Source organism: Alteromonas sp. ABH4_456, from assembly GCF_056160645.1.
Genome location: NZ_JBSWXO010000007.1, coordinates 57,672 through 115,342 on the forward strand (window position 1 = coordinate 57,672; position 57,671 = coordinate 115,342).

Below are 57,671 nucleotides of genomic sequence, written 5' to 3' on the forward strand. Positions count from 1 at the left end.
TGCCCTGGCAGTACCTGTACATTATCGCCGGCGGGATCTGCACATTTCTGATAGTGGTTGCGGTGTGGGTGAAGTATCCGGTTTATACCCGCAATCAGGACGACAGCGTTGAAAAAGTCTCAGTCCGTCAAAGTTTGTCTCTGGTTAAAAATCCCTATGCGCTGGGTTTCTCCACCGGGGCCTTTTTATATGTTGCTGCAGAAAGTGCGATTTATGTGTGGATGCCAAGCTATCTGGTGTGCGACGCAGCCTCGTTAAGAGCGACTTATGATTGTTATACCGGCGGCGCGGCCCAAACTCTGGCCATTTATTCTGTTACCGCTTTTTTCATACTTCGTGCTGCCGGACGCTTTGTCGGGATCTGGATGATGAGTCATTTTAACTGGGCACTGGTTCTGATGTTATTCAGCGGCGCCATTGTTGTGTGCTTTGCCGGCGGTCTGATGGGGGGCAAACAGGTGGCACTTTATCTGTTTCCGCTTACCGGTATCTTTATGTCGGTGATTTATCCGACGTTTAATTCCAAAGGCATCAGTTGCTTTCCTAAACATCAGCACGGATCGGTGGCGGGTGTGATACTCTTTTTCACTGCAGCCGGAGCAGCGGCCGGTCCGTTCATTATGGGACTGGTCAGTGACGCAAATGGTGGCGATGCTAAATACGGCTTTATGGTTGCCACCGTGTTTGCCAGTTTGCTGTTTGCCGGTCTGTTATTTAATTATCTGAAGAACCCGACTCAACGTCAGTTAGAAAAAATTGAGGCTAGTGAATATGGCGCTGCTTGATCAGTATTATGCGGTTATTGAAGCCGGCGGAACAAAGTTTAATTGCGCTATTGTGGATGCTGCCAGGCATATCGTTGAAGAAATCCGCATACCCACTACGACGCCGGAAGAAACCCTGGCTGCCTGTGTCAGTTTCTTTGAAGCACAGCGTGACAGAGGCTACCACTTTTCGAAGGTGGGAATTGCCAGTTTTGGTCCGTTGGATTTGGATAAAAGCTCCGATACCTGGGGCTTCATTACCAAAACGCCGAAACCTCACTGGAGCTTCGCGTCTGTGGCGCCTTACTTTGCCAGCGCACTGGATTGTGAGGTTGAAATTGATACCGACGTGAATGCTGCAGCGCTGGCGGAATATCGCTGGGGTGCAGCGCAGGAAGCCAGCGTGGCTGTGTATGTAACCGTAGGTACCGGTGTCGGCGGCGGAGTGGTGATTAGCGGAAAGCCCCTGCATGGTCTGGTGCATCCTGAAATGGGCCATTTTAAAGTCATCCCGCCAAAGGGCATAGAAGGTGTGTGCCCTTTCCACGGTAATTGCGTGGAAGGTCTGGCATCAGGTACGGCACTGGGTAAAATCTGGGGACAGCCGTCTGATACGCTGCCGGATGATCACGAAGCCTGGGATAAACTTGCCGACGTGCTGGCGCAATTGTGCCATAACCTGATGGTAGGTTTAAGCGCCCAAAAAATCGTGTTCGGTGGCGGTGTAATGCAGAAAACGGGCATGATGGAGCGTATTGTTTATAAAACGTCAGCCAGCCTGAAGGACTACATTGTCTTCCCTCAGGGCAAGAGTCTGGACGACATTATTTGTCTGCCGGGGCTGGGTACCCGCTCGGGCATTTATGGCGCGCTGGCGCTGCTGGACCATGACGCATAACGTGTCAGTTAATTTCGTACAGTTCCAGTGGTAAACCATCGGGATCCTGTAAGAACGTAAAACGTTTTTGTGTGTAGGGATCAGTACGGATATCTTCGCAGCTGACATCATGTGCTGTCAGCTGTGCCACAGCCTTATCAATATCACTGACTTTAAAAGCCAGATGCCTTAATCCCTGTGCCTCGGGGCGTGAAGGTCTTGCCGGTGCGCCGGGAAAGGAAAATAACTCTATCTGAGAACCATCTGGCAGGGCGAGGTCGCACTTCCATGAATCCCGTGCTTCACGGTAATTTTCGTCAATAACACTGAAACCCAGTATGTCTGTGTAAAAGGCTTTTGAAGCCTGATAGTCGTTGCAGATAATCGCAACATGATGAAAGCCGTTTAGCATGGTGTTCCTTAGCGGGATAAAAACCTTAAAAAAGGAGAAACCGGCGGGCTTCTCCTTGCATAGATGGTGTCAGCTGCTCAGGGCACATCACTGCCGCGGGCTGACTCAAGCAGAGCGTACCAGTGTCCACGGCTTAAGGTGACGTTAGTTGCCTCTGTACACTGCCTGATACGTTGCAGGTTTGTGGTGCCGATCACAGGTTGAATGCCGGCAGGATGGCGCATCAGCCAGCCCAGTACAATGGCTTCCGGTGACACACCGTACTCTGCCGCCAGTTTGGTAACCAGCGCCGCCGTGGCAACATCTTCTTCGAATTCAGCATTGCCGCCTGTATACCGGCCCTGTGCCAGGCTTCCCCATGCCTGCAACTGCACTTTATTCAGCATGCAGTGTTCAATGGTTCCGGGCGCATAGCCCATATTGCGGTTGTGGGCGCTGTTAGTGGTAATGCCATCTTCTACCCAGTCGCGGAATGCCAGACTCATTTCAAGCTGATTGGCGATAATGGGTGTATCCAGTGCACTTTGCAAAAATGCAATCTGATGACCGTGCATGTTAGACACACCGAGGTGTTTAATTTTGCCTGATGCCTGCAAATCATGAATGGTTTGTGCAACTTCACTGAGTTCAATCAGCGGGTCAGGTCTGTGCAGCAGTAAAATATCCAGTTGCTCAATGCCTAAACGGGACAAAATACCGTCTACAGATTCGGTTATCCATTTGGCAGAAAAGTCATAGCGCTTGGGACCTGCTTCATCTTCAAAGCGGATGGCGCATTTTGATTGCAGAATCATCTTATCTTTCAGCGATGGTGCATCTTTTAGCACTTGCCCGAATACCTGTTCCGCTTTGGTCAGTGTATAAATATCGGCATGATCGAAAACGGTGATGTTATTTTCAAGCGCTGTTTCGATGACGTCTCTGGCCTGCGTGTAATGTTCTCGGGTGACCGGGGAGCTGTCCCAGTCACCGCCGAGGCCCATACAGCCGTAGACCAGTTTACTCGCGTTAGGAAAGTAGTGAGATAACATGCAAATTCCTGAATTGATTTTGTTTATTTTTGCCAGATTAACATGTTTTCAGGTATCCGGATCGGGTTTGCAATCGTATGTAAGCCAAACATGTTTAATTTGATTGTAAGAGTGCCTGCTATGCGTTTATTCACTTTTTTCATTTTCGCTTTGTTTGCGATTTCCGGTTGTACATCGAAACCGGAGGGCATACAGCCGGTAAAAGATTTCCGGCTCGACAGGTATCTTGGTACCTGGTACGAAATTGCAAGATTACCTCATTCCTTTGAAGAGGGTCTTACGCAGGTAACGGCGACTTATTCTCTGGCTGAAGACGGCAGTGTGAAAGTTATCAACCGCGGATATGACGGCGAAGATAACAAATGGGACGAGGCTGAAGGTAAAGCCCTGTTCGTAGAAGATGAGCAAACCGCGCACCTTAAAGTGTCTTTCTTCGGGCCTTTCTATGCCAGCTATGTGGTGATAGCGCTGGATGAAAACTACCAGTATGCCATGGTGACCGGTCCCGACCGCGATTATTTGTGGATCTTGTCCCGTAATCCGTCGATGCAGGAGGATTTGCTGCGATCTCTGGTAAGTAAAGCAGAGGGAATGGGTTACGACACCGGTAAATTGATCTACGTTAAACAGGATATGCACCGTGCTGAATGAGCGGCACGGAAAATAAAACCCTGCTACAATTGCGGTTTTTCCTCACCGGAGTAAATTGTGGAAAATCGTGTAATGAGCCGTGCGGGCAGCGCATGTGAGTTGTGTGGCAGTCAGGACCTGGTTGCACTGTACGAAGTGCCTTTTTCACCTGACAGTGAAGCGGATACGCATATCGCTGCGTGTCAGGTTTGCCGTGACCAGTTAAATGGCGAAAGTGAATTAAATGCAGACCACTGGCGCTGCCTGAACGAAGCCGTGTGGTCGCCTGTTGCACCGGTACAGGTGACGGCGTGGCGCATGTTGAATAAGCTGAAATCAGAGACCTGGGCTCAGGATTTGCTGGACATTGCGTATCTTGAAGACAATGTGCGTGCCTGGGGCGAGGCCGGTCTGGTGGATCTGAACCGTGAGCCGACACTGGATTGCAACGGAACCGCGCTGGCTGCCGGTGACACCGTTCATCTGGTCAAAGATCTGAACGTGAAAGGCGCCACATTCACTGCAAAGCGGGGAACGGCTGTACGTAATATTGGCTTAAGTGATAACCCGCTTCACATTGAAGGCCGTGTAAACGGTACCCGCATCGTCATTATTGCCGCCTATACAAAGAAAGCCTGAAACCCGGGTCAGACTGTCGCGCATTTTACCTGAGCAAGGTGCGCGACATTCGTGCACAGTGACGTCTTATCAGGCATAATTAGCCAGAGAAACAGACAACACAGGCAAAATACACCCGATGCAGACGTTAACTATCCGCACCCCCGATGACTGGCACTTACATTTCCGCGACGGCGATATGCTGGGCGAGACCGTACCGGCAACAGCCCGTTGCTTCGCCAGAGCGATTGTCATGCCGAATCTGGTTCCGCCGGTCACCAATGCTGAAATGGCAACTGCGTATAAGCAGCGTATTGAAGCAGCGCGACCTGCGGGTAGTCAGTTTGAGCCGTTGATGACGCTCTATCTGACCAATCAGACGACTGCTGAAGATATTGCAGCGGCAAAAGCAGCCGGGGTGGTTGCCTGTAAATTATATCCGGCGGGTGCAACGACTAACTCTGATGCAGCCGTTTCTGCCATTGAAGCACTTTATCCAGTGTTCGAAGCCATGCAGGCACACGGTCTTTTACTGTTGATCCACGGCGAAGTCACGGAAAATCACATCGATATTTTCGACCGTGAAAAAGTGTTTATCGATACCCACCTGCGTCCTATTGTTGCAGCTTTTCCTGAACTGAAGATTGTATTTGAGCACATCACCACGGCCGATGCCGCTGAGTTCGTGATGCAGGCCAGTGATAATGTGGCTGCGACCATTACGCCCCAACACCTTCTGCTGAACCGTAATGATTTACTGGTTGGCGGTGTACGTCCCCATAACTATTGTTTACCGGTGCTGAAACGCAATACTCACCAGAAGGCGTTACAGGAAGCGGTAGCCACCGGCTCGCCTAAATTTTTCCTGGGCACAGATTCTGCGCCTCATGCCCGACACCGTAAAGAAAATGCCTGCGGTTGTGCCGGTTGTTACAGCGCCTGGAGTGCTATTGAGCTTTATGCAGAAATATTTGATGAGCTGAATATTCTGGATAAATTTGAAGGCTTTGCCAGTCTTCACGGTGCAAACTTCTATGGTTTGCCGTTAAATGAAGGCACCATCACGCTGGTTAATTCTCCGTGGCAGGTGCCTGAAGTGGTTACATTACCGGACGGCACTGAAATGGTACCGTTTCATGCAGGGAAGACACTTAAATGGAAGCTGGAGCAGTCTCTTTCTTAAGATGGCTCACCGGCGGTCTGAGTCTTCTGGCCAGCGTTCTCGTTTCTGTTAACGCTGAGCCATTGTCGGTTATTGTCAGTCCTGTGCCTGTGTTTTCTGAGGAAACGCAGGATGGCGAATTACGCGGGTATACGGTCAATTTTATCCGCGGGGTGTTGTCAGAAGCCGGGCTGGAAGACAGTATCAGACCGGAACCTTTTGCCCGCATGCTGGCGGATTTGAAAAAGAATCCGCATCAGTTAGGGGCCTCGGTGGTACGCACACCGCAAAGAGAATCCCAATATCACTGGATCGCGCCGGTAACGGCAACGCCCAATCAACTGTACATTAAAAAAGAAAGTGTTTTTGCCCGGTCAGGGGTATCGTCGCTGAACCAGCTTTCTTCCATTGCAGTTATGCGCGATGACTACCGTCATGAGTTGCTCAGACAAGCCAATGTGTCCGGCGTACTGGCGGTGAATTCCTGGGAGCAGGCAATCGGCACATTGCTGAGAGACCGGGTTGAAGGTGTGCTTTTTTCTTCAGCCGGCGTCCGTCTGGTGTGCGCGCAAGCCCTGATCGATTGCGATGAACTTATCCCGGCTTACACCACCGGCACACCTGTCAGTTACCTGGTTCTGCCGAAGACAGAGGGCAGTGAAGCGCTGGCTTTGACCCTCACGCAGGCGGCAGAACGGTTCAGGCAAACCCCGGCATTTCGCCAGCTCGTCGATGAGGTGCAGGATGAATTAACGGCTTTCGGCCTCATCGCCCGAACTGATAATGGTGTGTTGTATTTGTCAGACTCCCGGAGTATCGACAAAGCAGAGCATATCTGGGTGTTAGGGGAGCTCTCCGGTGATTTCGCGAAACTAAATTCGCGGCAGGAACTGGTGGGATATAGTGCTGATTTAGTGCGCGCACTGTTAATTGAAGCTGATGTCGATGCCCCCTTGCTGCCAGTGCCCTGGCAGCGGTTAATGCGGGAATCACTGCAAAAGCCTAATGTGCTCGCATTTACCGTGGCCAGAACCCCGGAGCGTGAAGAGCTCTTCCACTGGATAACGCCGGTAACCCGCAATAGTTACGGACTATTCGGGCTGGACGACGAAACCTGGGAGAATATAGACGATATTCCGAAAGGTAAGGTCACAGGAACAATCAAACGTGACTTTCGCAGCGATATAGCCCGTAAAGCGGGACTGCCTGTGGTGGAGTTCGATTCATGGGGAGAAGTGGTTGAAGCTCTGCATCAGGGAGATATTGACCTGGCATTTGCATCGCCCGGCGCCATGGACCACGGATGCAGGCAAAGTGCAGCCGGTTGTAAGAACATACAATTAGCTACCCGTCACAGTGAAGTGACTACCTGGGTGGTATTGTCGAAATCTGGAACAGATCCGATGCTGGTAGAAAAATTCACAGAAGCTGCCAGCCGGTTAAAACAATCAGAGAAATATTTGCAGTGGGCTGAGCGCTGGGCGAGAGACATTAACCAGCGCAGCAATACCCGCTATTCGGTTAGGGATGGCATCATGTATTTATATAGTATCGATAAGACACAATGACACAATTTTCAGAATTACACGCAATTTCCACCCCGCTTCAGGACGCTCTGGGCCGGCTTGGATTCCCGTCAATGACGCCGGTTCAGGCCGGTACGCTGCCGCAGGCGCTGGAAGGCCGCGATATCATGGCTCAGGGGCAAACCGGCAGCGGCAAGACCGTGGCTTTTGCGGTGGCAACACTTAACCGGGTTGAAGTCACGGAATTTACTACTCAGGTTGTGGTGCTGTGTCCCACACGGGAACTGGCTGCACAGGTGGCTGAGCAATACCGTGCAGTGGGGCAGTGTATGTCGAATCTGAAGGTGCTTACATTGTGCGGCGGTGAGCCCATGGGTCCGCAAATTCAGTCTCTGAAACATGGCGCTCATGTGATAGTGGGTACGCCGGGCCGTATCCTTGATCACTTACAGAAAAACCGGATTGATTTGAGCGGCGTGACATCGCGGGTGCTGGATGAAGCTGACCGCATGCTCGACATGGGTTTTGCAGACGGTGTAGATGAAATTTTTTCCTACACCGCTGAGCAGGTACAGACATTACTCTTTTCTGCTACCTGGACCGACGGTATCAAACGGATGGCGAATAAATATCTCGCTGATCCTCTTACCTTCACTGCTAAGGCTAATGTGGTAGCGAATCCGGATATTGAGCAACAGGCGTATTCGGTAGAAGAGCATACCCGTCTCAATGCCTTAAAAGCCGTGCTGACTACCATTCAGCCAACTAAAGCGATTTTGTTCTGCAATACCCGTAAACGGGTGACCGAAGTGGTGGATGAACTGACCGCTGCCGGATTTTCCGTAGCCGGTTTGCAGGGGGAAATGGAACAACGTGAGCGTACCGACGTACTGGCCCGTTTTGCTGCAGAGGCGTTGTCAGTGCTGGTGGGAACGGACGTCGCTGCCCGTGGTCTGGATATCAAGGAAGTCGACTGTGTGATTAACGTGGATGTCAGTGAAGATGCAGATACCCATACACACCGTGTAGGGCGAACCGGCCGGGCCGGAGCGAAAGGTCTGGCGGTCACACTGGTCAGTGACCGCGAGAAGGATCATTTCGAAAAGATTGAAGCTTTCGCGGAAATGAAAATTCCTCTTAAAGGCTCACAGAGCCTCCGTTTTCATGCAAACCGTATCACCAGCCCTGTATATGTTTGTCTGCATGTGAATGCAGGTAAAAAAGAAAAATTACGTCCCGGTGACTTCCTTGGCTCGCTGGTGAAAGACGCGGATATTGCTGCTGATGATATTGGTAAGATTCAGGTACAGAACTCGCAGAGCTTCGTATCGGTGAAAGAGCGCAGTGCGAAGCGTGCATTAAAACTGTTCCGGGAAGGGAAGATTAAAGGCAAGCGTGTGCGTGCCCGCAAACTGGGTTAAGAAGACGGTAAACTACACAATGATTCGCTTATGGCGGACATTCACCGCTTTTGGCAGCGGTTATTTTTCAGCCTGATATAGTGGGGAGCGCAACTCACCACTCAGGCTGAAAAGGAGGCTCCATGTACGATGAGTTTTTATCCGTTTCTGTGTGCGATTATGCAGATGCATTGCCGCGTAGTCAGTTCATACATTACGACATCCATTCACTGTGGCAACCCGCGCCACGTATTGCCGGGCCGGCCTTTACGGTTAAGTGTGAACCCGGCGACCATCTTATGCTTCATGCCGCAATATACCGTGCAAACCCAGGCGATATCATCGTCGCGCAGGCCGATGATATGTACGCGCTGGCTGGCGGGAACGTATGTGCCATCGCGCAGCAGCGGGGTGTTGCCGGATTTATTATCGACGGTGTAATCCGTGATGTGCAGGAAGTGCGGGAGATGGAATTTCCTGTTTTTGCCAGAGGCGTATGTCCGAAACCCGGCGCGAAGAAGGTATTATCTCCCCTTAATCAGCCGGTTGAATGCGGTGGGGTTACTGTGAACCCGGGCGACATCATTGTTGCAGACAAAGAGGGGATCGCGGTTATTCCTCTGGCTGATGCAGCAAGTGTTCTGGATATCGCTAAAAAGAGAAATGAAAAGGATTCATCAGTGTCATTAGCACAATGGCAGGATGATCATCTTGAAAAAGTGGAATCCATCCTCACTAAGCTAGGGTTTAAAGAATAACCCGGACCCTCACATGTTTTCATTTTTTGAACGGCTGACCAGGCCGTTCCCTGACGAAGCCCCGACCCAACCACCAGAGGGGCTCGTTGCTTTTTGTCGTCATTATTCACGGGGAATGTGGCGCATTATTGCTGTTGTATCCTTATTGAGTGCAATTATTGCTGCGCTGGAAGTAGCATTGTTCGGCTTTCTGGGTCAACTGGTAGACTGGTTTTCAGCCCATGACCGTGACACATTCCTGCAGGACGAAATGTGGACCCTGGCGGGAATGGGGTTTGTGGTTCTGGTATTAATCCCGGGCTGTATTTTGTTGCGTTCTCTGTTCAACAGGCAATCGCTGATGGGAAACTATCCCATGCGGATCCGCTGGCAGGCCCACCGTTATCTGCTGGGACAGAGTTTAAGTTTCTTTCATAATGAATTTGCCGGCCGTGTCGCCACAAAGGTGATGCAAACGTCACTGGCTGTCCGTGAAACCGTAATGAAACTGCTGGATCTGATGGTGTACATCTGTGTGTACTTCATATCAATGGTGGTACTGGTTTTCTCAACGGACTGGCGTCTGGCCATGCCACTCATCATCTGGTTCTTCGTTTACATTGGTATTTTGCGCATCCTGGTACCGAAGCTGAAAGCGGTATCGCAAGCTCAGGCAGATGCAAGAGCTGTAATGACCGGGCGTATCGTCGATAGTTATACCAACATCACTACCGTAAAACTGTTCTCTCACAGCCGCAGAGAAGCGGATTACGCGAAAGAAAGTATGGATGGTTTCCTGCAAACGGTTTATCCGCAAATGCGACTGGTCACCATTCTGGAAAACTGTGTGGAACTGGCTAATGCCATACTCATCTTTGCTATCGGCGCACTGTCTGTGTACCTGTGGATGCATGAAATTGTGTCACCGGGAGATATCGCTGTGGCCATCAGTCTGGTACTGCGCTTAAACGGCATGTCTCACTGGGTTATGTGGGAAGTGTCATCGCTGTTTGAGAATCTCGGTACGGTACAGGACGGAATGAATACGCTGGCGAAGCCCGTTGAGGTGAAAGATGCCGGCGATGCAGAAGCCCTTGCCGTGAAAGGAGGCGCTATCCGTTTTGATAACGTGAACTTCTCCTATACCGGTAGCGATAACCGTGACATTAACGTGTTTAATCAACTGGATATTGCCATCAAGCCGGGTGAAAAGGTTGGTCTGGTAGGGCGTTCAGGGGCCGGAAAATCAACCCTTGTTAATCTGCTGATGCGTTTTTACGATACCAATAGTGGTGAAATTCGCATTGACGGACAACCGGTAAAGTCTGTTTCACAGGAGACGTTAAGAGAAAAAATCAGCATGGTGACCCAGGATACATCTCTGATGCACCGTTCTGTGCGGGATAACATCATCTACGGGCGTACTGACGCCACAGAAGAAGAAATGATAGAAGCGGCGAAGCAAGCTGAAGCCCATGATTTTATTCTTTCACTGTCCGACAGTGAAGGGCGTACCGGCTATGATGCCCACGTGGGTGAACGGGGCGTGAAGCTTTCCGGCGGTCAAAGACAGCGTATCGCCATTGCCCGTGTACTACTAAAAGATGCGCCCATTCTGATCCTTGATGAAGCGACTTCGGCGCTGGATTCTGAAGTTGAAGCAGCGATACAGGATTGCCTGAATTCAGTGATGGACAACAAAACCGTGCTGGCAATTGCCCACAGGCTGTCTACCATTGCACAAATGGACCGGCTGCTGGTGCTGGACCGGGGAGAAATTGTGGAGTCGGGTACACACAGTGAGCTTGTTGCCCGTAACGGCATTTATGCGAAACTCTGGGCGCACCAGACCGGCGGCTTTATCGGTGTGGAATAGGGTAAAGAGACGGATTGAAACCATACCGGAGAGGCAGAATAAGGCGCCCCGGTGAAAGAAGATAAGTGGCCTTGTGATTCAAAACTGGCTGCACCAGAGGGATTTTGATGACAGCCAGTGTTGTATCTGTAGCGAGGATGGGTATAATACGCGTCCCTCCCTTGCGAATCCGCGATTTTCCTTAAAGAAACGCCTCAGAATTCACAAGGGAAGTGCAACTGAAATTTGTCCGTACAGACAACAGGGGTGTAGTTCGAATTGGTAGAACAGCGGTCTCCAAAACCGATGGTTGGGGGTTCGAGTCCCTCCACCCCTGCCAGAATTAAAATGCTATAGCGAACGTTGTAGCGACTGACGACGCAGTATTGCTAGGATCGTGAAATGAGCGAAAAAACGGAAAGTACGTCCAATCCGTTGGACATGATGAAATGGTTAGTGATCTTTGCATTACTGGCCGGTTTGATTGCTGCAAACCACATGTTCGGTGAGGTTTCAGTGTTGGTACGTGCGCTTGTCGCCGTTGCAGTCGTTGCTGTAGCCGGCTTTATTGCGGCCACGACTGAAAAGGGCAGTGCGTTTCTCACATTTGCCAAAGAATCCCGCATGGAAGTGCGTAAAGTTATCTGGCCAACCCGTCAGGAAACTAACCAGACAACACTAATCGTAATGGCTGCGACGTTAATCATGGCACTGCTGCTGTGGGGCCTTGACGGCATTATCGTACGTTTAGTTGCCTTCATCACCGGAATTGGAGTGTAAGATGTCTGAAGAGAATCAAACACCAGAAGAAAATCAGGCAGCATCAGAAAGCGCTGCACCAGAAAATAAAAAGCGCTGGTATGTTGTTCAGGCTTATTCGCAGTACGAATCCCGCGTAAAGAAAACGCTGCTTGAATACATCAAAATGCACGAAATGGAAAAGTTCTTTGGTCAGGTACTGGTACCTACTGAAGAAGTGGTTGAAATGCGTGCTGGTCAGAAACGTAAGTCAGAGCGTAAGTTCTATCCTGGTTACGTGCTGGTAGAAATGGAAATGAACGAGCAGTCATGGCACTTAGTGAAGAGCGTACCTCGTGTACTGGGCTTCATCGGTGGTACCTCTGACCGTCCTATGCCTATCACCAAGCGTGAAGCAGATGCGATCCTGAACCGTCTGGAAGAAAATACAGACAAGCCAAGACCAAAAACACTGTTCGAACCGGGCGAAGTGGTTCGTGTTACCGATGGTCCTTTCGCAGACTTCAACGGCGTTGTCGAAGAAGTGGATTACGAAAAGAGCCGCGTAAAAGTATCGGTTCTGATCTTCGGCCGTTCTACCCCTGTCGACCTGGAATTTGGTCAGGTAGAAAAAGGTTAATCGCACAAAGCGTATTTGAAAAAACCTGCTCCGGCAGGTTTTTCTGTTTTATGAGAACCCTGTTTAAGGATTTCTCAAACTTAAAGTTGCATAAGTCGACTATTTGTTGTACATTACGCGCCCTTCGAAACCGAACGGGAAGCCGATTGAGTAAATATTCTCGAGTATTTACGAGGCGTTATACCCACTAACGAGAGCATTAAAATGGCTAAGAAAGTAACTGGCTTAATTAAGCTTCAGGTTGCAGCAGGTGCTGCTAACCCTTCTCCACCAGTTGGTCCTGCACTGGGTCAGCATGGTGTGAACATCATGGAATTCTGTAAGGCTTTCAACGCAAAAACTGAAAGTCTCGAGAAAGGCGCTCCGGTACCAGTAGAAATTACTGTATACGAAGACCGTTCTTTCACATTCGAAACCAAAACTCCTCCTGCGTCTTACCTGCTGAAAAAAGCAGCTGGCATCAAGAGTGGTTCTGGCCGTCCTAACACTGAGAAAGTTGGTACAGTTACCCGCGCTCAATTGGAAGAAATTGCCAAGACTAAAGAGCCTGATCTGACTGCTGCTTCTCTGGACGCTGCTGTACGCACTATCGCGGGTTCTGCTCGCGCCATGGGTCTGAACGTAGAGGGTTAATCGAATGGCTAAACTGACTAAACGCGCTCGCCTGATCCGCGAGAAAGTAGACGCGACTAAAGATTACGATATCAACGAAGCTGTTGCTCTGCTGAAAGAACTGGCTACTGCTAAGTTCGCAGAAAGCGTAGACGTTGCTATCAACCTGGGTATCGATGCGAAGAAATCTGATCAGAACGTACGTGGTGCAACTGTACTGCCTAACGGTACTGGTAAAGATGTTCGTGTTGCAGTATTCACTCAGGGTGCAAACGCTGAAGCTGCTAAAGAAGCGGGTGCGGACATCGTAGGTATGGACGACCTGGCTGAGAAAGTTAAAGCGGGTGAGATGGACTTTGACGTAGTAGTTGCCAGCCCTGACGCAATGCGCGTTGTTGGTCAACTGGGTCAAATCTTAGGTCCACGTGGCCTGATGCCTAACCCTAAAACTGGCACTGTAACGCCTGACGTTGCAACTGCAGTTAAGAACGCTAAAGCTGGTCAGGTTCGCTACCGTAACGATAAGAACGGTATCATCCACGCCAGCATCGGCAAAATTGCTTTCGAAGCTAACCAGATTCAAGAGAACCTGGAAGCCCTTCTGGAAGCACTGAAGAAAGCTAAGCCTTCTTCAGCTAAAGGCCTGTACATCAAGAAGGTAAGCCTGAGCACCACTATGGGCGCTGGCGTATCTGTTGATAAAGGTACTGTAGGTCTGTAAGACTTTTTACAGATGGCATAGCCCGTCTGTCTCTTAAAGGTTATGGGTTGGAGCTGTTGTACATCGCCAAAAGCGAATAACGATAGCTCCCGTCCAAGACCGCAGGCGCTAAGCGGCAAAAGAGGTAAGAGAACTTTTGCACCAACGCTTAACTTAATACAACAGCCTGCGCAGACGGTGGTTTCGACTCAGACTCTCTGGGATAACGAACACCGTAGAGCGGTACAACTACTTTGAGTAGATGTATCAATCTGTGAACACTGATGAACGGGAAGGGTAACCGGAACGGACATCAGATTTTATGAGGTGAACTCAGTGGCACTAGGTTTAGCAGCAAAAAAAGAGATCGTAGCAGAAGTTTCTGAAGTTGCGTCTCGCGCTCTATCCGTAGCCGTTGCTGAATACCGTGGGATGGAAGTTGCAGAACTGACTGACCTGCGTGTTAAAGCCCGTGAGCAAGGCGTATACCTGAAGGTTGTACGTAATACTCTGGCTAAGCGTGCATTGGCAGACAGCAATTTTGCAGACTTAGAAAGCGCCTTAACTGGCCCGCTTATCTATGGTTTCTCTATCGACGCACCAGGCGGTGCGGCACGTCTTTTCAAAGACTTCGGTAAGACTAACGATAAGCTGAAAGTTACTGCACTTTCAATTGGTAGTGGTTTACTTGGTCCAGAGAAACTGGATGCAGTAGCAGCCCTGCCTACCCGCGACGAAGCGCTTGCAAGACTTCTTGCGACCTTCAAAGCACCAGTTGGCAAGTTCGTTCAAACTATCAACGAAGTTCCTGCCAAATTTGTGCGTGTATTGGCGGCGGTCAAAGACACCAAGTAATTGGCGTTTTTGGCATATTGATTTTTTTAACTATTTAATCCCGGGAGTTTAGAGAAATGGCTCTGACTAAAGAAGATATCTTAAACGCGATCGCTGAAATGCCAGTAATGGAACTGGTTGAACTGATCGAAGCAGCTGAAGAAAAATTCAACGTATCTGCGGCTGCTGTTGCAGTTGCTGGTCCTGCTGCAGGCGGCGAAGCTGCTGCTGTTGAAGAAAAAACTGAATTTGACGTTGTAATGACTTCATTCGGTGGCAACAAAGTTGCAGTAATCAAAGCAGTTCGCGGCGCGACTGGCTTAGGTCTGAAAGAAGCGAAAGAACTGGTAGAATCAGCTCCTAAAGCTATCAAAGAAGGCGTAGCTAAAGATGAAGCTGAAGCACTGAAGAAAGAGCTTGAAGAAGCTGGTGCAGAAGTAGAAATCAAGTAATCTAATTTGCTTAGATTACCTGCCTGAAACGGCAAGGCTGGTGGTTAATATTGACCACCAGCCTTTTTGCGCTGTAGGGTGTACAGTTTTTAACCCTTTACTGTATCCACCAAAAGCACATCGGAAATTAAATAAATGAGCAGAAAACCAAAGTCTTAACTAACTATTTGGTTAAATTTTGGTGTATGCTATTTAATTACCCCGAAAAAGGGTCGTGGAAGTTTGTTGTTTGACTAGTTCAAACAGCAGGTTGGGTCAAAAATCAGCAGGCTGAGGAACCCATGGTTTACTCTTATAGCGAAAAGAAACGTATCCGTAAGGATTTTGGCAAACACCCACAGGTATTGGAAATTCCATACCTCCTTTCAATTCAGCTAGATTCATTCAAAAAATTTATTGAAATCGATGCAGATGGTCAGTACGGACTGGAAGCTGCTTTCCGTTCTGTCTTCCCAATTAAGAGCTACTCTGGCAGTTCAGAGCTGCAGTATGTGAGCTATCGTCTGGGCGAACCGGTTTTCGATGTTAAAGAATGTCAAATTCGAGGCGTCACGTATTCAGCCCCATTAAGAGTAAAACTTCGTTTAGTGTTGTTCGATAAAGATGCTGCGCCGGGTACGGTTAAAGACATCAAAGAGCAAGAAGTGTACATGGGCGAAATTCCATTGATGACAGAGAACGGTACGTTCGTCATCAACGGTACTGAGCGTGTAATCGTTTCTCAGTTACACCGTTCACCCGGTGTGTTCTATGATCACGATAAAGGGAAGACTCACTCTTCCGGTAAGGTACTGTATAACGCACGTGTTATCCCTTACCGTGGTTCGTGGTTAGACTTTGAATTCGATCCTAAAGATAACCTGTTCGTTCGTATTGACCGTCGCCGTAAGTTGCCTGCAACGATTATCTTACGTGCGCTGGAAATGACGACAGAAGAAATTCTGGATCTGTTCTTCGATAAAGTACAAATTCGCATTCAGGACAATAAGCTTCTGATGGAAGTTGTGCCTGATCGTCTGCGTGGTGAAACTGCACAGTTTGATATCAAAGACAACGAAGGCGAAGTCATCGTTGAAACAGGTCGTCGTGTATCTGCACGTCACACCCGTGCGCTTGAAAAAGCGGGTATCACTGAGTTAGAAGTACCTGCAGAATACCTCATCGGTCGTGTATTCGCGCGTACTTACGTGAACGAAGAAACTGGCGAAGTACTGGTTAATGCAAACGATGAAGTAACACTGGAATTGATGGCTGAGTTAAGCCAGGCCGGTGTTAAAGAGTTTGAAACTCTTTACATCAACGAACTGGATCACGGTTCATACATCTCAGATACACTGCGTATCGACAGCTCAACAAATCGCCTCGAAGCACTGGTAGAGATCTACCGGATGATGCGTCCTGGTGAACCACCAACTAAAGATGCTGCTGAAACGCTGTTTGACAATCTGTTCTTCTCTGAAGATCGCTATGACTTGTCATCTGTTGGCCGTATGAAGTTCAACCGTCGTTTAGGTCGTGAAGAACTGGTTGGTTCCGGTACGCTGGACAAAGACGATATCGTTTCTGTAATGAAGCAACTTATCCTTATCCGTGACGGTAAGGACGAAGTGGATGATATCGACCACCTGGGTAACCGTCGTATCCGTTCTGTTGGCGAAATGGCCGAGAACCAGTTCCGTGTAGGTCTGGTACGTGTTGAGCGTGCGGTTAAAGAGCGTCTGTCTCTGGGCGACCTCGACAACGTAATGCCACAGGATCTGATCAACGCGAAGCCTATCTCTGCAGCAGTTAAAGAGTTCTTCGGTTCTTCTCAGCTGTCTCAGTTCATGGACCAGAACAACCCGCTGTCAGAAGTAACGCACAAGCGTCGTATTTCTGCATTAGGTCCGGGTGGTCTGACTCGTGAACGTGCAGGCTTTGAGGTTCGTGACGTTCACCCGACACACTACGGTCGCCTGTGTCCAATCGAAACCCCTGAAGGTCCCAACATCGGTCTGATCAACTCATTGGCGAGCTTTTCTCGTACCAATGACTTTGGTTTCCTGGAAACACCGTTCCGTCGTATTATTGATGGTGTTATCAGTGACGAAATCGACTATTTGTCGGCCATCGAAGAAGGTCAGTTCAAGATCGCACAGGCAAACGTTGCAGTTGATGAAAACGGCGCACTGGTTGATGACCTGATCCCTTCACGTCACCGTGGTGAAACCACGCTGATGCCAAAAGAAGAAATCAAGTACATGGACGTTTCGCCTCAACAGATCGTTTCTGTTGCTGCCAGCATTATCCCGTTCCTGGAACACGATGACGCTAACCGTGCATTGATGGGTGCGAACATGCAACGTCAGGCAGTACCTACACTGCGTGCTGATAAGCCGCTGGTTGGTACTGGTATGGAGAAAACCGTTGCGGTTGACTCTGGTGTAACCGTTGTTGCTAAACGTGGTGGTATGGTTGATTACGTGGATGCAAGTCGCATCGTAATCAAAGTGGATGAAGACGAGATGCTTCCGGGTGAAGCGGGTATTGATATCTACAACCTGACGAAATACACCCGTTCTAACCAGAACACCTGTATTAACCAGAGACCTACCTGTAACGTTGGTGACCCGATTGTTGCCGGTGACGTACTGGCTGACGGTCCGTCTACAGACCTGGGTGAACTGGCGCTTGGTCAGAACATGCGTATCGCATTCATGCCTTGGAATGGTTACAACTTTGAAGACTCGATTCTGATTTCAGAGCGTGTTGCTCAGGAAGACCGTTTCACCACTATCCACATTCAGGAGCTGAGCTGTATCGCCCGTGATACCAAACTTGGGCCAGAAGAAATTTCTTCTGATATTCCTAACGTGGGTGAAGCTGCATTGGGCAAACTGGATGAATCCGGCGTTGTTTATATCGGTGCGGAAGTGAAAGGCGGCGATATTCTGGTTGGTAAAGTAACGCCTAAAGGCGAAACCCAACTGACGCCAGAAGAGAAACTGCTACGTGCTATCTTCGGTGAAAAAGCATCTGACGTTAAAGACACGTCTCTGCGTGTACCTAACTCTGTTCACGGTACAGTTATCGACGTACAAGTCTTTACCCGTGACGGTGTTGAAAAAGATAAGCGTGCACTGGAAATTGAAGACATGCAGTTGCGTCAGGTTAAGAAAGACCTGTCTGACGAATTCAATATCCTGGCTGACGGTATCTTTGCCCGTGCACGTAACTTGCTGATCAACGCTGGCGTTGATGAAGCGAAGTTAGACAGCATGCCTCGTGAAAAATGGTTAGAGATCCCTCTGACTAACGAAGATGCACAGAACGAGCTGGATCAAATCGCTGAACAGCACATCGAAATCAAATCTGATTTCGATAAGAAATTCGAGAACAAGCGTCGCAAGATCACCCAGGGTGACGACCTTGCGCCGGGCGTGCTGAAGATTGTTAAGGTTTACCTCGCGGTTAAACGTCACATCCAGCCTGGTGACAAGATGGCTGGTCGTCACGGTAACAAAGGTGTTATCTCAACAGTAATCCCTGTAGAAGATATGCCTTACGATGTTAACGGTACACCGGTAGACATCGTACTTAACCCGCTGGGTGTACCATCGCGTATGAACATCGGTCAGATCCTTGAGACCCACTTAGGTATGGCGGCTCACGGTCTGGGTGTGAAGATTGATCGCATGATCAAAGAACAGGAAGAACTGGCTAAGCTGCGTGAATTCCTAAAAGAAGTTTACACCTTAGGTGAGAATCACCAGGAAGTAGACATCGACAGCTTCACCGATGACGAAGTACGTCGCCTGGCAGAAAACCTGCGTAAAGGTGTTCCTGTTGCGACACCAGTATTCTCTGGTGCGAAAGAAGCAGAAATTAAAGCAATGTTGAAACTGGCTGACCTGCCAGAAAGCGGACAGATTCAATTGTTCGACGGCCGTACCGGTCGCGAATTCGAACGTCCGGTAACGGTAGGTTACATGTACATGCTGAAACTGAACCACTTAGTAGACGACAAGATGCACGCCCGTTCTACCGGTTCTTACAGCCTGGTTACACAGCAGCCTCTGGGTGGTAAAGCACAGTTTGGTGGTCAGCGCTTCGGTGAGATGGAAGTGTGGGCACTGGAAGCATACGGTGCTGCCTATACCCTGCAGGAAATGCTGACTGTTAAGTCGGATGACGTTAACGGCCGTACCAAAATGTACAAGAACATTGTTGATGGCGATCACAGAATGGAGCCTGGCATGCCAGAATCCTTCAACGTATTGCTTAAAGAAATTCGTTCACTCGGTATCAACATCGAGCTGGAAGAAAAGTAATACGGCTAACGCCATTGTATGATTTGATGGCCCGGTTCGCCGGGCTATAGAGACTGACTCCGCCGGGAGAGTAATGTGAAAGACTTATTAAAGTTTCTAAAGCAACAAAACAAGACAGAAGAATTCGATAATATTCGAATTGGTCTGTCATCACCTGACATGATTCGTTCATGGTCATTTGGTGAAGTTAAGAAGCCTGAAACCATCAACTACCGTACGTTCAAACCAGAGCGTGACGGTCTGTTCTGCGCGCGTATTTTCGGACCTGTAAAAGATTACGAATGTCTTTGCGGTAAGTATAAGCGTCTTAAGCACCGTGGTGTTATCTGTGAGAAGTGTGGCGTTGAAGTAACGCTGACTAAAGTACGTCGTGAGCGTATGGGTCACATCGAACTGGCTAGCCCGGTTGCCCACATCTGGTTCCTGAAATCACTGCCGTCACGTATCGGTTTGATGCTGGACATGACTCTGCGTGATATTGAGCGCGTACTGTATTTCGAATCTTATGTTGTTACCGAACCTGGTATGACAACGTTAGAGCGTAGCCAGCTTCTGAACGAAGAAGAATACCTGGATGCGCTGGAAGAGCACGGTGACGAGTTCGATGCGAAAATGGGTGCTGAAGCCGTTTTCGATCTGTTGAAAGTTCTCGACGTTGATGCTGATGTTGCAGCAATGCGTGAAGAGCTGCCTTCAATCAACTCGGAAACCAAGCGTAAGAAAATCACCAAGCGTTTGAAGCTGCTTGAATCATTCCAACAGTCTGGCAACAAGCCAGAGTGGATGATCATGACTGTACTGCCAGTCCTGCCACCAGACCTGCGTCCTCTGGTACCACTGGACGGTGGTCGTTTTGCGACTTCTGACCTGAACGATCTGTATCGTCGTGTTATCAACCGTAACAACCGTCTGAAGCGTCTGTTGGATCTGGCAGCACCAGATATCATCGTACGTAACGAAAAGCGTATGCTTCAGGAAGCGGTAGATGCGCTGCTTGATAACGGTCGTCGCGGTCGTGCAATTACCGGTTCTAACAAACGTCCTCTGAAATCACTTGCCGATATGATTAAAGGTAAGCAAGGTCGTTTCCGTCAGAACCTGCTCGGTAAGCGTGTTGACTACTCTGGCCGTTCTGTAATCACCGTTGGTCCTACGCTGCGTCTGCACCAGTGTGGTCTGCCTAAGAAGATGGCACTTGAGCTGTTCAAGCCATTCATCTACGGCAAACTGGAAGGTCGTGGTCTGGCGACTACCATCAAAGCTGCTAAAAAGCTGGTAGAGCGCGAAGCGCCGGAAGTATGGGACGTTCTGGATGAAGTAATCCGCGAACACCCGGTATTACTTAACCGTGCACCAACACTGCACAGACTGGGTATCCAGGCATTCGAACCTACCCTGATCGAAGGTAAAGCGATTCAACTGCACCCACTGGTGTGTGCGGCATACAACGCTGACTTCGACGGTGACCAAATGGCGGTTCACGTACCTCTGACTATCGAAGCACAGTTAGAAGCACGCGCGCTGATGATGTCTACCAACAACATCCTGTCTCCTGCGAACGGTGAGCCAATCATCGTACCTTCACAGGACGTTGTATTGGGTCTGTACTACCTGACCCGTGACAAAGTAAACGGCCGCGGCGAAGGCATGGTATTTACCAGCCCGCACGAAGCTGAAAAAGCGTACCGTACCGATGCGGCAGAACTGCACGCACGCGTAAAAGTACGTATTACTGAATATGACATTGCTGAAGACGGCACCAAAACTGAGAAAGTAACATTAACTGACACTACTGTTGGTCGTGCGATTTTCTCTCTGATCCTGCCTAAGGGTCTGCCGTTTGAAATTATCAACCAGGCGATGGGTAAAAAGCAGATCTCTAAACTGCTTAACGAGTGTTACCGTACGCTGGGTCTGAAAGATACTGTTATTGCCGCTGACCAAATCATGTATACCGGTTTCCACTACGCGATGATCGCGGGTGCGTCTGTTGGTATCGACGATATGGTTATCCCAGCTGCGAAGAAAGACATTATCGAAGCTGCAGAAGCTGAAGTTATCGAAATTCAGGAACAGTTCCAAAGCGGTCTTGTTACTGCTGGTGAACGTTACAACAAAGTTATCGATATCTGGTCAAACGCCAACGAAAAAGTTGCCCGTGCGATGATGGATAACCTGAAGGTTGATACTGTAATCAACCGTGACGGTGAAGAAGAAGAGCAGGCGTCATTTAACTCTGTTTACATGATGGCCGACTCCGGTGCTCGTGGTAGTGCCGCACAGATTCGTCAGCTGGCAGGTATGCGTGGTCTGATGGCTAAGCCAGATGGTTCAATCATCGAAACGCCCATCACGGCTAACTTCCGTGAAGGTCTGAACGTATTACAGTACTTCATCTCAACTCACGGTGCTCGTAAGGGTCTTGCCGATACGGCACTGAAAACTGCGAACTCGGGTTACCTGACTCGTCGCCTGGTAGACGTTGCACAGGATTTGGTTATCACCAATGACGACTGTGGCACGTTTGAAGGCGTGAAGATGACACCACTGATTGAAGGTGGTGACGTTGTAGAGCCGCTGCGTGAGCGTGTACTGGGTCGTGTGGTAGCAGAAGACGTAATCAAGCCGGGTACTGACGAAGTGCTGGTTGAGCGTAACACGCTGCTGGACGAAGCACTGGTAGACATGCTGGAGCAGAACTCTGTAGACCAGATGATGGTTCGCTCGGTTATCACTTGTGACAACGACTTCGGTGTTTGTGCTAAGTGTTACGGTCGTGACCTTGCACGTGGTCACATGGTGGCGAAAGGTGAATCTGTTGGTGTTATCGCTGCTCAGTCAATCGGTGAGCCAGGTACACAGCTTACCATGCGTACGTTCCACATCGGTGGTGCGGCATCAAGAGCGTCAGCAGAAAGCAGCGTTCAGGTTAAGACTGAAGGTAGCCTGAAGATGCATAACGCTAAGTTCGTTCGCAACCAGGACGACAAAGTGGTTATCGTTTCACGTTCTACCGAACTGACAGTTATCGACAGCTTCGGCCGTGAGAAAGAGCGCTATAAAGTGCCTTACGGTGCAATTCTGTCTGTAGATGATGGTGCAGCAGTTAAAGCCGGTGAAGTGGTAGCAAACTGGGATCCGCATAGTCACCCAATCGTGGTTGAGCGTCCGTCTAAGATCTCGTTTGCCGATATCGACGACTCCAACACCGAAATGCAGCAGGATGAGCTGACCGGTCTGACCCGTGTTGTGGTTAAAGACCTGGCTAAAGTTAACGCTAAAGAGCCTAAGCTGATCCTGGAAAGCGATGAGACTGGTCTGCAGGAAATTCGTCTGCCTAGCTTCACCACTATCGAAGCGGCGGATGGCAAACTGGCTCACGCCGGTGACGTGTTAGCACGTATCCCGCAGGAAAGCTCGAAGACACGTGACATCACCGGTGGTCTGCCACGGGTTGCTGACCTGTTTGAAGCGCGTAAGCCGAAAGAACCTGCAATCCTGGCTGAAATCTCCGGTACCATTGGTTTCGGTAAAGAGACCAAAGGTAAGAAACGTCTGGTTATCACACCGAAAGACGGTGCCGATGCTTACGAAGAGATGATTCCTAAGTGGCGTCAGCTGAACGTGTTCGAAGGTGAATCTGTAGAACGCGGTGAAGTTCTGGCCGATGGTCCTGAGTCTCCACACGATATCCTGCGTTTGCGTGGTATCAGTGCGGTTTCTAACTACATCGTGAACGAAGTTCAGGAAGTTTACCGTCTGCAGGGTGTAAAAATTAACGATAAGCACATCGAGGTGGTAATCCGTCAGATGCTGCGTAAGTGTATTATTACTGCTGCCGGCGATACTCAATTCCTGGAAGGCGAACAGGTTGAAGTGGCTCACGTTAAGATCGCGAACCGTGAAATGGAAAAAGCCGGTAAACTGCCTGCACTGTATGAAACACAGTTGCTGGGTATTACTAAGGCGTCACTGTCTACAGAGTCATTCATCTCTGCAGCATCGTTCCAGGAAACAACACGCGTACTGACAGAAGCTGCGGTACAGGGCAAAGAAGACGATTTACGTGGTCTGAAAGAAAACGTAATTGTTGGTCGTCTGATCCCTGCCGGTACCGGTTTCGCATACCACGAGCGTCGTATGCAGAAACGTGCTGAAGCCATTGAAGAGATGTCTGTATCTGCTGCTGAAGCAGAACAGGCACTGACTGAAGCATTAAATGCTGAAGTGAGTGGTGGAGACGCATCAGACGAGTAAGACTTGTCACTGAACGGTGGATATTTCGCCGTTCAGTGCATTCAGGGTATGCAAACGTGAATAATCGCCTGGTTATCCTTTGTACACCTTGACACTGGCTTATGAGATCATTAGAATTCCGCGACCCAATTTCTGGTAAGTCCGCTTAATTTAGCGAAGACATACTGAAACAGGGCCGCGGTTTTTTTGTTTTCGGGCGGGTAAATGTAGAGCACGTTTACAACAAGCTTCAGATTCAATAAGCCGTTTAACAGACCCGACCATGGATCGGGTTTTCATTTTTTACTAACAGGAGCTAGTTAATGGCAACAGTTAACCAGTTAGTGCGTAAGCCACGTCGTCAGCCAGTTGCAAAAAGCAACGTAGCTGCACTGCAAGCTTGCCCACAACGTCGTGGTGTATGTACTCGTGTATATACCACTACGCCTAAGAAACCAAACTCTGCACTGCGTAAAGTATGTCGTGTACGTTTAACTAACGGTTTCGAAGTGTCTTCGTACATCGGTGGTGAAGGCCACAACCTGCAAGAGCACAGCGTTGTTCTTATCCGTGGTGGTCGTGTTAAAGACTTACCAGGTGTTCGTTATCACACTGTTCGCGGTACTCTGGACTGCGCAGGCGTTAACGATCGTCGTCAAGCCCGTTCTAAGTACGGTGCGAAGCGGCCTAAATCTTAACGGTTCTCCGTTAGTAAGGCCAAACTGAAGTAATCAGAGTTTTGGGATTTCCCTGAATTCATACGGAGAATTGTAAAATGCCAAGAAGAAGAGTCGTAGGTCAACGTAAAATCCTACCAGAACCAAAATTTGGTTCACAACTGCTTGCTAAATTCATGAATGTCGTAATGCTCGACGGCAAGAAATCAGTTGCTGAAAAGATTGTTTACGGTGCGCTTGATATTGTTGCTGAAAAAACCGGCAAAGCACACTTAGACGTGTTCGAAGACGCTCTGGACAACATCCGTCCTACAGTGGAAGTTAAATCACGCCGTGTGGGTGGTTCTACTTACCAGGTTCCTGTAGAAGTTCGTCCTGTTCGTCGTAACGCGCTGGGTATGCGTTGGATGGTAGAAGCGGCACGTAAACGTGGCGAAAAGTCCATGGCACAACGCCTTGCAGCTGAGATGTTAGATGCAGCAGACAACAAAGGTTCTGCGGTTAAGAAACGTGAAGACGTTCACCGTATGGCCGAAGCGAACAAAGCGTTCGCACATTACCGTTGGTAATCAACGTTTAAACTGAGAGAGACGTATGCCTCGTAAGACCCCAATTGAACGTTATCGTAATATTGGTATTGTCGCTCACGTAGATGCGGGTAAAACCACCACTACTGAGCGTGTCCTGTTCTATACAGGGTTATCACACAAAATCGGCGAAGTGCATGATGGCGCAGCCACCATGGACTGGATGGAGCAGGAGCAGGAGCGTGGTATCACGATCACTTCTGCTGCTACCACGTGCTTCTGGTCTGGAATGCAGCAGCAGTACGATCAACACCGTATCAACATCATTGATACGCCGGGACACGTTGACTTTACCATTGAAGTTGAACGTTCTCTGCGTGTTCTTGATGGTGCGGTGGTTGTATTTTGTGGGTCTTCCGGGGTAGAGCCTCAATCAGAAACAGTCTGGCGTCAGGCTGATAAATATCGTGTACCGCGCATGGTTTTCGTCAATAAGATGGACCGTGCCGGTGCCGATTTTGAACGTGTTGTGGGTCAGATCCGCAAACGTTTGGGCGCGACCTGTGTACCGATTCAACTGAATATTGGTGCAGAGGAAGAATTCCGTGGCGTCATCGATTTAATCAAGATGAAAGCCATCAACTGGAATGCAGAAGACATGGGTATGACTTTTACCTATGAAGACATTCCGGCTGAACTGGTTGCTAAAGCAGAAAAATACCGCACAGAGATGATCGAAGCGGCTGCAGAGGCTTCCGAAGAGCTGATGGAAAAGTACCTGGAAGGCGAAGAGCTGACCGAAGAGGAAATCCGTCAGGGTCTGCGTACCCGCGTACTGAACAACGAAATTGTTCTGGCAACCTGTGGTAGCGCATTTAAGAACAAAGGTGTTCAGGCTGTGCTGGATGCCGTTATTGAGTATTTGCCTGCACCAGTCGACATTCCTTCTATTAAAGGTGTGTTAGACGACGGCGAAGAAACTGAAGCAGAGCGCCATGCTGACGACAGCGAACCGTTTTCTGCTCTGGCATTCAAAATTGCCACAGACCCGTTCGTCGGTACCCTCACGTTCTTCCGTTGCTATTCCGGCGTGGTTAACACAGGCGATACCGTCTATAACCCTGTGAAGCAAAAACGTGAGCGTTTTGGTCGTATCGTGCAGATGCACGCTAAAGACCGTGAAGAATTAAAAGAAGTTCGTGCCGGCGACATTGCCGCAGCTATCGGACTGAAAGACGTGACCACCGGTGACACCTTGTGTGATCCGAATCATGTTATTACACTTGAGCGTATGGAATTCCCTGATCCGGTAATCTCCATCGCCGTAGAGCCAAAATCTCAGGCAGACCAGGAAAAAATGGGTCTTGCTCTGGGTAAACTGGCTGCAGAAGACCCGTCGTTTAAAGTACATACTGATGACGAAACCGGACAAACAATCATTTCCGGTATGGGTGAACTGCACCTCGATATTATTGTCGACCGTATGAAGCGCGAATTTAAGGTTGAATGTAACGTAGGTAAACCACAGGTTGCTTATCGTGAGACTATTCGCAGCAAGGTCGAAGCGGAAGGAAAGTTTGTCCGTCAGTCAGGCGGACGTGGACAATTTGGTCACGTCTGGCTACGTATCGAGCCACAGGAAGAAGGTGCAGGCTACGAATTCGTGAACGAAATCGTGGGCGGTGTTGTACCAAAAGAATTCATTCCTGCGGTAGACAAAGGAATTCAGGAGCAGCTGCAAAATGGTGTGCTGGCAGGGTATCCTGTACTTGATGTAAAGGTTACACTGTTCGACGGTTCATATCATGATGTTGACTCTTCTGAAATGGCGTTTAAGATCGCCGGCTCTATGGGTTTCAAGAAAGGTTGTGCTGAGGCAAATCCAGTATTGCTCGAACCCACTATGAAAGTTGAAGTAACAACTCCAGAAGATTGGATGGGTGATGTTGTAGGCGATCTGAATCGTCGTCGCGGCATGATCGAAGGTATGGAAGACGGTGTAGGCGGGATCAAGATTGTTCGCGCGAAAGTACCGCTTTCAGAAATGTTTGGGTATGCGACTGACTTGCGTTCACAAACGCAGGGTCGTGCGTCATACTCTATGGAGTTCTTCAATTACTCTGAAGCGCCTAGCAATGTTGCAAAAGCGATTATCGAATCAAGAAACTAAATCTTAATGAAGGTTCGGTCCGGTCTGTATTGGGTCGGACTTTTAACTTAGGAAACGAGAAAAATGGCAAAAGAAAAGTTTGAACGTACGAAACCCCACGTAAACGTGGGTACAATCGGCCACGTTGACCACGGTAAAACCACTCTGACCGCAGCAATCACTACTGTACTGTCTAAGACTTACGGCGGTTCAGCTCAGGCTTTCGATCAAATCGATAACGCGCCTGAAGAAAAAGCTCGTGGTATCACCATCTCTACTTCACACGTAGAATATGACACGCCTACCCGCCACTACGCGCACGTAGACTGCCCGGGACACGCTGATTACGTTAAAAACATGATCACTGGTGCTGCTCAGATGGACGGCGGTATCCTGGTAGTTGCTGCGACTGATGGTCCTATGCCACAGACTCGTGAGCACATCCTGCTGGGTCGTCAGGTTGGTATCCCTTACATCATCGTATTCATGAACAAATGTGACATGGTTGATGATGAAGAGCTGCTGGAACTGGTTGAGATGGAAGTTCGTGAACTTCTGACTGAATACGAATTCCCGGGTGACGATCTGCCAGTAATCAAAGGTTCTGCTCTGAAAGCCCTTGAAGGCGACGCAGAGTGGGAAAAGAAAATCATCGAACTGGGTGAAGCACTGGATTCTTACATTCCAGAGCCAGAGCGTGCTATCGACAAGCCGTTCATCCTGCCAATCGAAGACGTATTCTCAATCTCAGGCCGTGGTACTGTTGTAACTGGTCGTGTTGAGCAAGGTATCATCAAAGTTGGTGAAGAAGTAGAAATCGTTGGTATCAGAGATACAACCAAAACTACTTGTACCGGTGTTGAAATGTTCCGTAAACTGCTTGACGAAGGTCGTGCAGGTGAGAACGTTGGTGTTCTGCTGCGTGGTACTAAGCGTGATGACGTTGAGCGTGGTCAGGTACTGGCTAAGCCTGGTTCAATCACTCCTCACACTCAGTTTGAAGCGGAAGTATACGTACTGTCTAAAGATGAAGGCGGTCGTCACACTCCATTCTTCAAAGGTTACCGTCCACAGTTCTACTTCCGTACAACTGACGTAACTGGTGCCGTTGAGCTGCCAGAAGGCGTAGAAATGGTAATGCCTGGTGACAACCTGAAATTCGTCGTTGACCTGATCGCTCCAATCGCGATGGAAGAAGGTCTGCGCTTCGCAATCCGTGAAGGTGGTCGTACAGTAGGTGCTGGTGTTGTAGCTAAAATCATCAAGTAATTGATGACTACACACTAGTCCAAAAAAAGGTCGCGCAAGCGGCCTTTTTTGTTTTTAGTGACCCGTTAAACCTGATGATCTGCCAATAATGTTTCCTTTGCAAGTATCAGCAGGTGCATCTTTTACCGGAAGTGTTATCATCGCCGGCGCTTTTCGAGCTGTGGATGATAATGCCTGATGCAACAATCCCTTCACATAGCTGCGTTACCCTGAGATGTTTCCACAAAAATGGTGTTCGCCATGAGATTTGATTCCATTAAGTCCCGCCTGATGCTGATGACCCTGATCTGCGTATCAGGAATGAGTTTGCTGGTGGTAAATCAGCATTTATTCACTAAGCGCCTCTTTCATTTGCATGAGCAACACAATTTATTGCTGCATCTGGAGCAGGAGTTGTTGCAATTAAGACGTCACGAAAAGGACTTCCTGCTGCGACATCAGATGGACTACTATCACCGGTTCACGGCGCGCTCCGAGCGGTTTAATAATGATCTTGCCGGGTTGTCGCCGTTGCTGGCCGACTATGCGTTGCCGGTAGAGCAAACCGGCGAACTTGCGCAAAGCATGCATGATTACCAGCGCCTGTTCCGTGAAGTGGTTACTCTGCAAAGTCAGTTGGGATTAACCCGCCAGTCCGGTTTTCAGGGCAAACTCACCGGCATAGAGGATGACATGTCTCGGGTGCCATTCTTTGCCTATGGTAGTGAGGCTTATCAGCTGAAAGTTGCCCTGCAACTGGCTACCCGCAATTATCTACTGACCCGTGAAAGCTTTCACCGTCAGGCTGTACGTCAGGCCCTTGAAAAGTTGCAGCATGCGGCGGTGATCAGTAGTGACGGGCAGGCACAAACCCTGACGGCAGAGTACACCCGGGTGTTTAATCAACTGGCTGACGCGGTTACGACAATGGGCGTCACCCATAATGATGGCCTGCAGGGAGCCTTCAGGCGTCAGGCCCATGATGTGGAAGACAAGCTGCGAAGTGTGGAAACCGCATTGCAGCCGTTGATCACCGATCAGCAAAATAAAGTCAGGGTGTACAGTTTGTCGATTGCGGCAGTGACATCCATCGCATTGATTTTACTGCTGGTCAAAAGCTTCGCCACATTTCACCGTGCTTTTGCTAATTTCGTCATGTTCTTTTACCGTTGTAAAAGGCAATATCAGAAAATTGATACCCGGCAGCTCGGGTTTGCGGAATTTAAGTCTCTGGCTGAGCTGGCAAACGAGATGGTGGAATCCCGCAGGGATATCGAGAAAAAGCTGGCGAAAGCCGAAGCCCAGCTTCAGGAACAGAATTCTGTAGCGAAATGAGGCTAAGCGGCAGACAGCCGCACCAAAAATGAATGAGAAACAGGTTAACTGCAATATGAAATATACAACGTTGGGCAGCAGCGGGCTGTCAGTCTCTGAAGTGTGCCTGGGTACGATGACCTGGGGCATTCAGAATACCCAGCAGGATACTGACGGGCAAATGGCTCTGGCACTGTCCAGGGGCGTAAACTTCATTGATACCGCTGAGATGTACCCGATACCGCCGAACGAGCCGACATCCGGTGATACGGAGCGTCAACTGGGCGACTGGCTGAGTCGCAATCAGAGCCAGCGTGAAGAGCTCATTATCATGACTAAAATCGCAGGCAGTGGTATCAGCTGGATTCGTAACGGCGATATTATCAACGCTGAGAATATTGGCATAGCCATTGAAGGCTCGCTGAAGCGTTTGCAGACCAGCTACATTGATGTGTACCAGTTGCACTGGCCGAACCGTAACTCGCCGCATTTCGGTAAACACTGGCCAGGCAAAGTGGATCCCACCACCTTCGATAAAGAAAAAGAAACTGAAGGAATGCGCAATATCCTCAGCGGTCTGAAAACCGCCATCGATGCCGGTAAAATCCGTCACTGGGGACTGTCTGACGACACACCCTGGGGCATTCATACTTTCTTGCGTTTATGTGATGAAATGGGTATACCGAAACCGGTATCCATTCAGAACGAGTTCAGCCTGCTGCACGGAAAGGATTTACCCTACCTGATTGAAATGTGCCACCTGGAAGATATTGCTTATTTGCCATGGTCACCATTAGCAACGGGAATGCTGGCCGGTAAGTATCTGGACGATGCGAGACCGAAAGGATCCCGCTGGACGTATGTTCAACGTCAGGGTCTGTTCCGTGATAAGCAGCCGGCCCACGATGCAACACGACGTTATGTGGAAATTGCTTCCCGTGCAGGGATTACACCTTCGCAACTGGCGCTGGCCTGGTGTCAGCAGGTACCGGGAGTCACTGCAACTATCATCGGAGCCACCACTGAAGCGCAACTGGCAGAGAACATTGATGCGTTTAATTTAACGCTGGATTCTGCCGTACTGCGCCAAATCGAAGACGTTTACAGAGCGTACCCTGTTCCTTTCTGAGGCATGACTGCCGCGTTCATTTCGCTGTCATAAATCCGCCATACACTTGCTTATCTGAACATAAGTGAGTGTATGCTTTATTATGACGCTATCCCATACCAACATGGAACCGACGGTTGCGGCAGGAACGCCACGTCATTCAATAAAAAACTGGTTTGTACTCCTTGCCCTGGTTTATCTGATGCTGCTGGCAGTATCGATGATTGGCAGTGGCTTTAAGTTTGCCACGGCTGACCATGCGCGGGGTTTATTCGAATTTGCCTCAAATCCGGTGATGGGCCTGATCATCGGCATGGTCAGTACCGCCCTCATTCAGTCATCCAGCACGGTGACCTCCATCATAGTTGCCATGGTTGCAGGCGGGTTGCCCGTACCTATTGCTGTGCCGATGATAATGGGAGCGAATATCGGTACCAGTATTACCAACACCATAGTGAGCCTGGGACACGTAGCCCGCAAAGATGAGTTCAGACGGGCATTCCATGCCGCGACAATTCATGATTTCTTTAATGTTATGTCGGTGATGATTTTCCTGCCGCTGGAAATGGCGACAGGGATATTAGAAAAAAGCAGTCAGTATCTTGTTTCGCTGCTGCAGATGGACAACAGTGTGGCAATGTCCGGTGTGAATCCGGTGAAGGCGGTTACTGAGCCGGTTGTACACTGGGTCACAGAGGGCCTGATGTTCCTGCCGTCTGTGTATCCCGGAGTCGTTAAAATTCTGCTGGGTGTTGTGCTGATCGTGGCATCAATCACACTGATGGGAAAAGTCATGAAAGTGCTTATGGTAGGCAGGGCGAAAGATATTCTGCACACCAGTATCGGCAAAGGGCCGGTATCAGGCATTACTTCAGGGGCCGTAATGACAGTGCTGGTCCAGTCATCGTCTACCACCACGTCACTGATGGTTCCGCTGGTGGGTAGTGGCATTCTGAAAGCCCGTGATATTTATCCGTTCACACTGGGTGCAAATATCGGAACCTGTATTACTGCGCTTATCGCTGCGCTGGCGGTGACCGGTCCGATGGGGGGGGTTGCCATGCAGATTGCGCTGGTGCATCTGTTATTTAATATCTTTTCAGTGCTGCTGATATTTGGCCTGCCCGTTTTGCGCAACATTCCTCTCAGTCTGTCATCATCACTGGCCAGCCTGGCAGCAGAACGTAAAATTTACGGTGCTGCTTATATTGCCGGATTGTTCTTTGTTATGCCGCTGTCTGTGATTTTCATTTCACAGTGATTTACATTCCGCCGCTTCACATCAAGCTGAAGCGGCCCTGTCATCCCCGCCGGAAAATGCAGATTACACCGCAAAAAGCTCGCAGAATCCGGGTTCATCAACAATAATTAAGTGACTGATTTTATTAAGTCACAGCAAAAACAACAAATGAGCCGGGTAAGGTTCGTATCCTCCCTGAATCGTAAGACTTTGGTCGCAACATTCACGATTTATAGGGTAATCCGCTGTAATTTGTCTCACAATGAAATTGTTTTGTTAATGTTAATTTTTCGTTAGAAGGTTGAGGGTGACGTACCTGTTCGTCCCTTCGCTTTATCCTCAATAAGAAAAAAGAACACCATTTAAAAACCAAATCTGATTTTAAAAATGAATCGGGAGAAAACACATGTATACACGCATTGCAGCCTCGTGCGCACTTATCCTGGCGGGTAGCCCTGTCTACGCTTATGATTTCAGCTTCAAAGGCATGATCAAAACGGAAGTCGTGACATCCAGTCAGGGTGTCGGCAGTTACGGAAGTACTTACAGTCATGTTGCACCAACACATGCACTGAGAACGGATATTTTCGGCGGTGCCCCTGCAACTGCGCAAGAAACGAATTATCTGGAATCCCAGTCTACTTCTTTCCAGGCTTCTCAGTCCCGTTTCTCCCTGAATATGAAGCACGATAAAATTCGCGGAGTACTTGAGCTGGATTTCATTGATGGTGAAGACGGCTTTACTAACCAAACCGCATTGCAGGCGCAGGAGCCAAGACTTCGTCTGGCAACGCTTTATTACGATTACAGCGATAATCTGACGCTGTTTGCCGGCCAGAAATGGTCTACTGCATCAGGGATCAAATCCAGCGGCAGCTACAACTGGGTTGGTAATGGTTACCGTGCAGGTAATTCCGGCTTCCTCGCCATGGAAGCGGGTGCAACTTACAAAGTTGATAACTTAACCCTGACCGGCGCAATCACCGGTAAGGGCCGTAACCTGAGTAGCAGCGGTGTGAATAATAATGAGCTGGGTGGTATGCCGGGCTTCGCTGTAGATGCTAACTACAAAATATCCGGCCACGTCATCGGTTTTGCGGCACACGTAGCCGAACTGGAGTTTGAAGATGAGCCGGGCTATGTTGAAGGCAGTAACCAGGATGGCAACCTCTTTAAAGTGTACACAACACTGAACTTCGGAGCGGTCAGCCTGAATGGTGAATACTACACCGGTGAAGCACTGAACAACCAGAATGCGTTGGGTGTAGCGCCGGCAGTGACATTAAGTGGCGGTGTGGTCAGCGAAAGCTTCTCAGAGAGTGGCTATATGATGTACGCAAGCTGGACGCCGGCAGCAGGGCATAACGTGAAAGTAGGTTACGGTAGTGCGTCGGTAGACTCCGGTGACCGTGATCGCCTGTCTGCAACCAGCCTGAACGAAAATACGACTGCCTATATTAACTATGGCTATCAGGCTACCGAAGGCTTAACCACTTTTGCTCAGTTAACTCACTTCGATACTGAGTATGGTTCTGACTTTGAAAGCTTCACAACCGTGGTTGCACGTGCTGGTGTGATCTTTAAGTTCTGAGGCAAATTTAGCGGCATCCTGCCACCCCGCCTGCTGTCTGCGTGATATTCACTATCAGTTGCGCAAATAGCCGGTGAGGGTGGCACGGTTTATCTGAATACTTTCAGCTTTTGTTCATCGGGTCTGTTAAGCAATTTATCCGGATTATCTTCTTTTACGCAGTCAGGTTAAAGGTAAGATAATTGTGACTTTTTCGTTATTTTTTCAAAAGAGGATGTATTCCTCTGAATTAAAAAACTGGCTGTTGGTCTATGAGACTAAGGTTGTATCTTTTTGTCTTAAAAGAGCAAAATCGCTAAGACCAAAGTCTCATTTTGCTTTACCTTAGAATGGCTACCCTGTTTAACAGACAATTATTACTGGATTAACATGACATCGGAGGCATTATCCATGACTGCCAGCAAGACGTATCCTGTACCGGACAACATTCTGGAAAACACGCATTTGACGCAAGAGCAGTATGATCAGATGTATAAGCGCTCTGTAGAAGACCCGGAAGGCTTCTGGGCAGAGTACGCTTCAACGTTAGAATGGTACAAGAAACCAACTAAAACCAAGAATACGGTATTTGGCGCAGATAACGTTTCAATCAAGTGGTTCGAAGACGGCGAAATCAACGCCAGCTACAACTGCATCGACCGCCATCTGGCGAAGAATGCAAAGAAAACGGCGTTGTTCTGGGAAGGTGATTCCCCTGAAGACAGCCAGGAAATCACTTATCAGGAACTGCATTACGAAGTATGTAAACTGGCAAACGGCCTGAAAAAGCTGGGTGTCGGTAAAGGCGACCGCGTTGCGGTATACATGCCTATGGTACCGCAGGCTGCTTATGCCATGCTGGCATGTGCCCGTATCGGTGCGGTGCATTCTGTTATCTTCGGCGGATTCTCGCCTAATGCAATCGCTGACCGTATTAACGACAGTAAAGCTAAAGTTGTTATTACTTGTGATGAAGGCCGCCGTGCAGGCCGTTCTGTCCCTCTTAAAGTGAATGTAGATAAAGCGCTGGCTAACGGTGCGTGCCCGTCTATCACTAATGTCATTGTACACAAGCTGACCGGCGGCGATGTTAACTACAACAGCGACGTTGATGTGGTGTGGGACGAGCTTACTGAAGACTGTTCAGCCCAGTGCGAACCGGAAGTCATGAACGCGGAAGACCCGCTGTTTATTCTGTATACATCAGGCTCAACCGGCACGCCAAAAGGTGTGGTGCATACTACCGGTGGTTTCCTGCTGTATTCATCTATGACCTTTAAGTACGCCTTTGATTATCGTGAAGATGACATTTACTGGTGTACAGCGGATGTGGGCTGGATCACAGGTCACAGCTATATGGTTTACGGACCGATGATCAACGGTGCTTCTCAGGTATTCTTTGAAGGTGTGCCTACTTACCCTGACGTACGCCGTATTGCTCAGGTAGTAGAAAAGTACAAGGTGAACAGCCTGTACACAGCACCTACTGCAATCCGCGCCCTGATGGCCCATGGTGAAGCGCCGGTGGAAGGTTGCGATTTGTCTTCTCTGCGTCTGTTAGGGTCTGTGGGTGAGCCAATTAACCCGGAAGCATGGGAATGGTATTACCGCGTGATTGGTCAGAGCCGTTGTCCCATTATGGATACCTGGTGGCAAACAGAAACCGGCGGCATGATGATTACTCCGCTGCCGGGTGCGACGCCACTTAAGCCGGGTTCGGCTTCCCGTCCGTTCTTTGGCATCCAGCCTGCGCTGTTTGATGCAGACGGTAATGATCTGGAAGGTGCCGCTGAAGGTAACCTGGTGATTAAAGACAGCTGGCCGAGCCAGGCCCGTACTGTTTACGGTGACCATGAGCGCTTTATCCAGACTTACTTCAGTGCCTACAAAGGCGTGTACTTTACCGGTGACGGTGCCCGTCGTGATGAAGACGGATACTACTGGATCACTGGTCGCGTGGACGATGTACTGAACGTTTCCGGTCACCGCTTAGGTACTGCTGAAATTGAAAGTGCGCTGGTGGCTCACCCTAAAGTGGCTGAAGCTGCGGTGGTGGGATATCCCCACGATATCAAAGGGCAGGGTATCTATGTGTACGTTACCCCTAACGAAGGTATTGAGCCGGACGAGGCGCTGACGAAAGAACTGCGTGCGTGGGTACGTCAGGAACTGAGCCCGATTGCCACACCGGATATGATTCAGTGGTCCCGCGGACTGCCTAAAACTCGCTCAGGTAAGATTATGCGCCGCATTCTGCGTAAGATTGCCGCTAACGAGCATGAGCAACTTGGTGATACCTCAACGTTGGCGGATCCTTCCGTTGTTGATACACTCATCGAGGAGCGCTTAAACAAATAAGGGAAAAGAATGATAACGCTGCTGATTGCTGATGACCATCCGCTGTACCGGGATGCACTGCGGGGAGCGTTATCGTTAACCCTGCCGGATCTCATTCTACGGGAAGCCGGCGATCTGACTACCACGGTCGATATCCTCGAAAAAGAAGATATCGACCTGCTTCTTCTCGATTTACATATGCCCGGCAGCCATGACATGTTTGGTCTGGTGCACATCCGTAAGCTTTATCCCGAGCTTCCTGTAGCCGTTGTGTCCGGTACAGAGGACGCTGCCATTATCTCTAAAATTGTCGGCGTGGGTGCGCTGGGATTCATTCCGAAAACAGCCAGTTCCGGCGATATCGCTAATGCTGTGCAGTCTATTCTTGACGGTGATATCTGGTTACCGGAATCGGTGAGTGAAAAGATTGAAGAGGTCGACGAAGCGTTTTCCGAACTGGCAGATAAAGTGGCGTCGTTAACACCTTCTCAGTACAAAGTGCTGTGTTACATGCGGGATGGTTTGCTGAATAAGCAAATTGGCTATAACCTGGATATCGCAGAGGCAACGGTGAAAGCACACGTTACCGCTATCTTTAAGAAGCTGGGTATTAACAACCGTACACAGGCGGTACTGATTGCCTCCCAGCTTGAGCTCGAGCCGCCGAAATAATTATCCGGCGGGACGTTTTTCCGTCAGAATAAACTCATGTTCCGGGTCTACAATAAAGCGCCCGTTCATGGCTTCTCTGCCAAACAACATAAGATAAGTCATTTCACGCCGGTCGGTGAGTGTTAACTGGATCCGCCAGGCTTCACCGGACATCACCACTTCCGTGTCGATAACATATCTGCGCTCCAGAGTTGCCGTGGAGCTTTTCACCTTTTTGCGGGCGACGACTTTCGCCTCACGGCGCACAATGCTGTCTACATTGTGAATGTCAGGATGAATATCGAAACTCACCCATAAATCGCCGTCACGGTCGAACTCGTCGATATTATCGACATGTAATGACGACGTTGCCGCCCCCGTATCGACCCGGATTGTCAGGTCGTTAATGGTCAGCTCGGGTAAATCACAATATTCCAGTGCACCTATCAAGCGTTTTTGTTGCTCTTGCATCAGTGTTCCTCTAACAAAGGTAGTCAACCTATGGTTGGGATTGTTCGGTTGTTACCAGGTTATCCTGTAGCAATTCTACGTGTTCAGCCACCGTGTCCGGTTGTTTGAAGTAGCCGATGTGATAAATCGCTTCGCCTTCCTGCGCCAGCGGAATATTCTGCTTACCTACAATTACACCATCCATAGGACTGTACATAATTTCCAGTACCTCACCGAAAGGATTGGAAATCGTCGCCAGCTTGTCACCTTTAACAATATGGTCACCTAACTGGGCGATATGATTCACCAGACCACTTTCCGGTGCCCGCACCCAGCCACTTTCTCTGGCAATAAAGCGCTTAATGTCGTGACCTTTACTGCGACTCTTGTTCAGCATGCCCACGTGGCGCATGGTGTTAATAATGCCTCTTACGCCGGCGCGGATAGAAAACTCGTCATAACGCAGTGCCTGGCCAGCCTCGTACAACAGTATTTTTACGCCATCTTCGCTGGCGGCCTGACGCAGACTGCCATCTCTCAAATCTGCGTTCAGTAATACCGGTACACCAAATGCTTTCGCCATCCCCAGCACTTCCGGATCATCCAGATTCGCGCGGATCTGCGGCAGATTACTGCGGTGTATGGCACCGGTATGCAGGTCGATGCCGATATCACACTTACTCACCACTTCTTTAAAAAAGAGGTTCGCCAGACGGCCTGCCAGAGAGCCTTTTTTGCTGCCGGGAAAGCTGCGGTTCAGATCTCTGCGGTCAGGCAGGTAACGTGACTGGTTCAGTACACCGTACACATTCACCATAGGAACAGCGATAAGTGTTCCGCGAAGCCTTTCAATAGCTTTGGAATGAATAAGACGGCCTACAATTTCAATGCCATTCAGTTCATCACCGTGGATAGCCGCCGACACGAACATAGTCGGGCCGGGTCGTTTACCACGTTTTACATAGACCGGAATACTCATGTTGGTAGCGGTATAAAGCGGCGGCATTTCAAGCTCAATCTTTTTGCTTTCGCTGGGCAGAATACGCTGACCACCAATTTCCAGTGCTTTTTCTGTCATTAACCTTTACCTCGTGTACGGGTGTTGCCCGGTTTTGCTGATTTGGCAATAAAGTCGATAATCATGCCCGCCACATCTTTTTTGGTGGCTGCTTCAATACCTTCCAGACCCGGTGACGAGTTTACTTCCATCACCACCGGTCCATGGTTAGAGCGGAGAATATCTACACCACAGCAATTCAGACCCATGGTCTTTGCCGCTGCAATAGCCGTTTTTCTTTCTTCCGGTGACAAGCGCACCAGACTGGCTGAGCCGCCCCGGTGCAGGTTAGAGCGGAATTCACCGGGCGCCGCCTGGCGTTTCATGGCCGCAACCACTTTATCACCGACAACGAAACAACGGATATCAGAGCCACCGGCTTCTTTGATGTATTCCTGGATCAGAATGCTGGCATTCAAACCCATAAAGGCCTCAATGATTGACTCTGCGGCTTTCTGGGTTTCCCCCAGTACCACGCCAATACCCTGAGTACCTTCCAGTAGTTTAATCACCACCGGTGCGCCACCTACGTTTTTAATCAGATCTTCAATGTTATCCGGATGATGGGCGAAGCCTGTACGTGGCAAACCAATGCCTTTACGGGATAGCAGCTGCAATGAACGTAATTTGTCCCGCGAACGGCTGATAGCAACCGATTCGTTAATACTGTAAGTCCCCATCATTTCGAACTGACGGACAACAGAGGTGCCGTAGAAACTGACGGATGCACCGATACGGGGTATTACCGCGTCATAGAACGGCAACCGCTTACCTTTGTACCTTACTGAAGGCCTGGCACTGGTAATATCCATGTAGCAGTGCATGGTGTCGATAATATCGACTTCATGGCCTTTCTCTCTGCCTGCTTCCAGTAGCCGGCGGGTGGAGTAAAGTTTAGGATTGCGGGACAGAATTGCGATACGCATAATTTTTATTACACCTGTAATGGTAGAATAAGGGCTGCTGCATCCGGCGAACAGGTGCGGATGAAAACACAGACAGACCAAAGCTTTAGTTGATAATATAATACGAACCGGACATAAGAGGTGATATAATTTTGCCTCTTTGTCATTTTCATTTTTTGTCGTGTCGATAACTCAGTATAGGGTACCCGGTCAGGGGGTGTCCGGTTTACTTTTTTCCGGTTTTTGCGCCCGCGAAAACGCGACAATTAACATCTGTTCAGGAACTTACCATGCAGTGGTTGGAACAAGTGACGCGCTGGCTGGAAGCTTACCAGACCAACGTGATTTGGACAGCGGTCATGCTGTTGCTTTATTTGCTGATGACCCGTTTTGCCATCCCCCGTCTCGAAAAGAATGTAGAAAAGAGTAAACTCAAATCTTCCAGTGCGCTGAAAGGGTTGTTTACTGCCAGAATTTTAAGTGCCACCGTCACTCTGGCGTTAATACTGATTGCCTGGGGTGTGGATATTTCCGGCCTGCTGGTGCTGTCTACGTCAATTCTTACCTTACTGGGTGTCGCCCTGTTCGCGAACTGGTCGCTGATCAGTAACGTTACCGCATACTTTATTCTGCTGACGAATGTGACATACCGGCGGGGGAACTATGTGCGTATTCTCGATGGCGACAACTTCATTGAAGGTTACATAGCCGACATCAATTTGTTCAACACCCGTCTGGTCACGCAGGATCGCGAAACGGTGCTGTATCCGAATAACCTGATCCTTACCCGGCCTGTTCTGGTTAATCCGAAGGGGCGCTGGGGAACATTGGGTAAGGTCACTGCCGCTAACGGTACGAACGTGCAATCAGCAGACAGCCAGACGCCGGTACAGCCTGTTCCGGCCACTTCACCCGTTCAGGGCGAGGGGCAAACCCCGCCCAAAGCGTAAATTTCTTCTCCGGAGCCAGCCGGCAATCTACTGCTGCCGTGGCTCTCTGCGGCTATCTTTTATATGCCGCGTCAAACTTTGTAATAACGCTCTCAGTTTGGCTGGTTTTAAAGGCTTGGTGAGGTAGTTCACGCCCTGTTCTTTACACTGTGCAATCAGACTTTCTTCATGATTAGCCGTTACCAGTGATGCCGGCACGACAATATCCAGATGCCGGCGGATAGCCTCAATCAAATCAAGCCCGTTCTGGCCCGGCCCTAACTGATAATCCATTAACAGAATTTGCGGCGAGAATATATCTGCCTGACGTATTGCGTCGTCCCAGTTATTCGCCAGCACGACTGTCACTCCCCATTTTTCCAGTAAGGTTTGAAGCGCATCCAGGTTCTCCTGCTGATCATCCACGCACAAAACACGGACCCCTCTGAAGGTTGAAGAGCGGCTCAGTTTGGCGGGATCAGTCTGACGGCGGGGCGACGCACGGCCCATGGTCAGGGTGAAACAACTGCCTTTGCCAGGCACAGAGGACACCTGTATCTTGCTTTGCATCTGCTGACTGAGTCTGCGGACTACCCCCAGACCCAGGCCAACACCGTGTTCTGCGGATTCGTGGGTACGGTAAAAGTCACTGAAAATCATGCCCTGTTGCTCAGACGAGATACCGATACCCGTGTCCCTGACTTCAATAAGCACACGATCACCCCTGGGGCGCACGGTGAGCAGTACCTTACCGGATTCTGTATACTTCACTGCATTTGACAGCAAGTTTTGCACAATACGGTACAAGAAGGTTTTGTCGCCGAGTACCCAGCAGTCCCGGATCCTGGCCCGTAACTGGAGACCTTTTTCCCTGGCCCGCATACCCATTTCGTCAGTCAACTGCGACAACAAGGCAGGCAGGTGTACAGCTTCCACAGAAGGTTTCAGCTCCCCCTGATCCAGACGGGATATGTCGAGCAGGGTGCCGATAAGCGCTTCACTGGAGGTGACAGAATGATTCAGCTTCGTAACGATATCTTTCACCGGTGCAGAAAGTTCAGCTTCTTCCAGCGCGGTCACATAAAGCTTCGCCGCATTAAGTGGCTGCAAAACATCATGACTGGCCAGCGCCAGAAAACGGGTTTTGCTGGCGTTAGCATCTTCTGCCGCTTTTCTTGCGCGGATAAGTTCTTTTTCTGCTTCAGAGCGGCGCTCTATTTCCAGTCTCAATTCGGCATTGATGGAGTGCACTTCTTCCGTACGCTTTTTAATTCTGGCTTCCAGGTTGATGTTCGACTCTTCCAGCGCCTGCTGAATTTCTATGTGACCGGTGATGTCATTGAAACTGGTTACAAAGCCGCCTCCGGGTAACGGGTTGCCGACCATTTCAATCACACGGCCATCACTGCGCTGGCGGGTAAACCGGTGAGGCGTACCGGAGCGTAAATGTTCCAGCCGTTTTTCTATCTGAATTTCCACATCACCGGCACCGAACTCACCTTTTTCGGCGTTATACCGCACCAGCTTTTCAATCGGCGTACCCACTGCCAGCATGCCGTCAGGATAGTTATATAACGCGGTATAGCGTTTATTCCAGGCAACCAGGTTCAGGTGCTTGTCTATCACACTAATCCCCTGGTCCATATTCTCCAGCGAAGTGAGCAGGGCAGTCATGTTGAACTGCATTGCCTGAGTCGTATCGTCGAAGAAGTTAATGATTTCGGTGAAATCCAGCTTCTTTCCTTTCAGGATGGAGTCGATTAACGCTTTAGCACTGGATGCACCGATTACACCGCCCAATGCCCGTTCGGAAAAGGCCATAAAAGATTCATCGGGCGTTTCGTCACGGTTAATTTTGCAGTGATTCAGTTGCTGATATTCTTCCACCAGTTGCTCACAGCGGCCGCTGCCCATAAACGTGGACAACAGAGTAATGAGGTCAGCAATTGTCACATGGGTGTTGTGCCGGCGGTTCGATGCCGTTCTGTTATCTGCCGGAGAAACGAAAGCTTCTGCCTGGATCCGGTCAACTAATCTTGCCGGGGCAAAGAGCGAGAAGCCGATGTAGGCAGCAAAATTTGCAGCAAGGCTGATTAGTGCCCCCTGGCTGATTTGTTCGTTTTGCTGCAATGTGGTCGCGCTGTCATTCACCAGCGGCAGCACCAGCCACAGCACCCAGGTAACAAGTCCGGCAACCAGACCGGCATACACACCATGAGCATGAGCACGTTTCCAGTAAAGCCCGCCAACAATGGCAGGAATGAGCTGGATAACCAGTGAAAAGGCTATCAGACCGATGGAGTGCAGTGAACGGCTGTTGGTCATTTGCTGGTGGTACAGAAAAGCCAGCAACAGAATAAGGCCAATGACAATACGCCGGATCAGCCTGATGCGCCGGCCATAATCTTTGTTGCCCGGATTACTGTGTTTGGTTAGCAGAACCCGCGGCAGGATCACGTCGTTTGTCAGCATGGTACTTAAGGTTAGTGTGGCAACAATGATCATGGCGGTGGCGGCCGACAGCCCGCCAATAAAGACAATGATCTGCAACAGCGCTGACTCCGAGTAAATTGCCATGCTCAGTACATAGGTATCGGGCTCCACATTCTGCCCTGCAAATATGGCTTTACCGGCAATGGCGATGACCGGAATGACTGCGGCGGTGATCCCCAGATACAGGGGAAAAAGCCAGCGTGCTGTTTTCAGGTGCCCCAGGCTCAGGTTATCTATAATTGCCACGTGAAACTGTCTTGGCAGGCACACTACCGCCGCGGCGGCCATGATTGTCTGGGATATAAAGGAGTAAGAGCCGAACTGCGACAGGGCTTCGTCGCTGAAAAAGGTATTGAACTGCTCAGGATTATCAGTGGCTTGCCAGGCGCTGTAACCCACAATGGCCACCAGCACCAGCGCGGTCAGTTTAATACTGGATTCGAACGAAATGGCCAGCATCAACCCCCGGCGGTACTCTGTGACATCGGTTTGTTTTGTGCCGAAATAAATCGCAAAGATCGCGATAAACAGGGTCGCCACAATAATGATGAAGTGGCTGTTCGGTTGCTGCGTCAGTAGCTGAAATGTTGAACCGATGGCCTTAAGTTGCAGTGCGATATAAGGAATGGTCGCCAGCAGTGCAATAAGTGTTACCAACAGCGCCACACCCTGACGTTTGCCATAGCGCGAGGCAATAAAGTCGGCAATGGTATTGATGTGCTGCTTTTTACTGACCAGCGTCATTTTATAAATAAACTTATAGCCCAGCACGTAAACCAGTACTGGCCCTAAAAGAATAGGCAGATATATCCAGGTGTCACGACTGGCAGATCCGACCGCACCAAAGAACGTCCAGGCGGTGCAGTAAATGGCCAGTGCAAGGGAATAGATAGCGGGATGGGAAGTCAGCCAGCGTGCGGTGGGTGAGTTCTTGTCTCCCCAACTGGCAATATAAAAAAGAAAAAACAGATAAACCAGTGCAAGTGAAACCCAGGCGAATGTCATGGCTTATATACATCCTTTTAACATGTCTGTATGTATTATACTCATTCTATAATCCTCCTACCTACGACCATGGTCTCATTCCTCGAAAGCCAAGCCGCGACTAGAGTATAGAAAAAGCGAGGCGCGACAGGGTTTTTGCGTGGTTTTTGACAAAAGTAAACAGAAAAAAGATTACTGAGGCCACACAAAAATCCGGTCGTTAGATAAATGTAAAAATAAAACATCCACTTAACCTGACATGAGGACGGAAAGATGGCATTTAGAAATGAAGACGACAAGCAGGCGTACTGGAAGGAGAATCTCTCCCTCCTCGCCAAATTGTTGGTGATTTGGTTTGTTGTGTCATTTGGCGCAGGCATCATTTTTGCCGATGCACTTAACCAGATCCAATTCTTTGGATTCAAACTGGGCTTCTGGTTTGCACAACAAGGTTCCATTTATGTATTCGTAGTACTTATTTTTGTTTATATGGCAAAGATGAATGCACTGGATAAAAAATACGGCGTAGACGAGGAGTAGGCCCATGGATGTTCAATTACTGACCTTTATCATCGTCGGCGCATCTTTCGCCCTGTATATCGCCATTGCGATTTGGGCCCGTGCCGGTTCAACTAACGACTTTTACGTAGCAGGTGGTGGTGTACCCCCTGTCATGAATGGTATGGCGACAGCCGCTGACTGGATGTCTGCTGCCTCATTCATTTCCATGGCCGGTTTGATTTCCTTTATGGGATACGACGGTGCCGTTTACCTGATGGGCTGGACCGGTGGATACGTACTGCTGGCACTTTGTTTAGCACCTTACCTGCGTAAATTCGGTAAGTTCACTGTACCGGATTTCATCGGTGACCGCTACTACTCGCAGACTGCCCGAACCGTGGCGGTATTCTGTGCCATTTTCGTTTGCTTTACTTATGTAGCAGGGCAGATGCGCGGTGTGGGTGTGGTATTCAGCCGCTTCCTCGAAGTAGATATCGTAACCGGTGTGGTTATTGGTATGGCAATCGTATTCTTCTACACCGTACTGGGTGGAATGAAAGGCATTACCTATACACAGGTTGCTCAGTACTGCGTTCTGATTTTCGCTTACCTTGTACCTTGTGTGTTCATCTCCATGATGGTTACCGGTCATATCCTGCCACAAACTGCATTTGGCGCCACACTGGCCGACGGGTCGGGGATGTATATGCTGGAGAAACTCGATAGTCTCTCGGTGGAACTGGGCTTTAATGAGTATACCAGCGGCACTAAGAGTACCATTGATGTGTTCTTTATCACCTTCGCCCTGATGGTAGGTACAGCCGGTCTGCCACACGTTATCGTTCGTTTCTTCACCGTACCTAAAGTACGTGATGCCCGTAAATCCGCTGGCTGGGCGCTGCTGTTCATCGCCATCCTGTATACCACTGCGCCGGCACTGGCTTCCTTCGGTCGTGTAAACATGATTGAAACCATTAACGGCCCTGATATGGCGGGTACTGATTATGCTGAGGCTCCGGCGTGGATTAAGAACTGGGAAAAAACCGGCCTGATCACCTTTAAAGATAAAAACGGTGACGGCAAAATGTTCTATGCAGCGGGTAGCATTGATGATCCGGCCAGCAAGAACGAAGTGAATGTTGACCGTGACATCATGGTACTGGCTAATCCTGAAATTGCGAATCTGCCGGCATGGGTTATCGCTCTGGTTGCTGCTGGTGGGGTAGCTGCGGCGCTGTCTACCTCTGCGGGTCTGTTGCTGGTAATTTCCACTTCAGTGTCCCACGACCTGTTGAAACGTAACTTTGCACCGAATATTACCGATAAGGCTGAGCTGTTCTATGCCCGTCTGGCTGCCGGTGTGGCGATTGCAATTGCAGGTTACTTCGGTATTAATCCGCCGGGCTTCGTAGCACAGGTGGTCGCCTTTGCCTTCGGCCTTGCTGCCTCCAGTTTCTTCCCTGCTATTATCATGGGTATCTTCAGCAAGCGCATGAATGGTGCAGGGGCAATCTCTGGTATGGTAGCGGGAATTGCGTTCACTGCGGCTTATATCATCTACTTCAAGTTTGTGAACCCCGCAGCGAATACGGCTGATAACTGGTGGTTCGGTATCTCACCTGAAGGGATTGGTACGCTGGGTATGATTGTTAACTTCGTGGTTGCCTTCGTTGTCTTCAAGATGACCGGTGAAGCGCCTGAAGAAATCCAGCAAATGGTAGAGGATATCCGTTATCCAAAAGGTGCAGGTGAAGCGTCAGCGCACTAAAACCTGTTGCACTTAACTACTGACGACAGAAACTGTAAAGCTCACCCTCAGCGGTGAGCTTTATTCTTTTTGAGGATTAAACAATGAGCGTTGTGCCACAACAAGTCACAGACTTTCTGAAAACCTCTGCACCTTTTGATCAGTTGAATGAAGAAGAGATGATTCATCTGGCGAAACAAGCCAGCCTGATTTACCTCACTGCTGACAATACAGAGACGTTGCTGAAAGAAAATGAAGGGCGGTTGTTTCTGATCCAGAATGGTCAGTTTTCGGTGAAAGACGCAGAGCAGAGTGAACGTCACCTCAGCGAGGGAGACTATTTCGGTTATCCCAAATTGCTGGATAACATAGATTACCCCTTGTCGGTAAAAGTCGATAAACCCGGGCTGGTGTATTGTTTCACCGCTGCTGCGTTTCACCGTGCCCTGAGTTTCCCTGCGATTGCTGATTTCTTTCACGGTACCCGTACCGGCGCATTGCAAAATCAGGCTGTCGTAGAATCTAACTCCATGTGGCTCTACAAGGCACTGCATGAGGTCATTGAACATGAGCCTGTTCAGGCGGCAGAATCTGTCAGTATTCAGCAGGCCGCGCAAATCATGTCGGAAAACAAAGTGTCTTCTTTGCTGATCACCCGTGATGAAAAGCTGGTGGGTATCGTAACCGACAGAGATCTCCGCAACCGTGTGGTGGCAAAAGGCGCTGATATTTCTCTGTCTGTCGCTGACATTATGACAGCCACGCCGGCCATGATTCATCAGTACCGCACCATGTTCGATGCCATGGCACTGATGAGTGAGCGTAATATCCATCACCTGCCGGTGGTGGACCGGAACAGCCGTAAACCGCTGGGAATGATCACCGCATCAGATATTGTCCGTCATCAGCGGGGTAACGTGCTTTATATCATCGGTGAATTGTCGAAAGCCGATAACCTTTATGAACTTACCCGCCTGTCCTGGCAAATGCCACACTACTTTGCCACCCATGCAAAACGGCCCGGTGACTTTGATATTGCCGGTAAAGTATTGTCTCAGGCAACGGATATTATGACCCGCAAACTGATACATTATTACCAGCGGGAACGCGGACCGGCACCGTTGCGGTACAGCTGGGTGGTGTATGGTTCCCAAGCCCGTGAAGATCAAACAATGGGTTCGGATCAGGATAATGGTCTGTTACTGGAAACCACGCCGTCTGACAGCCAGGCAGACTACTTTGCCGGCATGGCGGACTATGTATGCAATGGTCTGGCGAAGTGCGGTATCAAGTTATGTGACGGCAATATCATGGCATCGAATCCGGAATTGCGTTTGTCACTGGCACAGGCTGAGAAGGAAGCCGGTGAATGGGTCAGGCAACCTACGCCTAAAGCGATTATGCATTTCAATATTTTTCTGGATGCCCGCTGTGCTGCGGGAGACGCAGAGCTGTTCAGAAAGATGCAACTTGTCAGAGTGCCGCTTTTGAAGCAAAAGATGTTTCTGGCTGCGCTGGCGCGTCACAATAATGATATTCCCGTCCCTCTCTCGATGTTTCAAAAATTTGTTTACGAGAAAGGTTACGAAGAAAAGGATGTGATTGATTTGAAGGTTAAGGCCATCGCAATCATCAATAATCTTGCCCGCATTTATGCGCTGGCAAACGGCTTAACCATGCCCTCTACACTGGCACGGCTGGCGGCATTGCCGTCAGGTTCCGGATTGTCGACTAAAGATGCGCAAAATCTCCGGGATATCTGGCTGTTTCTGAACCGTCTGCGCTGGCGTCATCAGTTGTCCGGCAATGTCACAGACAACCGGGTATCAGTATCTTCATTGTCATCCATAGAAAAGCATCAGCTTAAAGCCGCGTTTAAGGCTATCGACAGAGCGCAGCAGGGTGCGGTGATGAATTTCTCCGGAGGCATGAGCTGAGCATGCTGAGTATGTTAAAGCGCTGGTTGGCTGGAGCCCCGCCACTGCCGGAAGGCTGGGCGGAGAAGTCGCTGGCAACGCTGCCGTTACTGGCCGTTGATCTGGAACTGACATCACTGGATGTCCGTGAAGCGCAAATTACCTCTGCCGGCTGGGTAGAAGGACGGGGAAGTCACATAGATATCAGCCGTTGCTTTTATTCAGTTGTCAGAACCCGTGCGGATCTTGCCCAAAGCCCGGTCATCCACGGTCTTACCGGTGCCGACATAGCGCAGGGGGCGCATATTAAAGAAGTACTGGAGCAACTGGTCGGTTATGCCGGAACGCATTTGTGGGTATGTCACAACGCTAATCTGGATTTAAGCGTGTTACAGGCGGCATTGTCGGCTCAGCAAATATCCTGTCCGCCGGTGGTGGTACTGGATACGTTAAAGCTGGCAGTCTATCAACTTAAAAAGCACCATGAAGTACTGCCGCCAAACAGTGCAACGTTAACGGTTTGCCGGCAGCGCCTGGGGTTACCTGCTGCACCAGCTCACAATGCGCTGGATGATGCTATGGCAACCTTGCAACTCTGGTTTGCGCAAAATCAGGTGCTGAATGGCGGGAAAGTAGTCAGTGTTGGCGATTTACTGCACACTCAGGCCATTTCTTGCAAAAAAATGGAAAAAAACTGAATTTGTTGATTGACAAAGACACCGAACATCCGTAAATTGCGCATCCACAACGAGACGGGGCAAACGCCCGATACACAAAGTCTCTTATGCCCAGGTGGTGAAATTGGTAGACACGCTAGCTTCAGGTGCTAGTGCTCTAACGGGCGTGGCGGTTCAAGTCCGCCCCTGGGCACCATTTTTTATACTCTTCTTTAGTAAATTTCAAAGCAGTACAATCTATATTCTCAGCAACCTGCTGATATTCTACAAAAAATTCATTATTTGTCTGTTTTAGTTATTCTTTTAGCTGTTTCAGCGCAAATTACTTATAAACTTATTATTTTGTTCCTTTTGTTTTGATAGCGGAAACGCTTGATTCCCCGCCGTATTATTAGACGAAAGTTCAGTGATTAGTCATGTTGGTCATAACAGCTTATCGAAAACTATACTTTATAAAACTGTCATATCGGTAATATCATTGACATTAACCAATGGGTTATTGGATTTATAAATACTTAATAATTTTACCGGAAATGGTCAGCAGAACTCCTTCTTCACTACATTCAGCACTCTTTTCACTGCATCTGTATAAGTATGCCTTTTCCGGCCTTGCTTTTATCAGTCTGATGCTGGTGACGTTCAGCTATTCGCCGTTTAACCTGGTCACTGAAGATGTGCTTGCCAGTGGAAGCGTGGTGGATGTAGCCGGCTACCGGGAAGAAAGTCAGTTTGAAAAAACAAAATCAGGCTACGTTCTCGACTGTTCTGTGTCTGAGCCAAGGTTATTTGAATTATGTGGTTTAACATTCAAATACATTGCCGCGGATAACACTTCATCACTGCCTTCATATGCGAATCTGGACGAAGTTGAAATAGATGCATTCATTGAGACAGATAACCCGGGGGCTCAGCACCGCGCCGGTGTGACATTTATTTCGCTGAGGGATGACGTTGAGTACGACGAAGACGATCTCAGTACCAAGCGCTTTCAGTCCGTCTATTTTTTACCTGATGACGGCGTACAGCTTATTAACCGTGATCGCATCGTGGTGGATGCCTGGTGGGAAAAGCACTATCAGGTACCCTACGACATCGCGGCAAGTGATTTGTCTGCGGTAGCCAGTATTTTGGTGTCGGTTGAAACGTTGAATCAACTGGATCCCGGACGCTATAAACTGTATCTCAATAGTTTCTTGTTAAAACATCACATCATTACACCTGCATCGGTGAATTTGTTTCTCGCACTGATTTGGCCGGCGGTAATGCTGGTTTTTCTGTGTCACTTTGTTGTCATCAAGCGGGTAGAAATGCAAAAGCTCCAACTGCTCGCAGACAGAGACCCCGACTCGGGATTTATTAACCTGAATGGTCTTAAGCGACTGTATCCGGGTAAGCTGAATAGCCCGCTGACGATTGTGAATATCAGAGTGAGGAATTACCTTGCCCTGCAACGGGAATTCTCAAAGGAAACGGTCACATCACTGATTAAAGCCACATTTGGTCCTTTCACTCAGGACAAACACCGTGAAGCATTTCTGGTCCGGAAGCAGGATGAGAATATCCTGCTGGTGCTGAAAGACTTCGACGAGGCTTTCTTCGGTAGTTTAATCTCGGCTTCCCGGAAAGGGGTGAATATTCCTTCTCTGGGGCATTTAAGACTGGATGTAAAGCTGGGGATTGCCCGTGGTGAGAGAGGGATGACTGTTGATGAGTTACTCGCTCAGACGACTATTGCCATCGACGCGATCATGGACAACGAGCTTGGCTATAAAATTTATCAGCCTGAACTTAAGAAAGAGTATCGTCAGGCGAGATTCGTTGAGCAGGAACTGCGGATCGCACTGGCGAACAAAGCCTTTCATCTGGTCTTTATGCCTGTTTACGACAGTGAGGAAAACCGGATTGCCGGTGCAGAAGTGTTGTTGAGAACGTCCCATTTGCCCCTTAAGAGCTTTTCTCCCGAAGTTTATATCAGAGTGGCAGAAAAGGCCGGACTCATTCGTGAAATAGACTTCTGGGTGCTTGAGCAGGCTATTCTGGCATTACAGAAGATCCAGCAGCCGGATTTTGTCTTATCGGTAAACATTTCTTCAACAGAGTTGATGGATACCCGGTTTGCGGAAGAGCTCAGCAGGCTGATTGACCAGTGTCATTTCAGGCCGGGCAGTCTGTGTCTGGAAGTCACAGAAACCTTCTTTATTGATGTAAATACCATCTGTTTTGAATCTATTCAGGCCATCCGGAATCTTGGCGTTAAGTTATCGCTGGATGACTTCGGTACTGGTCATGCTTCTCTTCAACATTTGCTGAATATGCCGGTTAATGAAATTAAAATTGACCGAAGTTTTGTGTGGACGCTGGAGAGTGAAAAAAGTGCAGTGATTGTGGATGCTATCGTGTCGATTGCCCGCATATGTCAGTATGACGTAGTTGCAGAAGGGGTGGAGACCGCAGAGCAGCTGGATAAACTTATTGCATTGGGTTGCCGTTATTTCCAGGGTTACCTGATTGCAAAACCGGACTCACTGGATGCACTGTTGCGCTTTTGTCATGAAGTACGACATAGCCCTGCGATGATTCAGAAAATAAGGGCTACCGGTTAGCGGTATCCTGATGCCGGAATTCAGGCGGCGGGGTTACCGGGAGCCGTTATGTTCAGTATGCGCCGGATTTCCGCAATCACATCTTCAATTTGATCTGCAGTGACATGCTCCGGCGCTGTTTTCAGGGTCTGATCAATTTGCTGCAGTGTGTAAAACAGTCTGGTGGCACCCACTTCTCCGGCAGATCCTTTCAGTGAATGCAGTGCAAGGTGCTGATCTGCTAACTGGTCTTGCGGCAGTGCTTCCAGCATGGTCAGCATCTCCCCGGCCTGCTCAGTAAACATGACCAGCACTTTGTTATACAGGCTGTGATTATTTGCCAGCCGCGATAATGCGGTTTCTTTATCTAATACCGGAAAGTCATTCATCCTGCACCTACCCGTGATTCTCCGTCCGGACCGACAAACGCATAGGAGTTACGGCCGTTTTCTTTTGCCAGATATAAACACTTATCGGCCGCAAGCATGGTTTCATCAACCATGTCTGCAGAGTTCGGGTGATAAGTTGCAGCACCGGCACTGACGGTTAAAAAACCGGAAGGAGACAGGGCGTGAGCTATATGCTCAGTACTCACTGTCTGAAGTATGCGCTCACATACTGTTTGCGCGCCTTCTTCATGGGTGCCCGGCAGGATAATCAGAAATTCCTCACCACCTACCCGAACTAACCTGTCCATCGGTCTTAGCAGTGAGCCTTTCAAAGCCTTGGCAATTTTCCACAAGCAGGTGTCACCTTCAATGTGGCCATACTTGTCGTTGTACTGCTTGAATAAATCAATATCGAAAATCGCAATCGAGAGCGGTGTTCCTGTGCGATCAGCCTCTCTGACAATATCCGGTAAGCTTTCTTCAAGATAATGCCTGTTAAAGCAGCCTGTTAGCCTGTCGGTATAAATAAGCTGCTCAAGCAAGTCAGTTTTTAGTTTATGGGCCAGGTGAGACTTTACGCGATTTATCAGTGTGGTGGCATTAACCGGCTTTTGCACAAAATCCACGCCACCGGCATTCCAGCACTTTTCCTGCTCCTCATCTGACACTGAAGCAGTAACAAAGACGACGGGAATATGCTGGGTTTTGGGATTGTTAGCCAGTTGACGACACGCTTCGTGGCCATCCATATCGGGCATAAAAACATCCATAAGGATTAAATCAGGCAGGGTTCTGCTGCAAAACTCCAGGGCTTCTTCTGCACTGGCAACAGAATCACAACGGGCCACGTTCTCCAGCAACGTCGACATGACCAGACGACTTGACGCCTGGTCATCAACGATAAGAACATGACAATCTGCCAGTGAGCGGGAAGTCGACCGGATTACCACCTGATTACTCCTTTGGTTGTGCTCATTCGACCACTATAAATGCCACATTAACGGCAAGCCAAATTTAAGTACAACTTTTTTTTATTTTCTATGAACGGATTATTTAGCCAAATCCGTGTACAACTTTATATCTGTATGCTCTGCCACCGCAGCAACATATTGTGCCAGTTCATCGGGCATCGCCAAATCTTTAACCATTGTCAGGTTTCTTAAAACCGGGAAAACAAAGATATCATTCCATCCCAACTGGTTCATTTGCTGAGCCGGCAAAGGGGGCGCAGGCATATCTGCCAGTACCACTTCAACTGCCTTTTTATACTGCTCTGTATTATCGAAAGCCTCTTCAAATGACATACCGAGGGATTTCTCTTTCTTGTTCCTGAAATACTCGCGGGCTTCTTCTGTTGCAAACTCCGGCTGCTCAATCATGACATTACGGGGAAACAGCAGCGCGTTTATTTCAAACGAAACGGATTCCATGTGTTTGGTATATTTTTCCGGTTCTGTCTTCGGTAACAACTTTTCCCCCGCAGGAGCCATTTCAATCAGCTTTTCGACAATATCCAGGCTTTCACCCATGGCCGTGCCGTCGTCAAATTCCAGAATAGGAACCATTTTTGCGCCGATGAGTTTGTGACAGGTCGCTTCATCATCGTTAAGCAAATAAGACTTTTTATGCTCTATGCCCAGATAGTTAGCTGTCATGTCTGCGCGGACACAATAGGGGCAGTGCAGGTACTGATGTAATGTAGGCATTGTTACTCCGTAATCCGGTAGTGAATTGTAGACTATATTGAGAATGATACTTCTTTAAGTTTGATTTTTCTGTCAATACGCGACAAACACACGTCTGTTCGACGTGATATCGTATATTATTTGATACTACTACTGGTGTTTACGGGCAGAACAGAAAAAAGTTCGCCGTCCCGGAGGGGTTGACGATATGCTGGAACTGATAGCGTGGGTCAGCCGGAAAATAAGATCAGTGAGGGGCAGGGGGCAACCCGGTCAGCGTTGCCCTTCCAGTTCCTGCCACAATGCAGCCAGTTGTTGACTGACCTTGTGTGAAGGCGCGAAATACGGAAGCGGAATACGTTTCGAATGGGACTCTTTCACTTTTACTGTACTGTTAATTTTGCTGTCCAGCACAGGTAAGGATTTCTCTTTGAGTGAAGCAATCAGTTCTCCCGGTAACTTTGCCTGCGGGTTAAACTGATTAATGATGATGCCCTCCAGTTCCAGCTCCGGATTATGATCGGTACGCAATTCCAGAACGTTGTCGAGCAGACGGTCGATGGCCTGAACAGAGAAGTCATCGCAGTCAAAAGGGATAATGAAGCTGTCTGCAGCAATTAATGCAGCCTTGGAATAGAAGTTGAAATTGGGCGGCGTATCAATGTACACGCGGTCAAAATCTTCCTCCAGCGTTGCCAGTGTTTCCTTCAGCTTAAACATCTTATAACGGGTTTCCAGTTCCCGCTCCAGCTCGGTAAGGCTGGGATGGGCGGGTAAAACAGACAAGTTTTCAAATGCTGTTGGTCTGACAAAAGCCGATGGCGGCTGAGGTTTGGAAAACCAGCCAACCACCTGTTTAAACATATCTGCAACAGTGAGGCTGTCATCGTTTATATCCACCCCGCAGTAATGCGTACTGTTTCCTTGGGCATCTAAATCGACCAGCAGCGTTCTGAGCCCGTTTCTGGCACTTTCCGCGGCTAAATTAGCACTGATAGTCGACTTTCCCACGCCCCCTTTCTGATTGAACACGACACGTTTCATTAGATCTCCGGTGAGATTTCGACGGTAAGGTTAAAATATGTCCGATTTTGGTCACTGTTGTAAAGGGATCAGCGGTTCACATTGAAAATAATCAGGGTTACCGGTGAGATTTCTTGCATCTGCGATGAACGGTTGAATATATAGTGTGAAATAAATGTAAAACTATTGTTGTTGGTTATACTTAAGTCACGCCAATTGAGCAGGGGTGACGATATGAAGCAGATTCGACTTTTAACCGGTATGCTGTTTGTTGTCCTCATATCCGGCTGTGCATCATTACCGGAATCCTTTACCGCCAGCGAATTGCCCCTCAACGATGACGTCTTCACTCAGTACCATGAGTATACGCCGGAATCCGCAGACGAAATCTTTAAGCTTGATGCTGCTGCCAGAGAATTTGTCGATAATTCACAGTCCCCTTTATCCGGCGACGGAGACAATCTTAAGAATTTGATCCGACAAATCTTCGATGGCGGAGAACTGGGGATCCGTTACATCACCAATGCGAACACAATCGCCTCTGAGACATTTGCTAACCGTGCCGCGAATTGCCTGTCGCTGACTATCATGGCGAAAGCCATGGCGGATTATGCCGGGTTTAATGCCGTATTCTACGAAGTGGATATTCCGGAGTACTGGACCCGCCGCAGCGGAGTGAATTTACTCAATGGTCATATTAATTTGCGGGTATCCGTTGCGGACACGCTGAGAAAGAACCAGATTTCATCGCATTTCATTGATGTGGACTTTGATCCGCAGACCATCCGCTCCCATTTCCCCCGTAATGCCATCAGCAAAGAGAAAATCACGGCTATGTTCTATAACAACAAAGGTGCTGATGCGTTGCTCAACAATGACGACATAAAAGCCTATGCGTATTTACGTGCAGCCGCTTTGCTCTATCCTGAGTTTGGTTCCACATGGGTGAACCTCGGGGTGTTGTACCGGCGTCACGGATTACTGGACAGCGCCCGTGAAAGCTATGAGCTGGCACTGAAGCTCGACAGTGAAAACTTAACCGCATGGGAAAACCTGGCGTTACTGCATGAACTCGAAGGTCGTACAGCGCAAGCCAGAGACATTGCCAGGAGTGTGCGTAATAAACGGGAAAGTAACCCTTTCTATCACTTCATCCTGGGTGAAGAGGCGCTGGATTTCGGTGATGCAGAGCAGGCGCTTATCCATTACAACCGGGCCCGCAGGCTGGATAACAGCCGGCATGAAATTTTCTTCGGAATGGGGAAGGCGCACTACGAACTGGGCAATATAGACCGCGCAGCTGACTTCATGAAGCTGGCGGCTAAGCATGCGCAAAACCGCCAGGATGAATATCGTTATATGAGTAAGCTGTCTGACTTACAAAGCGCCCGTTAAATTACGCCAAGCTCTCTGAGACGTTCCTGCAAATAGGAGTGTGCAGTATGTCTTTCTGACAACACCACATCCGGGCGCGGGTGTAGGAACAGGGGTAATGAAATTCGTGACTTAGTCATGTCCGTTCCGGCAGGATTAATCACCCTGTGAGTGGTTGACGGGAAATAATGCCCTGATGCTTCCTGCAACATATCGCCAATGTTGACGATAAGGTTACCAAAGTCACAAGGCACATCAATCCAGCTGCCATCTTTACCTTTAACCTGTAAACCCGGCTCGTTCGCGGCGGGCAAAATGGTGATAAGGTTAATGTCTTCATGGGCTGCCGCACGGATAGCATCCGGTTCTTCATCACCCTGGAACGGCGGATAGTGCAGAACCCGTAACAGGGTCTGATCACTGTCTTTGATCATATTCGACAAAGGCTGACTGTACAGTTTACTAACTTCAGCCGGCGAATGCTTCTCAATCCAGCCCAGTAGTTCTTCTGCCAGCGTGTTTGCTTTTGCGTAGTAGTCCGCCAGCTGAGGACGCAACGCTTGCGGGCACTGACCCCAGGGATAGAAGTGGAAGTACTCTTTAATATCTTTTTTGGTAAATCCTTTTGCCACTTCAGATACGCTCTGCGGGAAGAATCCGTCCTGAGTCCCTTTGTTGTAGACGTAGTTATTCTTTTCTTCGCTGTCGAAGAAAGTTTGCCAGGACTGATAAATGCCGGTCACCATTGCCTGGCTGATTGGGTGATTTTTCAGTACACCAAATCCTGTCTCACGGAGGGATTCTACGAATGCTTCCTGTGCGCCGGGAGCCTGATAGTCAACAGCTTCTAATTGCATAACGATACCTTAATTAAATGACCGCAGAATTATAGGGAATCCCGCGTCTTCGTAAAAGTAACGGCCTTTGATATACGTCAATTACCGTTAGGTTAAGTGGTCAGTTTTCGTTACAAAGCTGACCATTTAGTCTGGTTTGTCTGGTTAAAAAAGTGAGCCACGCTCACTTTTTTACGTCTCCGGGTGTATCCGGCTCAGCCAAGCGAGAGATAAAAGCCGGCAAGTGATGCACTCATCAGGTTCGACAGTGTTGCGGCGAAAACCGCTTTCAGACCCAGTTGTGCAATTTCTTTACGGCGGGTTGGCGCCATTGCACCAATGCCTCCCATGAGAATAGCAATGGAGGAGAAATTCGCGAATCCGCACAGGGCAAAGGTAATGATTGCCTGAGACACTTCGGATAATTCACTCTGATGCTTAAGGAAGTCGAGGTATGCCACGAATTCGTTCACCACAAACTTCTGACCGATGAAACTGCCTGCCAGACGGGCTTCTTCCCAGGGAACACCGATGATCCAGGCCAGCGGCTGTAGTAAGTAGCCTAAAATGCCCTGGAAGGTTACATCCTCATAGCCAAACAAGGTGCCTGTCCAGCCGATAAGACCATTCAGCATGGCGATAAGTGCCACGAATGCCAGCAACATAGCACCTACGTTCAGTGCCAGTTGCAAGCCTGATGCAGCACCGCTGGCAGCCGCGTCGAACACGTTAGCATAACCGGTTTCAGACGCATCAATCTCTTCCAGTCCGTCCTTCGCTTTCTCAGTTTCCGGCAACATGATTTTTGCCATCAACAGGCCGCCGGGAGCCGCCATGAAGCTGGCCGCCAACAGGTATTTAAGCTCCACACCCATGCCGGCATAACCCGCCATGACCGAGCCGGCAATAGACGCCAGGCCGCCGACCATAACAGCGAATAACTCAGATTTTGTCATGTGGGGAATAAACGGGCGGACTACCAGAGGGGCTTCGGTCTGGCCCACAAAAATGTTGGCCGCGGCGGACATAGACTCAGGACGACTGGTACCCAGGACCTTTTGTAAGAAGCCGCCAATGAGTTTGATGACCCAGCTCATCACACCGAGGTAATACAAGACGGCAATTAATGATGAGAAGAAGATGATGACCGGCAGCACGTTGAAGGCGAAAATGAAGCCGAGGGATTTGTCACCGACCACGCCGAAAACAAAATTAATGCCTTCCTGACTGTAGCCGATGATGTTGCCCACGAAGTCAGTCATACTGAGCAGTAATTGAATGCCCGGCTCAAAATAAAGAATAAACGCGCCGATCAATGCCTGAATCGCGAATGCTCCGCCCACTGTGCGCCAGTTAATATTCCGGCGTGCAGAGGACAATAAGAATGCAATTCCGGGCAATAGCAGTATGCCCAGTAAACTCACCATAATGACGTTCCTTTGTTATTGTAATGCCTGTTGTATATGTGACTTGATCACATCCAGGGCGATTTGGTTTTTGCCACCTTGTGTAACGACGACATCTGCTGTGAACCTGCTTGGTTCGATAAACTGATGGTACATCGGTTTTACCGTTGATTCGTATTGCTTGGCAATGGATTCAAGGGTACGGCCACGCTCTTTAACATCACGCATCATGCGGCGCATAAGGCAAATGTCGAGCGGTGTGTCGATGAAGATTTTTACATCGTAGTGAGGTAATAACTCTGGTCTTGCCAGCAGCATAATACCTTCAAGAATGATCACCGGAGCCGGGTTCAGACGCTCTG

47 protein-coding genes and 2 tRNA genes (2 of these 49 cut by a window edge) are annotated in these 57,671 nt (G+C 49.1%); 36 read left to right on the plus strand and 13 right to left on the minus strand.

Features of this window, described 5'->3' with window-relative positions; genetic code table 11:
- Both ACXAG2_RS12235 and ACXAG2_RS12240 read left to right on the plus strand, forming a co-directional pair.
- Nucleotides 1-785: the 3' portion of an MFS transporter gene (locus tag ACXAG2_RS12235; protein WP_474846309.1), read on the plus strand. The gene continues 436 nt to the left of window position 1, outside the view; the window shows 785 of its 1,221 coding nt (coding positions 437-1,221); its start codon lies beyond the left edge, outside the window; its stop codon occupies nt 783-785.
- Nucleotides 772-1,662 carry an ROK family protein gene (locus ACXAG2_RS12240; protein WP_474867368.1) on the plus strand — a complete coding sequence of 297 codons (891 nt, stop codon included), beginning with the start codon at nt 772-774 and terminating at the stop codon, nt 1,660-1,662. Before ACXAG2_RS12235 ends, ACXAG2_RS12240 begins: the two co-directional genes overlap by 14 nt.
- A gap of 4 nt (nt 1,663-1,666) precedes the next feature.
- Here ACXAG2_RS12240 and gloA2 read toward each other — a convergent pair whose 3' ends face one another.
- Both gloA2 and ACXAG2_RS12250 read right to left on the minus strand, forming a co-directional pair.
- Entirely contained in the window at nt 1,667-2,053 is a 387-nt protein-coding gene (gene gloA2, locus ACXAG2_RS12245) for an SMU1112c/YaeR family gloxylase I-like metalloprotein (protein WP_474867370.1), read from the minus strand.
- A gap of 77 nt (nt 2,054-2,130) precedes the next feature.
- Nucleotides 2,131-3,084 carry an aldo/keto reductase gene (locus tag ACXAG2_RS12250; RefSeq protein ID WP_474867373.1) on the minus strand — a complete coding sequence of 318 codons (954 nt, stop codon included), beginning with the start codon at nt 3,082-3,084 and terminating at the stop codon, nt 2,131-2,133.
- A gap of 120 nt (nt 3,085-3,204) precedes the next feature.
- Between ACXAG2_RS12250 and ACXAG2_RS12255 the strand changes: the two genes are divergently transcribed.
- From ACXAG2_RS12255 to ACXAG2_RS12380, 26 genes are all read left to right on the plus strand, one after another.
- Nucleotides 3,205-3,735: a lipocalin family protein gene (locus ACXAG2_RS12255; protein ID WP_474867374.1), complete on the plus strand. Its 531-nt coding sequence runs from the start codon at nt 3,205-3,207 to the stop codon at nt 3,733-3,735.
- Nucleotides 3,736-3,789: 54 nt separating this feature from the next.
- Nucleotides 3,790-4,353 (plus strand): PhnA domain-containing protein, encoded by a 564-nt coding sequence (locus ACXAG2_RS12260; RefSeq protein ID WP_349591049.1) that lies wholly within the window; start codon nt 3,790-3,792, stop codon nt 4,351-4,353.
- Between the two features lie 118 nt (nt 4,354-4,471).
- Entirely contained in the window at nt 4,472-5,515 is a 1,044-nt protein-coding gene (gene pyrC, locus ACXAG2_RS12265) for a dihydroorotase (RefSeq protein ID WP_119502625.1), read from the plus strand.
- On the plus strand, nt 5,488-7,062 hold the full coding sequence (locus ACXAG2_RS12270) for a substrate-binding periplasmic protein (RefSeq protein WP_474867377.1): 1,575 nt from the start codon (nt 5,488-5,490) through the stop codon (nt 7,060-7,062). The genes pyrC and ACXAG2_RS12270 overlap by 28 nt, the downstream gene beginning before the upstream one ends.
- The gene (dbpA, locus tag ACXAG2_RS12275) at nt 7,059-8,441 is read left to right on the plus strand and encodes an ATP-dependent RNA helicase DbpA (RefSeq protein ID WP_474867380.1); all 1,383 of its coding nucleotides are present in this window, start codon (nt 7,059-7,061) and stop codon (nt 8,439-8,441) included. The genes ACXAG2_RS12270 and dbpA overlap by 4 nt, the downstream gene beginning before the upstream one ends.
- A 122-nt stretch (nt 8,442-8,563) precedes the next feature.
- Nucleotides 8,564-9,178 carry an RraA family protein gene (locus tag ACXAG2_RS12280; RefSeq protein ID WP_474867383.1) on the plus strand — a complete coding sequence of 205 codons (615 nt, stop codon included), beginning with the start codon at nt 8,564-8,566 and terminating at the stop codon, nt 9,176-9,178.
- A 13-nt stretch (nt 9,179-9,191) separates the two neighbouring features.
- Nucleotides 9,192-11,033 carry an ABC transporter ATP-binding protein gene (locus ACXAG2_RS12285; protein WP_474867386.1) on the plus strand — a complete coding sequence of 614 codons (1,842 nt, stop codon included), beginning with the start codon at nt 9,192-9,194 and terminating at the stop codon, nt 11,031-11,033.
- 242 nt (nt 11,034-11,275) lie between these two features.
- Nucleotides 11,276-11,352, plus strand: a tRNA-Trp gene (locus tag ACXAG2_RS12290).
- 62 nt (nt 11,353-11,414) lie between these two features.
- On the plus strand, nt 11,415-11,792 hold the full coding sequence (secE, locus tag ACXAG2_RS12295) for a preprotein translocase subunit SecE (protein ID WP_119502620.1): 378 nt from the start codon (nt 11,415-11,417) through the stop codon (nt 11,790-11,792).
- A 1-nt stretch (nt 11,793) separates the two neighbouring features.
- Nucleotides 11,794-12,390 carry a transcription termination/antitermination protein NusG gene (gene nusG, locus ACXAG2_RS12300; RefSeq protein ID WP_119502619.1) on the plus strand — a complete coding sequence of 199 codons (597 nt, stop codon included), beginning with the start codon at nt 11,794-11,796 and terminating at the stop codon, nt 12,388-12,390.
- A gap of 204 nt (nt 12,391-12,594) precedes the next feature.
- Nucleotides 12,595-13,023 carry a 50S ribosomal protein L11 gene (gene rplK / locus ACXAG2_RS12305; RefSeq protein WP_070123202.1) on the plus strand — a complete coding sequence of 143 codons (429 nt, stop codon included), beginning with the start codon at nt 12,595-12,597 and terminating at the stop codon, nt 13,021-13,023.
- Between the two features lie 4 nt (nt 13,024-13,027).
- Nucleotides 13,028-13,723 (plus strand): 50S ribosomal protein L1, encoded by a 696-nt coding sequence (gene rplA, locus ACXAG2_RS12310; RefSeq protein WP_119502618.1) that lies wholly within the window; start codon nt 13,028-13,030, stop codon nt 13,721-13,723.
- Nucleotides 13,724-14,038: 315 nt separating this feature from the next.
- On the plus strand, nt 14,039-14,557 hold the full coding sequence (gene rplJ / locus ACXAG2_RS12315) for a 50S ribosomal protein L10 (RefSeq protein WP_474846215.1): 519 nt from the start codon (nt 14,039-14,041) through the stop codon (nt 14,555-14,557).
- Between the two features lie 56 nt (nt 14,558-14,613).
- Nucleotides 14,614-14,988: a 50S ribosomal protein L7/L12 gene (rplL, locus tag ACXAG2_RS12320; protein WP_474846213.1), complete on the plus strand. Its 375-nt coding sequence runs from the start codon at nt 14,614-14,616 to the stop codon at nt 14,986-14,988.
- 281 nt (nt 14,989-15,269) lie between these two features.
- The gene (rpoB, locus tag ACXAG2_RS12325; protein ID WP_474867389.1) at nt 15,270-19,298 is read left to right on the plus strand and encodes a DNA-directed RNA polymerase subunit beta; all 4,029 of its coding nucleotides are present in this window, start codon (nt 15,270-15,272) and stop codon (nt 19,296-19,298) included.
- Between the two features lie 75 nt (nt 19,299-19,373).
- Nucleotides 19,374-23,555 carry a DNA-directed RNA polymerase subunit beta' gene (gene rpoC / locus ACXAG2_RS12330; protein ID WP_474867391.1) on the plus strand — a complete coding sequence of 1,394 codons (4,182 nt, stop codon included), beginning with the start codon at nt 19,374-19,376 and terminating at the stop codon, nt 23,553-23,555.
- A gap of 302 nt (nt 23,556-23,857) precedes the next feature.
- Nucleotides 23,858-24,232, plus strand: a complete 375-nt coding sequence (gene rpsL / locus ACXAG2_RS12335; protein ID WP_070123207.1) for a 30S ribosomal protein S12 — start codon at nt 23,858-23,860, stop codon at nt 24,230-24,232.
- Nucleotides 24,233-24,309: 77 nt separating this feature from the next.
- A complete protein-coding gene (rpsG, locus tag ACXAG2_RS12340; RefSeq protein WP_070123208.1) occupies nt 24,310-24,780 on the plus strand; it encodes a 30S ribosomal protein S7 in 471 nt (156 codons plus the stop codon).
- 25 nt (nt 24,781-24,805) lie between these two features.
- Nucleotides 24,806-26,908 carry an elongation factor G gene (gene fusA / locus ACXAG2_RS12345; protein WP_474852893.1) on the plus strand — a complete coding sequence of 701 codons (2,103 nt, stop codon included), beginning with the start codon at nt 24,806-24,808 and terminating at the stop codon, nt 26,906-26,908.
- A 63-nt stretch (nt 26,909-26,971) separates the two neighbouring features.
- Entirely contained in the window at nt 26,972-28,156 is a 1,185-nt protein-coding gene (gene tuf, locus ACXAG2_RS12350) for an elongation factor Tu (protein ID WP_474845340.1), read from the plus strand.
- Between the two features lie 240 nt (nt 28,157-28,396).
- On the plus strand, nt 28,397-29,470 hold the full coding sequence (locus ACXAG2_RS12355; protein WP_474867393.1) for a chemotaxis protein: 1,074 nt from the start codon (nt 28,397-28,399) through the stop codon (nt 29,468-29,470).
- A gap of 55 nt (nt 29,471-29,525) precedes the next feature.
- Nucleotides 29,526-30,578, plus strand: a complete 1,053-nt coding sequence (locus ACXAG2_RS12360) for an aldo/keto reductase (protein ID WP_474867396.1) — start codon at nt 29,526-29,528, stop codon at nt 30,576-30,578.
- 103 nt (nt 30,579-30,681) lie between these two features.
- A complete protein-coding gene (locus ACXAG2_RS12365) occupies nt 30,682-31,818 on the plus strand; it encodes a Na/Pi symporter (RefSeq protein ID WP_474867617.1) in 1,137 nt (378 codons plus the stop codon).
- Between the two features lie 385 nt (nt 31,819-32,203).
- Nucleotides 32,204-33,388, plus strand: a complete 1,185-nt coding sequence (locus ACXAG2_RS12370) for a hypothetical protein (RefSeq protein WP_474867399.1) — start codon at nt 32,204-32,206, stop codon at nt 33,386-33,388.
- A gap of 390 nt (nt 33,389-33,778) precedes the next feature.
- A complete protein-coding gene (gene acs, locus ACXAG2_RS12375; protein WP_119502609.1) occupies nt 33,779-35,725 on the plus strand; it encodes an acetate--CoA ligase in 1,947 nt (648 codons plus the stop codon).
- A gap of 9 nt (nt 35,726-35,734) precedes the next feature.
- Complete coding sequence (locus ACXAG2_RS12380; protein ID WP_119502608.1) at nt 35,735-36,376, plus strand: response regulator transcription factor; 642 nt, start codon at nt 35,735-35,737, stop codon at nt 36,374-36,376.
- On the opposite strand, the gene ACXAG2_RS12385 is transcribed toward ACXAG2_RS12380, so the two are convergent.
- The 3 genes from ACXAG2_RS12385 to rimK are packed head-to-tail and all read right to left on the minus strand — an operon-like array spanning nt 36,377 to nt 38,788.
- A complete protein-coding gene (locus ACXAG2_RS12385) occupies nt 36,377-36,826 on the minus strand; it encodes an ATP-dependent zinc protease family protein (RefSeq protein WP_119502607.1) in 450 nt (149 codons plus the stop codon).
- A 28-nt stretch (nt 36,827-36,854) separates the two neighbouring features.
- Entirely contained in the window at nt 36,855-37,883 is a 1,029-nt protein-coding gene (locus ACXAG2_RS12390; RefSeq protein WP_474867402.1) for a succinylglutamate desuccinylase/aspartoacylase family protein, read from the minus strand.
- The gene (gene rimK / locus ACXAG2_RS12395) at nt 37,883-38,788 is read right to left on the minus strand and encodes a 30S ribosomal protein S6--L-glutamate ligase (RefSeq protein WP_119502605.1); all 906 of its coding nucleotides are present in this window, start codon (nt 38,786-38,788) and stop codon (nt 37,883-37,885) included. Before rimK ends, ACXAG2_RS12390 begins: the two co-directional genes overlap by 1 nt.
- 269 nt (nt 38,789-39,057) lie before the next feature.
- Between rimK and ACXAG2_RS12400 the strand changes: the two genes are divergently transcribed.
- Nucleotides 39,058-39,717: a mechanosensitive ion channel domain-containing protein gene (locus ACXAG2_RS12400; RefSeq protein WP_474867404.1), complete on the plus strand. Its 660-nt coding sequence runs from the start codon at nt 39,058-39,060 to the stop codon at nt 39,715-39,717.
- A 27-nt stretch (nt 39,718-39,744) separates the two neighbouring features.
- On the opposite strand, the gene ACXAG2_RS12405 is transcribed toward ACXAG2_RS12400, so the two are convergent.
- Nucleotides 39,745-43,194, minus strand: a complete 3,450-nt coding sequence (locus ACXAG2_RS12405) for a PAS domain-containing hybrid sensor histidine kinase/response regulator (RefSeq protein ID WP_474867406.1) — start codon at nt 43,192-43,194, stop codon at nt 39,745-39,747.
- A gap of 252 nt (nt 43,195-43,446) precedes the next feature.
- Between ACXAG2_RS12405 and ACXAG2_RS12410 the strand changes: the two genes are divergently transcribed.
- The 6 genes from ACXAG2_RS12410 (at nt 43,447) to ACXAG2_RS12435 (ending at nt 50,617) form a co-directional block, all read left to right on the plus strand.
- The gene (locus ACXAG2_RS12410; RefSeq protein ID WP_303574923.1) at nt 43,447-43,713 is read left to right on the plus strand and encodes a DUF4212 domain-containing protein; all 267 of its coding nucleotides are present in this window, start codon (nt 43,447-43,449) and stop codon (nt 43,711-43,713) included.
- A gap of 4 nt (nt 43,714-43,717) precedes the next feature.
- Nucleotides 43,718-45,442 carry a sodium:solute symporter family protein gene (locus tag ACXAG2_RS12415; RefSeq protein WP_119502601.1) on the plus strand — a complete coding sequence of 575 codons (1,725 nt, stop codon included), beginning with the start codon at nt 43,718-43,720 and terminating at the stop codon, nt 45,440-45,442.
- Nucleotides 45,443-45,525: 83 nt separating this feature from the next.
- Nucleotides 45,526-47,358, plus strand: coding sequence for a DUF294 nucleotidyltransferase-like domain-containing protein (locus ACXAG2_RS12420; RefSeq protein ID WP_474867410.1), 1,833 nt, complete (start codon nt 45,526-45,528; stop codon nt 47,356-47,358).
- A 2-nt stretch (nt 47,359-47,360) separates the two neighbouring features.
- Complete coding sequence (locus ACXAG2_RS12425; RefSeq protein ID WP_474867412.1) at nt 47,361-48,035, plus strand: 3'-5' exonuclease; 675 nt, start codon at nt 47,361-47,363, stop codon at nt 48,033-48,035.
- An 88-nt stretch (nt 48,036-48,123) separates the two neighbouring features.
- Nucleotides 48,124-48,210: transfer RNA gene (locus ACXAG2_RS12430), tRNA-Leu, on the plus strand.
- 337 nt (nt 48,211-48,547) lie between these two features.
- On the plus strand, nt 48,548-50,617 hold the full coding sequence (locus ACXAG2_RS12435; RefSeq protein ID WP_474867415.1) for an EAL domain-containing protein: 2,070 nt from the start codon (nt 48,548-48,550) through the stop codon (nt 50,615-50,617).
- Between the two features lie 20 nt (nt 50,618-50,637).
- Here the strand turns inward: ACXAG2_RS12435 and ACXAG2_RS12440 are convergent, their stop codons facing one another.
- The 4 genes from ACXAG2_RS12440 to ACXAG2_RS12455 all read right to left on the minus strand — a co-directional run bounded on the left by ACXAG2_RS12440 (nt 50,638) and on the right by ACXAG2_RS12455 (nt 53,714).
- A complete protein-coding gene (locus ACXAG2_RS12440) occupies nt 50,638-50,985 on the minus strand; it encodes an Hpt domain-containing protein (RefSeq protein ID WP_474867417.1) in 348 nt (115 codons plus the stop codon).
- The gene (locus tag ACXAG2_RS12445) at nt 50,982-51,935 is read right to left on the minus strand and encodes a GGDEF domain-containing response regulator (RefSeq protein WP_474846186.1); all 954 of its coding nucleotides are present in this window, start codon (nt 51,933-51,935) and stop codon (nt 50,982-50,984) included. The genes ACXAG2_RS12440 and ACXAG2_RS12445 overlap by 4 nt, the downstream gene beginning before the upstream one ends.
- A 99-nt stretch (nt 51,936-52,034) precedes the next feature.
- On the minus strand, nt 52,035-52,691 hold the full coding sequence (gene grxB / locus ACXAG2_RS12450) for a glutaredoxin 2 (RefSeq protein WP_474867420.1): 657 nt from the start codon (nt 52,689-52,691) through the stop codon (nt 52,035-52,037).
- 252 nt (nt 52,692-52,943) lie between these two features.
- On the minus strand, nt 52,944-53,714 hold the full coding sequence (locus ACXAG2_RS12455) for a ParA family protein (RefSeq protein ID WP_474867422.1): 771 nt from the start codon (nt 53,712-53,714) through the stop codon (nt 52,944-52,946).
- A 213-nt stretch (nt 53,715-53,927) separates the two neighbouring features.
- On the opposite strand from ACXAG2_RS12455, the gene ACXAG2_RS12460 reads away from it, so the two are divergent.
- Complete coding sequence (locus ACXAG2_RS12460; RefSeq protein ID WP_474867425.1) at nt 53,928-55,088, plus strand: tetratricopeptide repeat protein; 1,161 nt, start codon at nt 53,928-53,930, stop codon at nt 55,086-55,088.
- Here ACXAG2_RS12460 and ACXAG2_RS12465 read toward each other — a convergent pair.
- From ACXAG2_RS12465 to udk, 3 genes are all read right to left on the minus strand, one after another.
- Nucleotides 55,085-55,924, minus strand: a complete 840-nt coding sequence (locus ACXAG2_RS12465; RefSeq protein WP_474867428.1) for an isopenicillin N synthase family dioxygenase — start codon at nt 55,922-55,924, stop codon at nt 55,085-55,087. The two genes, ACXAG2_RS12460 and ACXAG2_RS12465, sit on opposite strands and share 4 nt — an antisense overlap.
- 194 nt (nt 55,925-56,118) lie before the next feature.
- On the minus strand, nt 56,119-57,330 hold the full coding sequence (locus tag ACXAG2_RS12470; protein WP_119502592.1) for a NupC/NupG family nucleoside CNT transporter: 1,212 nt from the start codon (nt 57,328-57,330) through the stop codon (nt 56,119-56,121).
- Between the two features lie 15 nt (nt 57,331-57,345).
- Nucleotides 57,346-57,671 carry the 3' portion of a uridine kinase gene (gene udk, locus ACXAG2_RS12475; protein WP_119502591.1) on the minus strand. It continues 298 nt past the right edge of the window, so only the last 326 of its 624 coding nucleotides appear in the window; the start codon falls outside the window, past its right edge; it ends in the stop codon at nt 57,346-57,348.

Bases quoted from the DNA above. Each gene is read 5' to 3' on its own strand.
- ACXAG2_RS12425 (WP_474867412.1), top strand. From the start codon at position 47,361: ATGCTGAGTATGTTAAAGCGCTGGTTGGCTGGAGCCCCGCCACTGCCG.
- ACXAG2_RS12270 (WP_474867377.1), top strand. From the start codon at position 5,488: ATGGAAGCTGGAGCAGTCTCTTTCTTAAGATGGCTCACCGGCGGTCTG.
- ACXAG2_RS12360 (WP_474867396.1), top strand. From the start codon at position 29,526: ATGAAATATACAACGTTGGGCAGCAGCGGGCTGTCAGTCTCTGAAGTG.
- rpsG (WP_070123208.1), top strand. From the start codon at position 24,310: ATGCCAAGAAGAAGAGTCGTAGGTCAACGTAAAATCCTACCAGAACCA.
- ACXAG2_RS12440 (WP_474867417.1), bottom strand. From the start codon at position 50,985: ATGAATGACTTTCCGGTATTAGATAAAGAAACCGCATTATCGCGGCTG.
- ACXAG2_RS12285 (WP_474867386.1), top strand. From the start codon at position 9,192: ATGTTTTCATTTTTTGAACGGCTGACCAGGCCGTTCCCTGACGAAGCC.
- ACXAG2_RS12250 (WP_474867373.1), bottom strand. From the start codon at position 3,084: ATGTTATCTCACTACTTTCCTAACGCGAGTAAACTGGTCTACGGCTGT.
- ACXAG2_RS12390 (WP_474867402.1), bottom strand. From the start codon at position 37,883: ATGACAGAAAAAGCACTGGAAATTGGTGGTCAGCGTATTCTGCCCAGC.
- ACXAG2_RS12385 (WP_119502607.1), bottom strand. From the start codon at position 36,826: ATGCAAGAGCAACAAAAACGCTTGATAGGTGCACTGGAATATTGTGAT.
- rplL (WP_474846213.1), top strand. From the start codon at position 14,614: ATGGCTCTGACTAAAGAAGATATCTTAAACGCGATCGCTGAAATGCCA.
- rplA (WP_119502618.1), top strand. From the start codon at position 13,028: ATGGCTAAACTGACTAAACGCGCTCGCCTGATCCGCGAGAAAGTAGAC.
- rimK (WP_119502605.1), bottom strand. From the start codon at position 38,788: ATGCGTATCGCAATTCTGTCCCGCAATCCTAAACTTTACTCCACCCGC.
- fusA (WP_474852893.1), top strand. From the start codon at position 24,806: ATGCCTCGTAAGACCCCAATTGAACGTTATCGTAATATTGGTATTGTC.
- ACXAG2_RS12370 (WP_474867399.1), top strand. From the start codon at position 32,204: ATGTATACACGCATTGCAGCCTCGTGCGCACTTATCCTGGCGGGTAGC.
- rpsL (WP_070123207.1), top strand. From the start codon at position 23,858: ATGGCAACAGTTAACCAGTTAGTGCGTAAGCCACGTCGTCAGCCAGTT.
- ACXAG2_RS12365 (WP_474867617.1), top strand. From the start codon at position 30,682: ATGGAACCGACGGTTGCGGCAGGAACGCCACGTCATTCAATAAAAAAC.
- pyrC (WP_119502625.1), top strand. From the start codon at position 4,472: ATGCAGACGTTAACTATCCGCACCCCCGATGACTGGCACTTACATTTC.
- ACXAG2_RS12420 (WP_474867410.1), top strand. From the start codon at position 45,526: ATGAGCGTTGTGCCACAACAAGTCACAGACTTTCTGAAAACCTCTGCA.
- ACXAG2_RS12465 (WP_474867428.1), bottom strand. From the start codon at position 55,924: ATGCAATTAGAAGCTGTTGACTATCAGGCTCCCGGCGCACAGGAAGCA.
- ACXAG2_RS12405 (WP_474867406.1), bottom strand. From the start codon at position 43,194: ATGACATTCGCCTGGGTTTCACTTGCACTGGTTTATCTGTTTTTTCTT.
- rpoB (WP_474867389.1), top strand. From the start codon at position 15,270: ATGGTTTACTCTTATAGCGAAAAGAAACGTATCCGTAAGGATTTTGGC.
- nusG (WP_119502619.1), top strand. From the start codon at position 11,794: ATGTCTGAAGAGAATCAAACACCAGAAGAAAATCAGGCAGCATCAGAA.
- gloA2 (WP_474867370.1), bottom strand. From the start codon at position 2,053: ATGCTAAACGGCTTTCATCATGTTGCGATTATCTGCAACGACTATCAG.
- ACXAG2_RS12355 (WP_474867393.1), top strand. From the start codon at position 28,397: ATGAGATTTGATTCCATTAAGTCCCGCCTGATGCTGATGACCCTGATC.
- ACXAG2_RS12415 (WP_119502601.1), top strand. From the start codon at position 43,718: ATGGATGTTCAATTACTGACCTTTATCATCGTCGGCGCATCTTTCGCC.
- secE (WP_119502620.1), top strand. From the start codon at position 11,415: ATGAGCGAAAAAACGGAAAGTACGTCCAATCCGTTGGACATGATGAAA.
- ACXAG2_RS12280 (WP_474867383.1), top strand. From the start codon at position 8,564: ATGTACGATGAGTTTTTATCCGTTTCTGTGTGCGATTATGCAGATGCA.
- ACXAG2_RS12380 (WP_119502608.1), top strand. From the start codon at position 35,735: ATGATAACGCTGCTGATTGCTGATGACCATCCGCTGTACCGGGATGCA.
- ACXAG2_RS12400 (WP_474867404.1), top strand. From the start codon at position 39,058: ATGCAGTGGTTGGAACAAGTGACGCGCTGGCTGGAAGCTTACCAGACC.
- rplK (WP_070123202.1), top strand. From the start codon at position 12,595: ATGGCTAAGAAAGTAACTGGCTTAATTAAGCTTCAGGTTGCAGCAGGT.
- tuf (WP_474845340.1), top strand. From the start codon at position 26,972: ATGGCAAAAGAAAAGTTTGAACGTACGAAACCCCACGTAAACGTGGGT.
- ACXAG2_RS12410 (WP_303574923.1), top strand. From the start codon at position 43,447: ATGGCATTTAGAAATGAAGACGACAAGCAGGCGTACTGGAAGGAGAAT.
- ACXAG2_RS12255 (WP_474867374.1), top strand. From the start codon at position 3,205: ATGCGTTTATTCACTTTTTTCATTTTCGCTTTGTTTGCGATTTCCGGT.
- ACXAG2_RS12455 (WP_474867422.1), bottom strand. From the start codon at position 53,714: ATGAAACGTGTCGTGTTCAATCAGAAAGGGGGCGTGGGAAAGTCGACT.
- ACXAG2_RS12240 (WP_474867368.1), top strand. From the start codon at position 772: ATGGCGCTGCTTGATCAGTATTATGCGGTTATTGAAGCCGGCGGAACA.
- grxB (WP_474867420.1), bottom strand. From the start codon at position 52,691: ATGCCTACATTACATCAGTACCTGCACTGCCCCTATTGTGTCCGCGCA.
- acs (WP_119502609.1), top strand. From the start codon at position 33,779: ATGACTGCCAGCAAGACGTATCCTGTACCGGACAACATTCTGGAAAAC.
- ACXAG2_RS12435 (WP_474867415.1), top strand. From the start codon at position 48,548: ATGGTCAGCAGAACTCCTTCTTCACTACATTCAGCACTCTTTTCACTG.
- ACXAG2_RS12460 (WP_474867425.1), top strand. From the start codon at position 53,928: ATGAAGCAGATTCGACTTTTAACCGGTATGCTGTTTGTTGTCCTCATA.
- dbpA (WP_474867380.1), top strand. From the start codon at position 7,059: ATGACACAATTTTCAGAATTACACGCAATTTCCACCCCGCTTCAGGAC.
- ACXAG2_RS12470 (WP_119502592.1), bottom strand. From the start codon at position 57,330: ATGGTGAGTTTACTGGGCATACTGCTATTGCCCGGAATTGCATTCTTA.